Annotated in this window: 49 protein-coding genes and 1 pseudogene (2 of these 50 cut by a window edge); 33 read left to right on the top strand and 17 right to left on the bottom strand. The window is 72.5% G+C overall.

The window, feature by feature from the left end:
- On the bottom strand, positions 1–22 hold the 5' portion of the coding sequence (locus ACFY2L_RS29070) for a DUF2530 domain-containing protein (RefSeq protein WP_390823875.1). 293 nt of this gene lie to the left of the window's left edge; the window shows 22 of its 315 coding nt (coding positions 1–22); the start codon lies at positions 20–22; the stop codon falls past the left edge of the window.
- 117 nt (positions 23–139) lie between these two features.
- Between ACFY2L_RS29070 and ACFY2L_RS29065 the strand changes: the two genes are divergently transcribed.
- The gene (locus tag ACFY2L_RS29065) at positions 140–1,591 is read left to right on the top strand and encodes an NCS2 family permease (RefSeq protein ID WP_390660435.1); all 1,452 of its coding nucleotides are present in this window, start codon (positions 140–142) and stop codon (positions 1,589–1,591) included.
- Positions 1,592–1,606: 15 nt separating this feature from the next.
- Here the strand turns inward: ACFY2L_RS29065 and ACFY2L_RS29060 are convergent, their stop codons facing one another.
- Positions 1,607–1,789 carry a ribbon-helix-helix protein, CopG family gene (locus ACFY2L_RS29060; protein ID WP_390660434.1) on the bottom strand — a complete coding sequence of 61 codons (183 nt, stop codon included), beginning with the start codon at positions 1,787–1,789 and terminating at the stop codon, positions 1,607–1,609.
- Between the two features lie 154 nt (positions 1,790–1,943).
- On the opposite strand from ACFY2L_RS29060, the gene ACFY2L_RS29055 reads away from it, so the two are divergent.
- The 3 genes from ACFY2L_RS29055 to thpR all read left to right on the top strand — a co-directional run bounded on the left by ACFY2L_RS29055 (position 1,944) and on the right by thpR (position 4,454).
- A complete protein-coding gene (locus tag ACFY2L_RS29055) occupies positions 1,944–2,381 on the top strand; it encodes a MarR family transcriptional regulator (RefSeq protein ID WP_340378038.1) in 438 nt (145 codons plus the stop codon).
- A gap of 115 nt (positions 2,382–2,496) precedes the next feature.
- Positions 2,497–3,771: an MFS transporter gene (locus tag ACFY2L_RS29050; RefSeq protein ID WP_390823874.1), complete on the top strand. Its 1,275-nt coding sequence runs from the start codon at positions 2,497–2,499 to the stop codon at positions 3,769–3,771.
- A gap of 110 nt (positions 3,772–3,881) precedes the next feature.
- Complete coding sequence (thpR, locus tag ACFY2L_RS29045; protein WP_390660432.1) at positions 3,882–4,454, top strand: RNA 2',3'-cyclic phosphodiesterase; 573 nt, start codon at positions 3,882–3,884, stop codon at positions 4,452–4,454.
- Between the two features lie 188 nt (positions 4,455–4,642).
- Here the strand turns inward: thpR and ACFY2L_RS29040 are convergent.
- A pseudogene (locus ACFY2L_RS29040) lies at positions 4,643–5,227 on the bottom strand (aldo/keto reductase); the annotation flags it as partial.
- An 85-nt stretch (positions 5,228–5,312) separates the two neighbouring features.
- Here ACFY2L_RS29040 and ACFY2L_RS29035 point away from each other — a divergent pair.
- Positions 5,313–6,962 (top strand): recombinase family protein, encoded by a 1,650-nt coding sequence (locus ACFY2L_RS29035; protein ID WP_390823873.1) that lies wholly within the window; start codon positions 5,313–5,315, stop codon positions 6,960–6,962.
- A gap of 246 nt (positions 6,963–7,208) precedes the next feature.
- On the top strand, positions 7,209–8,198 hold the full coding sequence (locus ACFY2L_RS29030) for an aldo/keto reductase (RefSeq protein WP_390660431.1): 990 nt from the start codon (positions 7,209–7,211) through the stop codon (positions 8,196–8,198).
- A 262-nt stretch (positions 8,199–8,460) separates the two neighbouring features.
- Here the strand turns inward: ACFY2L_RS29030 and ACFY2L_RS29025 are convergent, their stop codons facing one another.
- On the bottom strand, positions 8,461–9,048 hold the full coding sequence (locus tag ACFY2L_RS29025) for a Uma2 family endonuclease (protein WP_390823872.1): 588 nt from the start codon (positions 9,046–9,048) through the stop codon (positions 8,461–8,463).
- Between the two features lie 100 nt (positions 9,049–9,148).
- Entirely contained in the window at positions 9,149–9,823 is a 675-nt protein-coding gene (locus ACFY2L_RS29020; RefSeq protein WP_390660429.1) for a GDSL-type esterase/lipase family protein, read from the bottom strand.
- Positions 9,824–9,933: 110 nt separating this feature from the next.
- Here ACFY2L_RS29020 and ACFY2L_RS29015 point away from each other — a divergent pair, with 110 nt between their 5' ends.
- The 4 genes from ACFY2L_RS29015 to ACFY2L_RS29000 all read left to right on the top strand — a co-directional run bounded on the left by ACFY2L_RS29015 (position 9,934) and on the right by ACFY2L_RS29000 (position 15,571).
- Entirely contained in the window at positions 9,934–10,971 is a 1,038-nt protein-coding gene (locus ACFY2L_RS29015) for a WD40 repeat domain-containing protein (RefSeq protein ID WP_390823871.1), read from the top strand.
- 164 nt (positions 10,972–11,135) lie between these two features.
- A complete protein-coding gene (locus ACFY2L_RS29010; protein WP_390823870.1) occupies positions 11,136–12,020 on the top strand; it encodes a hypothetical protein in 885 nt (294 codons plus the stop codon).
- 158 nt (positions 12,021–12,178) lie between these two features.
- The gene (locus ACFY2L_RS29005) at positions 12,179–13,714 is read left to right on the top strand and encodes a cellulase family glycosylhydrolase (RefSeq protein WP_390823869.1); all 1,536 of its coding nucleotides are present in this window, start codon (positions 12,179–12,181) and stop codon (positions 13,712–13,714) included.
- A gap of 267 nt (positions 13,715–13,981) precedes the next feature.
- The gene (locus ACFY2L_RS29000; RefSeq protein WP_390823868.1) at positions 13,982–15,571 is read left to right on the top strand and encodes an alpha/beta hydrolase; all 1,590 of its coding nucleotides are present in this window, start codon (positions 13,982–13,984) and stop codon (positions 15,569–15,571) included.
- Between the two features lie 114 nt (positions 15,572–15,685).
- Here the strand turns inward: ACFY2L_RS29000 and serC are convergent, their stop codons facing one another.
- Positions 15,686–16,804, bottom strand: coding sequence for a phosphoserine transaminase (serC, locus tag ACFY2L_RS28995; RefSeq protein ID WP_390823867.1), 1,119 nt, complete (start codon positions 16,802–16,804; stop codon positions 15,686–15,688).
- Between the two features lie 140 nt (positions 16,805–16,944).
- On the opposite strand from serC, the gene ACFY2L_RS28990 reads away from it, so the two are divergent.
- From ACFY2L_RS28990 to ACFY2L_RS28935, 12 genes are all read left to right on the top strand, one after another.
- On the top strand, positions 16,945–19,884 hold the full coding sequence (locus ACFY2L_RS28990; RefSeq protein WP_390823866.1) for an FAD-binding and (Fe-S)-binding domain-containing protein: 2,940 nt from the start codon (positions 16,945–16,947) through the stop codon (positions 19,882–19,884).
- 194 nt (positions 19,885–20,078) lie between these two features.
- Positions 20,079–20,204 carry a hypothetical protein gene (locus tag ACFY2L_RS28985; RefSeq protein ID WP_390660422.1) on the top strand — a complete coding sequence of 42 codons (126 nt, stop codon included), beginning with the start codon at positions 20,079–20,081 and terminating at the stop codon, positions 20,202–20,204.
- A gap of 97 nt (positions 20,205–20,301) precedes the next feature.
- On the top strand, positions 20,302–22,404 hold the full coding sequence (locus ACFY2L_RS28980; protein ID WP_390823865.1) for an ABC transporter ATP-binding protein: 2,103 nt from the start codon (positions 20,302–20,304) through the stop codon (positions 22,402–22,404).
- Between the two features lie 108 nt (positions 22,405–22,512).
- Positions 22,513–23,442: a DMT family transporter gene (locus ACFY2L_RS28975; RefSeq protein WP_390660420.1), complete on the top strand. Its 930-nt coding sequence runs from the start codon at positions 22,513–22,515 to the stop codon at positions 23,440–23,442.
- Positions 23,443–23,708: 266 nt separating this feature from the next.
- Positions 23,709–24,503: a TIGR03084 family metal-binding protein gene (locus tag ACFY2L_RS28970; protein ID WP_390660419.1), complete on the top strand. Its 795-nt coding sequence runs from the start codon at positions 23,709–23,711 to the stop codon at positions 24,501–24,503.
- The gene (locus ACFY2L_RS28965) at positions 24,500–26,182 is read left to right on the top strand and encodes an acyclic terpene utilization AtuA family protein (RefSeq protein WP_390823864.1); all 1,683 of its coding nucleotides are present in this window, start codon (positions 24,500–24,502) and stop codon (positions 26,180–26,182) included. Before ACFY2L_RS28970 ends, ACFY2L_RS28965 begins: the two co-directional genes overlap by 4 nt.
- Positions 26,137–27,777, top strand: a complete 1,641-nt coding sequence (locus ACFY2L_RS28960) for an acyl-CoA carboxylase subunit beta (RefSeq protein WP_390660417.1) — start codon at positions 26,137–26,139, stop codon at positions 27,775–27,777. The genes ACFY2L_RS28965 and ACFY2L_RS28960 overlap by 46 nt, the downstream gene beginning before the upstream one ends.
- A gap of 8 nt (positions 27,778–27,785) precedes the next feature.
- Positions 27,786–29,687, top strand: a complete 1,902-nt coding sequence (locus ACFY2L_RS28955) for an acetyl/propionyl/methylcrotonyl-CoA carboxylase subunit alpha (RefSeq protein ID WP_390823863.1) — start codon at positions 27,786–27,788, stop codon at positions 29,685–29,687.
- A 41-nt stretch (positions 29,688–29,728) separates the two neighbouring features.
- Positions 29,729–30,853, top strand: coding sequence for an acyl-CoA dehydrogenase family protein (locus tag ACFY2L_RS28950; RefSeq protein WP_390660415.1), 1,125 nt, complete (start codon positions 29,729–29,731; stop codon positions 30,851–30,853).
- A 21-nt stretch (positions 30,854–30,874) separates the two neighbouring features.
- The gene (locus ACFY2L_RS28945; RefSeq protein ID WP_390823862.1) at positions 30,875–32,443 is read left to right on the top strand and encodes a 4-coumarate--CoA ligase family protein; all 1,569 of its coding nucleotides are present in this window, start codon (positions 30,875–30,877) and stop codon (positions 32,441–32,443) included.
- Positions 32,440–33,174, top strand: a complete 735-nt coding sequence (locus tag ACFY2L_RS28940) for an enoyl-CoA hydratase family protein (protein WP_390823861.1) — start codon at positions 32,440–32,442, stop codon at positions 33,172–33,174. The genes ACFY2L_RS28945 and ACFY2L_RS28940 overlap by 4 nt, the downstream gene beginning before the upstream one ends.
- The gene (locus ACFY2L_RS28935) at positions 33,162–33,788 is read left to right on the top strand and encodes a TetR/AcrR family transcriptional regulator (RefSeq protein WP_390660412.1); all 627 of its coding nucleotides are present in this window, start codon (positions 33,162–33,164) and stop codon (positions 33,786–33,788) included. The genes ACFY2L_RS28940 and ACFY2L_RS28935 overlap by 13 nt, the downstream gene beginning before the upstream one ends.
- A 21-nt stretch (positions 33,789–33,809) precedes the next feature.
- Here the strand turns inward: ACFY2L_RS28935 and pdxH are convergent, their stop codons facing one another.
- Positions 33,810–34,508, bottom strand: a complete 699-nt coding sequence (pdxH, locus tag ACFY2L_RS28930) for a pyridoxamine 5'-phosphate oxidase (RefSeq protein WP_390660411.1) — start codon at positions 34,506–34,508, stop codon at positions 33,810–33,812.
- A 228-nt stretch (positions 34,509–34,736) separates the two neighbouring features.
- Between pdxH and ACFY2L_RS28925 the strand changes: the two genes are divergently transcribed.
- Positions 34,737–35,837 (top strand): citrate synthase 2, encoded by a 1,101-nt coding sequence (locus tag ACFY2L_RS28925; protein ID WP_390660410.1) that lies wholly within the window; start codon positions 34,737–34,739, stop codon positions 35,835–35,837.
- Between the two features lie 269 nt (positions 35,838–36,106).
- Here the strand turns inward: ACFY2L_RS28925 and ACFY2L_RS28920 are convergent, their stop codons facing one another.
- Entirely contained in the window at positions 36,107–36,760 is a 654-nt protein-coding gene (locus ACFY2L_RS28920) for a flavin reductase family protein (RefSeq protein WP_390823860.1), read from the bottom strand.
- A gap of 103 nt (positions 36,761–36,863) precedes the next feature.
- Positions 36,864–37,784, bottom strand: coding sequence for a LysR family transcriptional regulator (locus ACFY2L_RS28915; protein WP_390823859.1), 921 nt, complete (start codon positions 37,782–37,784; stop codon positions 36,864–36,866).
- Between the two features lie 73 nt (positions 37,785–37,857).
- On the opposite strand from ACFY2L_RS28915, the gene ACFY2L_RS28910 reads away from it, so the two are divergent.
- From ACFY2L_RS28910 to ACFY2L_RS28900, 3 genes are all read left to right on the top strand, one after another.
- The gene (locus ACFY2L_RS28910; RefSeq protein ID WP_390660407.1) at positions 37,858–38,262 is read left to right on the top strand and encodes a RidA family protein; all 405 of its coding nucleotides are present in this window, start codon (positions 37,858–37,860) and stop codon (positions 38,260–38,262) included.
- Positions 38,263–38,293: 31 nt separating this feature from the next.
- The gene (locus ACFY2L_RS28905) at positions 38,294–38,746 is read left to right on the top strand and encodes a GNAT family N-acetyltransferase (RefSeq protein WP_390660406.1); all 453 of its coding nucleotides are present in this window, start codon (positions 38,294–38,296) and stop codon (positions 38,744–38,746) included.
- Positions 38,747–38,851: 105 nt separating this feature from the next.
- On the top strand, positions 38,852–40,264 hold the full coding sequence (locus ACFY2L_RS28900; RefSeq protein ID WP_390660405.1) for a PAS domain-containing protein: 1,413 nt from the start codon (positions 38,852–38,854) through the stop codon (positions 40,262–40,264).
- A gap of 22 nt (positions 40,265–40,286) precedes the next feature.
- On the opposite strand, the gene ACFY2L_RS28895 is transcribed toward ACFY2L_RS28900, so the two are convergent.
- On the bottom strand, positions 40,287–41,051 hold the full coding sequence (locus tag ACFY2L_RS28895) for an SIS domain-containing protein (protein WP_390660404.1): 765 nt from the start codon (positions 41,049–41,051) through the stop codon (positions 40,287–40,289).
- Between the two features lie 232 nt (positions 41,052–41,283).
- Between ACFY2L_RS28895 and ACFY2L_RS28890 the strand changes: the two genes are divergently transcribed.
- Positions 41,284–41,976, top strand: a complete 693-nt coding sequence (locus ACFY2L_RS28890) for a metal-dependent transcriptional regulator (RefSeq protein WP_390660403.1) — start codon at positions 41,284–41,286, stop codon at positions 41,974–41,976.
- Positions 41,977–42,495: 519 nt separating this feature from the next.
- A complete protein-coding gene (locus ACFY2L_RS28885; RefSeq protein WP_390823858.1) occupies positions 42,496–43,434 on the top strand; it encodes an alpha/beta fold hydrolase in 939 nt (312 codons plus the stop codon).
- A gap of 58 nt (positions 43,435–43,492) precedes the next feature.
- Here the strand turns inward: ACFY2L_RS28885 and ACFY2L_RS28880 are convergent, their stop codons facing one another.
- The 3 genes from ACFY2L_RS28880 to ACFY2L_RS28870 are packed head-to-tail and all read right to left on the bottom strand — an operon-like array spanning position 43,493 to position 46,567.
- Positions 43,493–45,100, bottom strand: coding sequence for a transporter (locus ACFY2L_RS28880; protein WP_390823857.1), 1,608 nt, complete (start codon positions 45,098–45,100; stop codon positions 43,493–43,495).
- The gene (locus tag ACFY2L_RS28875) at positions 45,097–45,867 is read right to left on the bottom strand and encodes an ABC transporter ATP-binding protein (protein ID WP_390660400.1); all 771 of its coding nucleotides are present in this window, start codon (positions 45,865–45,867) and stop codon (positions 45,097–45,099) included. The genes ACFY2L_RS28880 and ACFY2L_RS28875 overlap by 4 nt, the downstream gene beginning before the upstream one ends.
- A 37-nt stretch (positions 45,868–45,904) precedes the next feature.
- Complete coding sequence (locus tag ACFY2L_RS28870; protein WP_390823856.1) at positions 45,905–46,567, bottom strand: bifunctional DNA primase/polymerase; 663 nt, start codon at positions 46,565–46,567, stop codon at positions 45,905–45,907.
- A 267-nt stretch (positions 46,568–46,834) separates the two neighbouring features.
- Between ACFY2L_RS28870 and ACFY2L_RS28865 the strand changes: the two genes are divergently transcribed.
- Both ACFY2L_RS28865 and ACFY2L_RS28860 read left to right on the top strand, forming a co-directional pair.
- The gene (locus tag ACFY2L_RS28865; protein WP_390660398.1) at positions 46,835–48,220 is read left to right on the top strand and encodes a transcriptional regulator; all 1,386 of its coding nucleotides are present in this window, start codon (positions 46,835–46,837) and stop codon (positions 48,218–48,220) included.
- Between the two features lie 200 nt (positions 48,221–48,420).
- Positions 48,421–50,154: a hypothetical protein gene (locus ACFY2L_RS28860; protein ID WP_390823855.1), complete on the top strand. Its 1,734-nt coding sequence runs from the start codon at positions 48,421–48,423 to the stop codon at positions 50,152–50,154.
- Positions 50,155–50,297: 143 nt separating this feature from the next.
- On the opposite strand, the gene ACFY2L_RS28855 is transcribed toward ACFY2L_RS28860, so the two are convergent.
- Positions 50,298–51,614 carry an ABC transporter substrate-binding protein gene (locus ACFY2L_RS28855; RefSeq protein WP_390823854.1) on the bottom strand — a complete coding sequence of 439 codons (1,317 nt, stop codon included), beginning with the start codon at positions 51,612–51,614 and terminating at the stop codon, positions 50,298–50,300.
- 118 nt (positions 51,615–51,732) lie between these two features.
- On the opposite strand from ACFY2L_RS28855, the gene ACFY2L_RS28850 reads away from it, so the two are divergent.
- Together ACFY2L_RS28850 and purU are read left to right on the top strand one after the other, a co-directional pair.
- Entirely contained in the window at positions 51,733–52,233 is a 501-nt protein-coding gene (locus tag ACFY2L_RS28850; protein WP_390660395.1) for a hypothetical protein, read from the top strand.
- 94 nt (positions 52,234–52,327) lie between these two features.
- The gene (purU, locus tag ACFY2L_RS28845) at positions 52,328–53,212 is read left to right on the top strand and encodes a formyltetrahydrofolate deformylase (RefSeq protein ID WP_390660394.1); all 885 of its coding nucleotides are present in this window, start codon (positions 52,328–52,330) and stop codon (positions 53,210–53,212) included.
- A gap of 152 nt (positions 53,213–53,364) precedes the next feature.
- Here the strand turns inward: purU and ACFY2L_RS28840 are convergent, their stop codons facing one another.
- Complete coding sequence (locus ACFY2L_RS28840) at positions 53,365–54,708, bottom strand: maleylpyruvate isomerase N-terminal domain-containing protein (protein ID WP_390823910.1); 1,344 nt, start codon at positions 54,706–54,708, stop codon at positions 53,365–53,367.
- A gap of 92 nt (positions 54,709–54,800) precedes the next feature.
- A complete protein-coding gene (locus ACFY2L_RS28835) occupies positions 54,801–55,382 on the bottom strand; it encodes an RNA polymerase sigma factor (RefSeq protein WP_390660393.1) in 582 nt (193 codons plus the stop codon).
- Positions 55,383–55,721: 339 nt separating this feature from the next.
- Here ACFY2L_RS28835 and ACFY2L_RS28830 point away from each other — a divergent pair, with 339 nt between their 5' ends.
- Positions 55,722–56,105 (top strand): STAS domain-containing protein, encoded by a 384-nt coding sequence (locus ACFY2L_RS28830; RefSeq protein ID WP_390823853.1) that lies wholly within the window; start codon positions 55,722–55,724, stop codon positions 56,103–56,105.
- 14 nt (positions 56,106–56,119) lie between these two features.
- Here ACFY2L_RS28830 and ACFY2L_RS28825 read toward each other — a convergent pair whose 3' ends face one another.
- A protein-coding gene (locus ACFY2L_RS28825; protein WP_390660391.1) for a hypothetical protein crosses the window boundary here: on the bottom strand, positions 56,120–56,428 show its 3' portion. The gene runs 165 nt beyond the window's last position; the window shows 309 of its 474 coding nt (coding positions 166–474); its start codon lies off the right edge, out of view; it ends in the stop codon at positions 56,120–56,122.

The following is a 56,428-nucleotide window of genomic DNA, read 5'->3' as shown; positions in this document are numbered from 1 at the left end:
GCTTGGGTGTCCACTTCGCCATGGGGACAGCTTACGAGGTGGTCACATCTACGCGCGGAGATGGCCGAGGGCAGCGTTATATGTTCATACTGAAACGGTTTGCGTCTGACCACTTCTCTTCGTAGGAACCACCAAAAACATGCCCACCTCGGCCCCCGCCAAGGTCCCCGCCCCTGAACAGCCGGGAGCCAGGCCCGCCTACGGCGCCCTCGACCGTCACTTCAAGATCTCCGAGCGCGGCAGCACGCTGTCCCGCGAGATCCGCGGCGGTTTCGCCACCTTCTTCGCGATGGCCTACATCATCGTGCTGAACCCGATCATCCTCAGCAGCGCCAAGGACATGTACGGTCACCAGCTCGACAACGGTCAGCTGGTCACCGCCACCTGCGTCACCGCGGCGTTCACCACACTGCTCATGGGCGTCATCGGCAATGTGCCGATCGCACTGGCCGCCGGCCTCGGCGTGAACTCCGTGGTCGCGCTCCAGCTCGCGCCCCGCATGTCCTGGCCGGACGCCATGGGCATGGTCGTCCTGGCCGGCTTCGTCGTCATGCTCCTGGTGGCGACCGGTCTGCGGGAGCGCGTCATGAACGCCGTCCCCTTCGGCCTGCGCAAGGCGATCTCGATCGGTATCGGTCTGTTCATCATGCTGATCGGACTGGTCGACTCCGGCTTCGTCTCCCGCATCCCGGACGCCGCCCACACCACCGTCCCGCTCCAGCTCGGCGCCGACGGTCACCTCACCGGCTGGCCCGTCCTGGTGTTCATCCTGGGCGCCCTGCTCACGCTGGCCCTGATCGTCCGCAAGGTGCCCGGCGCGATCCTGATCTCCATCGTCGCGATGACCGTCCTCGCGCTGATCATCAACGCGGTCGCGACCGTCCCGTCCTGGGGCCTGACCACGCCCGAGTGGCCCGGCAACCCCGTGGCCACCCCCGACTTCGGGCTCATCGGCGAGGTCAGCCTCTTCGGCGGCTTCGGCAAGGTCGGCGTGCTGACCGGCGTCCTGTTCGTCTTCACGGTCCTGCTGTCGTGCTTCTTCGACGCGATGGGCACGATCATGGGCGTCTCCGACGAGGCCAAGCTGACCAACGCCCAGGGCGAGATGCCCGGCATCAACAAGGTGCTCTTCGTCGACGGCCTCGCCGTCGCCGCCGGCGGCGCCAGCTCCTCCTCCGCCACCACCGCGTTCGTGGAGTCCACGGCCGGTGTCGGCGAGGGCGCCCGCACCGGCTTCGCGAACCTCGTCACGGGCGGCCTCTTCGCCGTCGCGCTGTTCCTCACGCCGGTCGCCACGATGGTCCCGTCCCAGGCCGCCACCCCCGCGCTGCTCGCGGTGGGCTTCCTGATCCTGGCGAACTCGGTCAAGGAGATCGACTGGACCGACTACACGATCGCCATGCCGGCCTTCATCACGATGGTGATGATGCCGTTCACCTACTCGATCACCAACGGCATCGGCATGGGCTTCATCGCCTTCGTCCTGCTGCGTCTGGCGGCGGGCCGGGGCCGCGAGATCCCCGTCCCGATGTACGTGGTCTCCGCCGTCTTCGGGTTCTACTACCTGATGCCGGCCCTCGGTCTGACCTGACGGCCGTGACCGGGGTCAGGTGAGCCCGTAGAACTTCTCCGTCTCCTCGACGGCGGTCTGGAACCGCTCGTCGAAGTCATCGCGAATGAGCGTCCGGACGACATAGTCCTGGACGCTCATTCCGCGTTTGGCGGCGTGCTGCCGGAGCCGTTCGAGCAGTTCGTGGTCTATCCGCAGGCTGAGCACAGTGGTCCCCATGGGTACGAGGGTCGTGGCACGGTTCGGGGTGGGGTGTGCCGTTCCGCGCTCCTATCACCCGTATGAGTGATAAGCGGGTTCAGTGGCGGGCGTCACGGGCATCCGGGCGCGTTCCGGTGGTCTTTAGCGAGAGTAATGAGTTATGTTAAAGAACATGCCTGACCTGACCCATGGCGACGACGCAGCCGCCGTGAACTCGCTCCGCTCCGCCGTGATGCGGCTGTCCCGCCGGCTCAAGCACCAGCGGGTCGACGAGTCGCTGAGCCCCACCGAGATGTCGGTGCTCGGCACCCTGTCCCTGTGCGGCAGCGCCACCCCGGGCGAGCTCGCCCGCAAGGAGCACGTCCAGCCGCCCTCGATGACCCGCATCGTGGCGCTGCTGGAGGCCAAGGGCCTGGTCCGGCTGGAGCCGCACCCCGAGGACCGGCGCCAGAAGGTCGTCACCAGGACCGAGCAGGCCGAGGCCATGCTCGAGGAGAGCCGCCGCAAGCGGAACGCCTTCCTGGCCACCCTGGTGGACGGCCTCGACGAGGACGAGTGGGCGAAACTGCGCGCCGCCGCCCCCGTGCTGGAGAAGCTCGCACACCTGTAAGCGTTTCACGAGGAGGCGAACCCCTTTGAGTACGGGACCCGGAGCAGACTCCGCCCCCGCACCGACCACCCACGACTCTCCCCCCGGCCCGTCCGGGGGCGCCCGCCCGTCCTCGATGTTCAGTTCCCTGAAGGTCAGGAACTACCGCCTGTTCTTCGCCGGCCAGGTCGTCTCCAACATCGGCACCTGGATGCAGCGCATCGCCCAGGACTGGCTGGTCCTCAGCCTCACCGGCTCCGCCACCGCCGTCGGCGTCACGACGGCCCTGCAGTTCCTGCCGATGCTCCTCTTCGGCCTCTACGGCGGCGTCCTCGTCGACCGCCTGCCCAAGCGCCGCGCGCTGCTCGTCACCCAGTCCGCGATGGCCGTCACCGGCGTCGTACTGGCCGCGCTCACCCTCTCCGGACACGTCCAGGTCTGGCACGTCTACCTGGCCGCCTTCGCCGTCGGCCTCGCCACGGTCGTCGACAACCCGGCCCGTCAGTCCTTCGTCTCCGAGATGGTCGGCCCGGACCAGCTCCAGAACGCGGTCAGCCTGAACTCCGCGAACTTCCAGTCCGCCCGCCTCGTCGGCCCCGCCGTCGCCGGCGTGATGATCACCGGCGTGGGCACCGGCTGGGCGTTCCTCTTCAACGGCCTGTCCTTCGTCGCGCCCATCGCGGGCCTGCTGCTGATGCGGGCGCGGGAACTGCACGTCGTCGAGCGCGCACCGCGCGGCAAGGGACAGCTGCGGGAGGGACTGCACTACGTGGCCGGCCGCCCCGACCTGATCTGGACGATCGTCCTGGTCGGGTTCGTCGGCACCTTCGGCTTCAACTTCCCCGTCTACCTCTCCGCCTTCGCCGACGACGTCTTCCACGCCGGCGCCGGCTCCTACAGCCTCTTCAACACGCTGATGGCGGTCGGCTCCCTGGCCGGCGCCCTGCTCGCCGCCCGGCGCGGCACGGCCCGGATGCGGGTCCTGATCGCGGCGGCGGTGGCCTTCGGCGCGGTGGAGATCGTCGCCGCGGGAGCCCCCTCGCTGTGGCTCTTCGCCCTCCTCATGGCCCCGATCGGCATGTTCGGCATGACGGTCAACGTCACCGCCAACACCAGCATCCAGATGGGCACCGACCCGGCCATGCGCGGCCGCGTCATGGCCCTCTACATGATGGTGTTCCTCGGCGGCTCCCCGGTCGGCGCGCCGATCGCGGGCTGGATCACCGACGCGTACGGCGTCCGCGCCGGCCTCGCGGTGGGCGGCGCGATCGCCGCGGCGGCCGCCGTCACCATCGGCCTGGTCCTGGCCCGCGTCGGCGACCTGCGCGTGTCGGTGGGCTGGAACCACGGCCATCCACGGGTGCGGTTCGTGCCGCGGGAGCGACGGGAGGAGCTGACCGCGGCGGTCTGACCGCCCCGGTCGGTCGCGGGGGTCCGGACGCGGTGGTCAGTCGCGGGGGAACTCGTCGGCCTTGAGCGACGACACGCACGGTGACGGGTGACGCCCGGCAGACTGGCGGCATGAGACTCTTCGCCGCCGTGCTCCCGCCGGACGATGCCGCCGACGAACTCGCCGCCCAGGTCGCCCGGTTGCGCGGGCTGCCCGGCGCGGACGGTCTGCGCTGGACCGGCCGCCCCGGCTGGCACTTCACGCTCGCCTTCTACGGCGAGGTCGACGACGGGGTCGTACCGGACCTGTCGGGCCGGCTGGAGCGGGCGGCGCACCGGAGCGCCCCCTTCGAGCTGTCCCTGCGGGGCGGGGGACAGTTCGGGCACGGGCGGGCGCTGTGGGCGGGGGCGGGCGGGGATCTGCGGGCCCTGGGGCTCCTCGCCGGCCGGGCCGAGGCGGCGGCGCGGAAGGCGGGCCTGGACCTGGGCGAGCACCGCCGCTACAAGGCGCACCTCACCGTGGCCCGCAGCCGCGACGCGGTGGACGCACGGCCGTACGTCGAGGTCCTGCACGCCTTCGAGGGCCGTACCTGGACGGTGCGGGAACTGGTGCTGGTCCGCAGCAACCTGCCGAGGTCCGGGGTGCCGGGGGAGCAGCCCCGCTACGAGCCGGTCGGGCGCTGGGCACTCGGCGCGGCCGGTTAGGCTCGGGGTGTGGACCCGAAGACCCGGAACCGGATCATGGCCGGTGCGCTCGTGCTGATGTTCGTCGTCGTCGCCCTGGCGGCCGCGCTCGGTAAGTAGACCGGGCGGAGGCGCCGGGGAACCGCGCGTGCGCCGGCTCGCGGCGGGTCGCGCGGGTCCCCGCGCACCTGAGAGCTGCGGTCACCGAGCTACCAGGCGAAGGCCTCCGGGGACGGGCCCGGGCCCGGGAAGATCTCGTCCAGGCCGGTCAGCAGGTCCTCGGAGAGCTCCAGCCCGACGGCGCGGATCGCGGAGTCGAGCTGTTCCGCCGTGCGCGGGCCGACGATCGGGCCGGTCACGCCCGGCCGGGTGAGCAGCCAGGCCAGCGCCGCCTCGCCGGGTTCCACGCCGTGCTTCTCCAGGAGGTCCTCGTACGCCTGGATCCGGGCACGTGCGGCGGGGTCGGCGAGGGTGTCGGCGGCCCGCCCGGACGCCCGGCGGCCGCCCTCGGCCTCCTTCTTGACGACCCCGCCCAGCAGCCCGCCGTGCAGCGGCGACCACGGGATGACCCCGAGCCCGTACTCCTGGGCGGCCGGGATGACCTCCATCTCGGCGCGGCGCTCGGCGAGGTTGTCGTGGTTGGGCCAGGCGTCGCCGTCGGCGGCCATGTTGCCGTACACCTTGGTGGCGAGGACGACCTTGTCGCGCCGCTCGCCGCCCTTCGCGAACCAGTTCCCGATGATCGTCTCGGTACGGCCCTTGTTCTCGCCCCAGCCGTACACGTTCGCGGCATCCAAAGATTGATTTTGGCGTCACGACCCTAACCGCATACCGTCACCCCTTGTGCGCGATGCGTGATGCGGGGGAGGGAGAACGAGCATGGCGAGAGTTCTGGGTGTGGTCCGTCTGTCGAGGGTGTCGGACGAGACCACATCGCCGGAGCGTCAGCGTCGGTCCGTCCAGCGGTGGGCCGATCAGGAGGGGCACGTCGTCGTGGGGTGGGTCGAGGACATCGACGTGTCCGGCGGGGTCGAGCCGTGGAAGCGTCCGGAGTTCGGCAAGTGGCTTCCCTCGACCGTCGGGAAGGAGGTCAGTGCGATCGAGCACCGGATCGCGGTGGAGGAGTCGCGCGCCGACGAGTACGACATCATCTGCGCGCTGAAGATCGATCGTCTCTCGCGACGTGTGCTCCACGTGCACGCCCTCCTGGAATGGTGCGAGAAGAACGGCAAGGAGGTCGCCACTGTCGAGGACGGGATCAACCTCAACACACAGATGGGGAGGCTCCTCCTCAGCCTGATCGCGTCCTTCGCGGAAGGGGAGCTCGAAGCCATCAAGGCGCGGGCCAAGTCCTCGTACAACCACCTGGTGAAGGAGGGGCGCTGGCGCGGCGGCCGCACTCCGTACGGTTACCGGGAGGAGAAACAGGAGACCGGCGACGGATGGAAGCTCGTCCCGGACGAGTACGGGACCGACACGGCCGGGACGCTCCGTGAGATCGTCCGCCGTCTCATCGCGGGCGAGTCGGCGAACAGCATCGCGCAGTGGCTCAACGAGGACGTGTCGAAGACCCCGACGTCACTCGACGCCCAGATGATCCGTAACGGCAAGACCCCGAAGGGCAGTCGCTGGACCGCCGCGAATACGGCCAAGGTCGTACGTTCCCGCTGCATCCTGGGGCAGATGGAGGTGTCCGAGGAGGTGATGGTCGACGGGAAGAAGACGACACGACGCCGGGTCGTCCGGGACGCGGATGGCCAGCCCCTCCAGCGCGCGGAGCCTCTGATCACGCACGAGGAGTGGGAGCTGGCCAACAGGAAGCTGGACGAGAACACCAGCAAGCGCAACGGCAACCGCAAGGGTGGGTCGCCCTTGCTCCGGGTCGCGTTCTGCGCATGTGGGGAGCCGGCGTACCTCGGCCCCGGCCGTAACTGGCCCTACTACCGCTGCGCTTCCCGTACCACGCACAAGCCGTGTCCGACCGGAAGCAAAGGCATCGCGGCGCACACGCTGGAGGACGCCGTGGGAAAGGCGTTCCTCCTCGCTGCCGGGGACGTCGAGATTGTCCGGAAGGTCTTCCGGCCGGGCGTGGACTACACGCGCGACATCGAGGAAGTGAACCGCGCCCTGTCGGACCTGAGGGAGGACCGCGAGGCGGGCCTCTACTCCAGTGAGCTGGGCAAGCAGGAGTACCGGGAGGCATACAGGCGGTTGGACGCGCGACGTGAACAGCTCATCGCGCAGCCCACGCGCCCGGACACCTGGGAGGAGATCCCGACAGGAGAGACCTACCGGGAACGGTGGAGCACGTTGTCGACCCAGCACGAAAAGGGCAGGGAGCTACGCGCCGCAGGGGTCAAGGCCGTCATCCATGCCGAGCCGATTCCCGGGATGACCGCCGCGCAGCTCGTGGCTCCCGATGGCCATGACGGGATGTGGCAACACCCAGTCGGGAGGGTTCAGGTTCTGATCCCCATGGACTTCAAGCAGCGGCTGCGCAACATGGCGGCGGTCCACAGCGAAGGCTGACCGACAACTGCATGCGACGCGGAGGGCCCTGTGGTCGGGCCCTCCTGCGCGTTTGTGGGACGCCCGGCAGGTCGCCGCCGTCGCTCCCGACCGCACGAGTCCAGGTCCAGGCCCGAAGGCTTGGGCGTCCACCTGGCCAAGGCTCTGGGCATGGGCCACGCTGTGCCGGCATCTCGGAGACGACTCCTGACGGCGGAACCTGATGCCCTTGCCTGGAGCGGGCTCGAAGCAGTTGGCTTGTGCTTCATGAAGTACACGCAGCTCGGACGTACCGGACTCAAGGTCAGCCGACTCGTTCTCGGCACGATGAACTTCGGCCCGCAGACAGACGAATCAACCAGCCACGGCATCATGGACGCCGCTCTCGACGCGGGTCTGAATTTTGTAGACACGGCCAACGTCTATGGGTGGGGTGAGAACAAGGGCCGCACCGAGGAGATCATCGGTGCTTGGTTCGCCCAGGGCGGCGGGCGGCGCGACAAGGTCGTCCTCGCCACCAAGGTGTACGGGAACATGGCGGGCGACGGGGATGTCTGGCCCAACCACGACAAGCTCTCCGCGGTGAACATCCGCCGGGCCGTCGACGCCTCGCTGAAGCGGCTGCAGACCGACCACATCGACATCTACCAGTTCCATCACATCGACCGGTCGACGCCGTTCGAGGAGATCTGGCAGGCGATCGACGTGCTGGTGCAGCAGGGCAAGATCCTCTACACGGGGTCGTCCAACTTCCCCGGCTACAAGATCGCCCAGGCCAACGAGACCGCCGCCCGGCACGGCCGCATGGGCCTGGTCAGCGAGCAGTGCCTCTACAACCTCGCCGAGCGCCGCGCCGAGATGGAGGTCATCCCGGCCGCGCAGGACTACGGCCTAGGTGTCATCCCCTGGTCTCCGCTGCATGGAGGACTGCTCGGCGGCGTCCTCAAGAAGGAGGCCACACAGGGGCGCCGGGCGAGCGGCCGCGCTGCCGACACGCTCAAGGACACCAAGGCACGCGAGCAGATCCAGGCGTACGAGAACCTCCTCGACAAGCACGGGCTGGAGCCCGGTGAAGCGGCGCTCGCCTGGCTGCTGACCCGTCCCGGCGTCACCGGCCCGATCATCGGCCCCCGCACGCAGGAGCAGCTGGACTCGGCGCTGCGCGCCCTGGAGCTGGAGCTGAGCGAGGAGCTGCTGACGTCTCTGGACGAGATCTTCCCCGGTCCCGGTCCGTCTCCCGAAGCGTTCGCATGGTGAGGTAGGGACCTGCGAGGGGGCGTCGCCTTTGCTTGCTTTCGAAGCGAGCCGGAGGCGGCGGCTTCGTTGCTTCCGCTTGGGGTCCGCAGGAGCGGCGAGCGTCAGCGATGCGCTGCTGTGCAACCTGGCGTCAAAACTGCGGGCCGAAGTTCATGGTGCCGAGGACGAGTCGGCTGACCCTGAGTCCGGTACGTCCGAGCTGCGTGTACTTCATGAAGCACAAGCCAACGGCTTGGAGTGCGCTCCAGGCAAGGGGAACCGGTCAGTCGCGGGGGAAGTCGTCGGTCTTCAGGGTGAGGTCGACGACGGTACCCGCCAGGTGGACGTCGCCGCCGAAGTCGACCCTCGTGCTGGTGACGTAGCGACCGTCCTTGGGGTCCGTGTAGACGAAGCACCGGCCCTGGTAGGGATCCGCGATGAGGTAGACGGGGACCTCGGCGACCGCGTAGGCGGTCTTCTTCGGGCCGTAGTCGTTGGCGGCCGTGCCCTGGGAGACGACCTCGGCGACGAACTCGACGTCTTCGTGACGCCAGCGGCCTTCGCCGTCCTTCTCGGCGGACTCACGGAGCTTGACGACGTCCGGGCAGAAGCCGTTCTCGTGGCCGGGAAAGTCGATGCGGACGTCCGAGAAGACCTTGACATCCATCCCGAACCGGTCCTCGACAGCTCGTACGATGCGACGGATGATCTCCCAGTGGGTGTCCCGCTGCGGTGTCATGTGGACGTTGCCCCCGACGATCTCGACCCTGAATCCTTCGGGGACGGGCATGTGCTCCAGCCGCTCGAACCACTCGTCCAGGCGCTGGGTGTTCGCGTCGGCCATCGTGATCCTGTCTTCAAGGACGGTCATCTTGGCGCTCCCCCCCGGCGGCCTCACGGACGAGTGCCGCCGCGCGGTACAACGATACGCACGGTCACCGGGACACGGGGGGACGCGCATATGCCAGAGGTCAGGCCTCGTACTCCCCGCCCAGCCCCCACCCCTGGTGCATCGCCTCCGCGAAGGCCGCCGCGAGCTTGTGTTCGCCGCTGTCGTCGGGATGGGTGCCGTCGTAGGTGTCGGTGTGGATGTCCCAGCCGGCCGGGACCGAGGCCATGAGGATCGGGGAGGCCGGTTCGTCGAGGTCGGCGGCGGTCTTCGCGAGCAGCTCGTTGAAGAGGGCGACCTGGGTGGCGAAGGGCGGGTCGTTCGCGGCGCGGACGTTCGGGATCACCGGGAGCCAGACCATGCGGATCCGCGGGTTGGCCGTGCGGGCCTCGGCCACGAAGGCCCGTGCGTTCTCAGCGGTCTGTTCCGCGTTGGTGTAGAAGCCGAGGTCGATCAGGCCCAGGGAGACGAGCAGGACGTCCGCCCGTGACCTGCGGACGGCATCGCCGATCAGCGGGACCATGTGCAGCCAGCCCTCGCCCCAGCCGGCCAGGTGGGCGCGGGGGAAGCCGGGGTCGGCGTACGCGTACGACGTCGGGGCGTCCGTGGTCTTGTCGTAGAGCGTCTCGCGGGGACCGACCAGGGTGAACGGACCGCCGTAGGTGGCGCACAGGTGCTGCCACAGACGGTAGCGCCACGTGTGTTCGCCCGAGCTGCCGATCGTCATCGAGTCGCCTACGGGCATGAACCTGAGCATCCGCTCATGATGGGGGATCGGGGACGATCACAGGAGCCGACGGGGTGTGAGGCTGGCCACGGCCGCCGCCCGCGTCGGGAACGCCCGGGCGGGATGGCAGGCTTGAGTGCATGCGCCGACCCTTCGCCCGCCGTGCCGGAGCCGCCCGCCGTGCCGGAGTCACCAGCCGAGCCGGAGCCCTCCTCGCCGTGACCCTCCTCGTGGGCGCCTTCGCCGTGCCCGCCTCCGCCGCCGAGGGCAAGGGCGACCAGGGGTTCACCATCGAGGACCCGCGCATCACCGAGTCCAGCGGCCTCGCCGCCTCACGCCAGCACCCCGGCATCTACTGGACGCACAACGACAGCGACGACGGCCCCTACCTCTACGCCGTCGACAGCGCGACCGGGAAGACGGTCGCCCGGCTCACCCTCACCGGCGTCGGCACCCCCCGTGACGTCGAGGCCGTCTCCATCGGCCCCGACAACCAGATCTACGTCGGTGACATCGGCGACAACCTCGGCGGCGGCTGGCAGTACGTCTGGGTCTACCGGCTGCCCGAGCCGAAGACGCTCACCGACCGGACCGTCCGCGCCACGCAGTACGTCGTGACGTACGCGGACGGCGCCCGCGACGCCGAGTCGCTCGTGGTGCACCCCAGGACCGGGCGGGTGTACATCATCGACAAGAACGAGGACGGCGGGCACCTGTACGAGGGCCCGGCGACCCTCTCCACCCAGGGGAAGAACGTCTTCAGGCGCACCGCCGCCGTCGACCTGTGGGCCACCGACGCCGCCTTCTCCCCGGACGGCACCCGGCTCGCCGTGCGCGGCTACTTCGGCGGCATCTCCTACGACTGGAACGACGGCGACATCAAACGCGAGGGCCGGCTCGACGTCCCCCTGCAACGGCAGGGGGAGTCGCTCAGCTACTCCGCCGACGGCAGCAAGCTCATGTACGGCAGTGAGGGATCGGAGAGTTCCGTGGTGGCGGAGGACGCGCCCGCCGGCAGCGGATCCAAGTCGCCCTCCGGCGGAGGGAGTTCCGAGGGCTCCTCGTCCGAGGCCTCCGGGTCCTCGGCGGCCTCGGGCAACGTCAGGATCGGTGCCCTCGCCCTGGCCGCCGTCGCCGCCGCCGTCTTCGGCCTCCGCCGGCTGCTGCGCCGTGACTGACCCTCCCTCCGGGGCGGAGCGCTGGCGACCCGGACCGTGAGGCCGTGTCACCCGTCCGCCCCGTCGCGCGCGACAGGCACCCGGTCGCCCGGTCAGGCTGAGGTGTCTCGCGGGACGGGGGCGGCCTCCAAGACGCGGTCCCGCTTTCACCGATGGGAGACCCGATGCGCGGTCATGCCATACGCGCCGCAAGAAAGCTGTGCCCCCTCGTCGCCGCCCTGGGACTGACGGCCCCACTGACGCTCACCACCGCCGAGGCGGCGGAGGCGGCCCACGCGGGCCAGGTGAGCTCGGCGGGCCCGGCGGGCCACGTGAGCGCGGTGGCCCAGGCGGGCCACATGAGCCAGGAGGGCCAGGTGGTCCCGCCGGCCCTGGTGGGCACGGCGGTCCCGGCGGCCCTGGCGGGCCAGGTGACGCCGGTGCACAAGGTGGCCCAGGTGGCCCCGGCCCCGGTGGGCAAGGCGGGCCAGGCGGCCGAGGCAGTGCAGGTGGGGCAGGTGACCCCGGCGGCTGCGGTGATCCCGGCAGCTGCGGCGGCTCCGGCGACCCCGGCGACCCCGGCGACCCCGGCGACCCCGGCGGGCCAGGCGGCCATGGCGGCCCAGGCGGGCCCGGTGGGCAAGGCGGCCCAGGCGGGCCAGTTCGTGCACTGGCGTTCCGCGCGGGTGGCGCTGAGCGGCCAGATCACCGGCGATTCGGAGCAGATCGACGTCACCGGCGCGATCGACGTCACCGTCGTCACCACGACGAGGCCGGGCGGCGGCGGCACCGCACGGATCATCAGCTCGCTGAACCACACCACGGGCGTCGGGCAGACGACCGGCACGAGGTATCTGTTCGTCGGCGCGGACGTCGACACGGTCTCGTTCCCGCCCGGCCCGATCACCCCGCTGACCGTCTTCCCGACCTTCCTGGAGATCGCCCTGTTCGTGCCGCCCCACCCGATCGTCCCGCCGCACCCGATCTCGCCGGTGCGGGTCACCGCGGACGTCTCGGGGACCGGGGAGATCGACGACATCGACGCCGAGCTGTACGAGCCCGCGCCCTGACACCCCGGGCGGCGGCACCGCCACGGTGCCGCCGCCTCCGCTCTCCTCTGCCGCCCTCCTTGACGCGCTCATGGCATCTCAGTTTCCTGGAGGGTGCGCGGTGTATGGGAGCGCTCCCATGTTCCGGGCCCGCGCCGCCCCCGAGAGGAAGCAACGCCATGTTCCGCAACCTCCGCAGAGTGCTGTGCGCCGCCGTCGCGGCCCTGCTGCTCCCCCTGGCGGCGGGCGCGCAGTCCGCCCACGCGGCCGACGCCGGCACCGCCGCCGCCGACGCCGGCGCCGGCTACTGGCACACCAGCGGCCGCCAGATCCTCGACGCCGCCGGGCAGCCGGTCCGGATCGCCGGGATCAACTGGTTCGGCTTCGAGACCGGCAACTACGTCGTTCACGGCCTCTGGTCCCGCGACTACAAGAGCATGATCGACCAGATGAAGTCGCTGGGCTACAACACGATCCGCATCCCGTACAGCGACGACATCTTCAAGAGCTCGACCGTCCCCAACAGCATCGACTTCAGCGGCGGGAAGAACGCCGACCTGCAAGGGCTCAGCCCACTGGGGGTCCTGGACAAGCTCGTCTCGTACGCCGGCCAGGACGGCCTGAAGGTCATCCTCGACCGGCACCGCCCGGACGCGGGCGGGCAGTCGGCGCTCTGGTACACCTCGGCCGTGCCGGAGTCGACCTGGATCACCAACCTCAAGGCGCTGGCGGCCCGTTACCAGGGCCAGGACACGGTCGTGGGCATCGACCTGCACAACGAGCCGCACGACCCGGCCTGCTGGGGCTGCGGTGACACGGCCACGGACTGGCGGCTGGCGGCGCAGCGGGCCGGCAACGCCGTCCTGTCGGTCAACCCCGATCTGCTGATCTTCGTCGAGGGCGTGCAGACCTTCAACGGTGTCTCCGGCTGGTGGGGCGGCAACCTCATGGGGGTCGCGCAGTACCCGGTGCAGCTGAACGTGCCCAACCGGGTGGTGTACTCGGCCCACGACTACGCCACGAGCGTGGCCCAGCAGAGCTGGTTCAGCGACCCGTCCTTCCCCGCCAACATGCCGGGGATCTGGGACAAGTACTGGGGCTACATCTTCAAGCAGAACATCGCGCCCGTGTGGGTGGGCGAGTTCGGTACGACCCTGCAGGCGACGGTCGACCAGCAGTGGCTGGCCGCGCTGGTGAGCTATCTGCGCCCGACGTCGACGTACGGCGCCGACTCCTTCCACTGGACCTTCTGGTCGTGGAACCCCAACTCCGGTGACACGGGCGGGATCCTCAAGGACGACTGGCAGACCGTGGACACGGTGAAGGACGGGTACCTGGCGAGCGTCAAGGCGCCGGGCTTCCCCGGCACCGGCGGCGGAGGCGGAGGGGGCGGAGGGGGCGGAGGCGGGAGCACGGCCGCGTGCTCGGCCTCCTACACCGTCAGCAGCGACTGGGGCAGCGGCTTCAACGCCGAGGTGAAGGTGACCAACACCGGTACGGCCGCGATCAGTTCATGGAAGGTCACCTGGACCTGGAGCGGCTCGCAGCGGATCACCACCATCTGGAACGCCGCGTACACGCAGTCCGGCGGGGCCGTGACGGCCGTGAACGCGGCCCACAACGGCGCCGTGCCGGCGGGCGGTTCGGTGAGCTTCGGCTTCGGCGCCGCGCCGGGCGGGGGATCGGCACCGAGCGTGAGCTGTACGGCGGCATGAGCGAAGGGCGCCCGGCGTTCACGACGCCGGGCGCCCTGCCTCCGTGGCCCTTCGCCGCACGGCTCCGTGGTGAGCGCGCCGGCTCGGCGGAGCGCGCCGGCGCGGCGGTGTGCGGTGGCTTTTCGGTCCCTGTCGGGGCCCTGTGGATCAAATCACTTCCAAATCTTCCGTCGAGAACCTTCATCCGGGCGTGCTTCTCCGGAAGGATCCGGCCAGGATCGTGATCCTTCCGGTCCTGCCCAACCCCCCATGGTGTGAAGGAACTTCATGAGAAGAAGCACAGCCGTGCTCTGTGGTGCCACCGTCGTCCTCGCCGGGTCGCTCACCGCCGTCCCGGCGGAGGCCGCCTCGTCGCAGTCCGCCCAGGCGGCGAAGGTCACCTGGAAGAAGTGCGCCACCGAGGACTACCCGACCCTGCAGTGCGCGTCGGTGAAGGTGCCGCTCGACTACGCCAGGCCGCAGGGCCGGAAGATAACCCTGGCCCTGTCCCGCGTTCCGCACACCGCGCGGAAGTACCAGGGCCCCCTGCTGGTCAACCCCGGTGGCCCCGGGGGCAGCGGGCTGAGCCTCGCCGGTTTCGTCGCGTCCTCGCTGCCCAAGACGGTCGCCGCCCAGTACGACGTCATCGGCTTCGACCCGCGCGGCGTGGGCAAGAGCAAGCCCGCCCTCGACTGCAAGCCGGGCTACTTCAACCCGGTCCGCCCGGACTCCGTGCCCGGCACCTCCGCGATCGAGAAGGCCAACCTCTCGCGCGCCAAGTCCTTCGCCAAGGCCTGCGGTACGAAGTACGCGGACGTCCTGCCGTACATCAACACGGTGAGCGCCGTGAAGGACATGGACCAGATCCGCAAGGCGCTCGGCGCCAAGAAGATCAACTACTTCGGCTACTCGTACGGGACCTACCTGGGTCAGGTCTACGCCAAGCTCTTCCCGACCCGGGTGCGCCGTCTGGTGCTGGACTCGATCGTCGACCCGAACGGGGTCTGGTACGACGCCAACATCTCCCAGGACTACGCCTTCGACGCCCGCCACAAGGCGCTGATGGCCTGGATCGCCAAGTACGACAGCACGTACAAGCTCGGCACCGACCCGGCCGCCATCGAGGCGAAGTGGTACGCGATGCGGGCGGAGCTCGCCAAGAAGCCGGCCGGCGGCAAGGTGGGCGCCTCCGAGCTGGAGGACACCTTCATCCCCGGCGGGTACTACAACGGCTACTGGCCCTCCCTCGCCTCGGCGTTCGCCGCCTACGTGAACGACAAGAACGCCGCCCCGCTGGTCAAGGCGTACGAGGGCATCGCGGCCATCGACGCCTCCGGCGACAACGGCTACAGCGTCTACACCGCCGTGCAGTGCCGTGACGTCTCCTGGCCGCGCGACTGGAAGCAGTGGCGCAAGGACAACTGGGCCGTGTACTCCAAGGCCCCGTTCATGGCCTGGAACAACGCCTGGTACAACGCGCCGTGCGCCTACTGGCCCACGAAGACGCTCAAGCCGGTGAGCGTCGCCAACAGCAAGCTCCCGCCGGTCCTGCTGTTCCAGGCGACGGACGACGCGGCCACCCCGTACCAGGGCGGCGTCACCGTCCACCGTCTGCTCAAGCACTCCAGCCTGGTGGTCGAGCAGGGCGGCGGCAACCACGGCATCACGCTGAGCGGCAACACCTGCCTGGACAAGTACCTGGCGAAGTACCTGACCGACGGTACGGTGCCGCGCGGCAGCGGAGTGGCCGACGCCGTCTGCCAGAAGACCGCCGACCCCAAGCCGGCGAGCGCGGCGAACTCCGCCCTGGCCTCGGACGGGGCGGCCGGCGCGGCGCCCGCCGACACCCTGCACGGCCTGGTGGGCATCCGCGGCTGAGTGACGGACCGCCGCCGAGTCGGCGGACGAGGGGCGCCCGGTGCTCGCCGGGCGTGCCGAGGGGCGCCCGCGGTGATCCGCCGGGCGCCCCTCGTCACCGTACAGACGCTGTGATCAGAGCTTTTCGATCACGTAGTCGATGCACTTGGTGAGCGCCTCGACGTCCGCCGGGTCGATCGCCGGGAACATCGCGACCCGCAGCTGGTTGCGGCCGAGCTTGCGGTAGGGCTCGGTGTCGACGATGCCGTTGGCGCGCAGGGCCTTGGCGATCGCGGCGGCGTCGATCTCGTCCGAGAAGTCGATCGTGCCGATGACCTGGGAGCGCTTGGCCGGGTCGGCGACGAACGGGGTGGCGTGCTTCGACTCCTCGGCCCAGCCGTACAGGCGGGTCGAGGAGTCCTTCGTACGGGCCGTGGACCAGGCGAGGCCGCCCTGGCCGTTGATCCACTCCAGCTGCTCGTTCAGCAGGAAGAGGGTGGCGAGGGCCGGGGTGTTGTACGTCTGGTTCTTGCGCGAGTTGTCGATCGCGGTGGGGAGCGAGAAGAACTCCGGGATGTGGCGGCCCGACGCGTGGATCCGCTCGGCGCGCTCGATCGCGGCCGGCGAGAACACGCCGATCCACAGACCGCCGTCGGAGGCGAAGGACTTCTGCGGGGCGAAGTAGTAGACGTCCGTCTCGGTGATGTCGACCGGGAGGCCGCCGGCGCCGGAGGTGGCGTCCACCAGGACCAGCGCGCCCTCGTCGGCGCCCTCGACGCGCTTGAGCGGGGCGGCGACACCGGTGGAGGTCTCGTTGTGCGTGAAGGCGTAGACGTCGACGCCGGCCTCGGCCCGCGGCTCGGGGTGCGTGCCCGGGTCGGAGGAGACGACGGTGGGCTCGGCCAGCCAGGGGGCGAGCTTGGCGGCCTTCGCGAACTTCGACGAGAACTCACCGAACGTGAGGTGCTGCGACCTGTTCTCGATCAGGCCGTGGGTCGCGACGTCCCAGAACGCGGTGGAACCGCCGTTGCCGAGGACGACCTCGTAGCCCTCGGGCAGGGAGAACAGCTCGGAGATGCCCTCGCGCACCCTGCCGACCAGGTTCTTGACGGGAGCCTGGCGGTGAGAGGTGCCGAGGAGGGAGGTTCCGGTCGCGGCGAGGGCGTCCAGCGCCTCCGTCCGCACCTTGGAGGGACCCGCGCCGAAACGTCCGTCCGCGGGCTTGATGTCAGAGGGAATCTGGATCTCAGCCACGCAGGGAGGTTAGCCGGTGGAGGAAACCTCGGCGAAACCTCGTCCGTCGGCTGAGACGGCGTTTCGCTGGGCGGACCGTTTCTTCAGGGCGGCCCCGCCGGAGGCGTGAAGGCGCGCACGCATGCTGGTTTGCTGAAGACATGACGGATCTTGAGGCCGAGCTGCGCAAGGCCGTCCGGGGTGACGTCGGCTTCGACGTCACCTCCCGGGCGCTGGTCACCATGGACGCGTCGAACTACCGCCGCGTCCCCCTGGGTGTCGTCGCCCCCCGGGACGCCGACGACGTGAGCGCCGCCCTGGAGGTCTGCCGGGCGCACGGGGTGCCGGTCGTCGCGCGGGGCGGGGGCACGTCGATCGCCGGACAGGCGACGGGCACGGGCGTGGTGCTGGACTTCACCCGGCACATGAACCGGCTGGTCGCCCTGGACCCGGAGACGCGCACGGCCGTCGTGCAGCCCGGGCTCGTCCTGGACCGGCTCCAGGAGGCCGCCGCCCCGCACGGCCTGCGCTTCGGCCCCGACCCGTCCACGCACAGCCGCTGCACGCTCGGCGGGATGATCGGCAACAACTCGTGCGGCTCGCACTCGGTGGCGTGGGGGCCGACCGCGGACAGTGTGCGCGAGCTGCGGGTCGTCACCGCGCGCGGAGGGCGGCTGCGGCTCGGGCAGGGGTGGGCCGGGGCGCCGGCGGGGCTGCGGGAGCTCGTCGAAGGGGATCTGGCGCTGCTGCGGACCGGCTTCCCCGAACTGCCCCGCCGTATCTCGGGCTATGCGCTGGACGCGCTGCTGCCCGAGCGGGGCGTCGACGTCGCCCGCTCCTTCTGCGGCTCGGAGGGCACGCTGGGCGTGCTGACGGAGGCGGTCGTCCGGCTCGTCGAGGCCCCCCGCGCGCGTGCGCTCGCCGTGCTCGGCTACGGCGACGAGAGCGGCGCGGCCGAGGCGGCGGCCGGACTGCTGCCGGCGGGGCCGGCCCGCGCCGGCGGAACCGGCGGCGGAAGCGGGCCGCTGACGGTGGAGGGCATGGCGGCCGACCTGGTGCCGGCCGGGGCGGCGGCCGCGCTGCCCCGTGGCGGGGCCTGGCTGTTCGTGGAGACGGGCGGGGAGACGGAGAGCGAGGCGCAGGCCCGTGCGCGGGCGGTCGTGCGGTCGGCCCCGGACGCCGTGGACTCCCTGATCGTCACGGACCCGGCCGGGCAGCGCGCCCTGTGGCGCGTCCGCGAGGACGCGAGCGGAACGGCGACCCGCATGCCGGACGGCTCCGAGGCCTGGCCCGGCTGGGAGGACTGCGCGGTGCCGCCGGCCCGGCTCGGCGCCTACCTGCGGGACTTCCGGGCGCTGCTCGCCGCGCACGGCCTGCGCGGGACGCCGTACGGCCACTTCGGAGACGGCTGCATCCACGTCCGGATCGACTTCGACCTGCTGACGGAGCCCGGCATCGGCCGCTTCCGCCGCTTCTCGGAGGAGCTCGCCGGCCTGGTGGTCGCCCACGGCGGCTCGTTGTCCGGGGAGCACGGCGACGGACAGGCGCGGGCCGAGCTGCTGCCGAGGATGTACGGGGAGCCGATGGTCGCCCTGTTCGGGCGGGCGAAGGGGGTGTGGGACCCCGACGACCTGCTCAACCCCGGCATGCTGGTGCGCCCCGCGCCCCTGGACACCGGTCTGCGCTTCTCGGTCCTTCCCCGCGAGCCCGTCCCGGTGGCCTTCGGCTACCCCTCCGACGGTGGCGACTTCTCGGCGGCCGTGCGCCGCTGCGTGGGCGTCGCCAAGTGCCGTACGACGACGGCGGGCGGGCCCGAAGTGATGTGCCCGTCGTTCCGCGCGACGGGCGAGGAGGCGCACTCCACACGCGGGCGTGCCCGCCTGCTGCACGAGATGCTCGCCGGTGAGGTGGTCACCGGCGGCTGGCGCTCGCCGGAGGTACGGGACGCGCTGGACCTGTGCCTGTCCTGCAAGGGCTGCCGGTCGGACTGCCCGGTCGGGGTCGACATGGCCACGTACAAGGCGGAGTTCCTGCACCACCACTACGCGGGCCGGCGCCGCCCCGCCGCCCACTACGCGATGGGCCGGCTCCCCCGGTGGCTGCGCTGGGCGTCCCGCACGCGCGCGACGGGGCTCGTGAACGCCCTCGCGCGCGTGCGGCCCCTGGCGTGGGCGGTGAAGCGGGCCGGCGGGATCGCGGGGGAGCGGGCGATCCCCCGGCTGGCCGGGGAGACGTTCAGCCGCTGGTGGCGGCGGCGGCCCGCGCGCGCCGGTGGAGGGGGTGAGCCGGTCGTCCTGTGGCCCGACACCTTCACCGAGCACTTCTCGCCCTCGGTCGGCCGGGCGGCCGTACGGGTGCTGGAGGCGGCCGGGCTGCGGGTCGTGCTGCCGCCGACCCTGCGGATGCGCGGGCGGCCGGTGGGCGACGGGCGGACGAGGAGCGCGGCGGCGCTGCTGACCGCGCGCCGCGACCGGGTCTGCTGCGGGCTGACGTACGTCTCCACCGGCCAGCTCGACCACGCGCGCGCGGTGCTGCGCCGGACCCTCGACCTGATGGAACCGGTGCTGGAGACGGCCGCACCGGTCGTCGTCCTGGAGCCGAGCTGTGCCGCCGCCCTGCGCACCGACCTGCCCGGGCTGCTGCCCGACGACCCGCGCGCGCGGCGGCTCGCGGGGCGGGTGCTGACCTTCGCGGAGACGCTGGAGCGGCACGCCCCGGACTGGGTCCCGCCGCGCCTGGACCGTCCCGTGGCCGGCCAGACGCACTGTCACCAGCACGCCGTGCTCGGCGACGCGCCCGACCGGCGGCTGCGCGAGGCCGCCGGTCTCACCGGGGAGCTCAGCGGCGGCTGCTGCGGCCTCGCGGGCGACTTCGGCTTCGAGGAAGGGCACTTCGAGGTGTCGGTGGCGTGCGCGGAGGAGCAGCTGCTGCCCGCCGTGCGGAGCGCTCCGCCGGACGCGGCCGTGCTCGCGGACGGCTTCTCCTGCCGCACGCAGCTGGAGCAGCTGGCGGGGGTGCGGGGTCGCCACCTGGCGGAGGTGCTGGCGGACGGGCTGGGGAACAACGGGGCGGTGGACGGGCCGGCGGGGGAGCGGGGATGACGCCCGGGTGAGGGCCGCCCGGGTTCCGCGGCTCGCTCAAGCAATTGCCAGCTACTCCAAGGGTATTCACAGCGCTCCTTTGCTCTTTTTGCCGTTCGCGGAGATGAGAAGCGTGTAAGTTTCTCGATGTCGGGAGCCGGACGCGGAAAGCCCGAAACGACGAAAGCACAGCGCAATCCCCGCAAGGAGTTGGAATGAGCTTCAAGAAGCTTGCCCCGCTGCCCCCCAAGCCCAAGTCGAAGCAGCTCCCGCCGCCGCCGAAGCCGAAGGCGAAGAAGAAGCACCAGCCCCAGCCGCCGGTTCCCCGCCAGGACGGCTGATCCCTCGCTGTCATGCTGAAAAGGGGCCGATGGTGCACCGTCGGCCCCTTCGCCCTCGAAAAGAGGGAGAGTCGGAGCGGAAGGGAGTGGTTGGGAAATGGGCGGCGAACTCGAGGACGGCGATTCCGGGTACGAATCCGAATACGACACCCCCACCATTCCCGCCCGAATTGCGTTCCGCCGTTTCTGGCCGCTGACCAAGGGCCTCAGGAAATGGCTGATGGTCGTCTGGGTGTGCACGATCCTCGCCGCGCTCGCCGAGACCGAGGCGATCCTGCTCTTCGGCGACCTCACCGACAACGCCCTCCGGGAGGGCTCGCTCGCCGCGTTCTGGACACCCGCGGTGAAGTGGCTGGGGGTCGCCGTGGCCGGTGCGGTCGTCGCCTACGCCGGCAACTCCCTGGCGGCCTGGGCGACCGAACGCTTCGTGATGCGGCTGCGCGAGCACGTCTTCGACCATGTGCAGCAGTTGCCTCCGCACTTCTTCCAGCGCCACCGTCAGGGCGACCTGCTGTCCCGGCTGACGAGTGACGTGGAGGCCATCGAGACGATGGTGGTCTCGGGCCTGGTCGGCGCCGCCTCGGCGGCCTTCAGCGCGTTGTTCTACGCGGCCGCCGCCTTCTGGCTGCGCTGGGACCTGGCCGCCGCCACCTTCGTCCTCGCCCCCCTCTTCTGGCTGGCCGCCCGCCGTTTCTCCGGCTCCATCAAGGACGTCTCCCGGGAGGGCCGGGTCGCCGACGGCGCGATCACCTCGGTGGTCGAGGAGTCCCTCGGCAACATCGTGCTGACGCAGGCGTACGACCGGCGGGACGCCGAGCGCCGCAGGCTCGGCGAGGAGGCGAGCTCCTGGTTCCGCGCGTCCGTCCGCGCGACCCGCCTGAACGAGGCCTACGAGCAACTCGTGCAGGTCATCGAGACGGTGTGCGTCCTCGCGGTGATCGGCATCGGTGCCTGGGAGATCTCCACCGGGCGGATGACCCTCGGTCAGCTGCTCGCCTTCGCGGCCTTCCTCGGCTACCTGTACCCGCCGGTGCGGGGGCTCGCCCAGCTGGGCCTGACGATCACGGCGGCGACGGCGGGGGCGGAGCGGCTGATCGAGATCCTGGACGTACGGCCGTCGGTGACGGACCCCCGGCGCGGCGCCGAGGTCCCCGGCCGCCCGGACGGCACGGTCGAGGTGCGGCACGTCTCCTTCCGCTACCCCGGCGCGGACCGTACGGCCCTGGAGGGACTGACCTTCACCGTCCGCCCGGGCGAGCTGGTGATCATCACCGGGCCGAGCGGCGCCGGCAAGTCCACGGTGTCGAAGCTGCTGCTGCGGTTCTACGATCCCGACGCGGGCGAGGTGCTGCTGGACGGCGTGCCCGTGCGGGACTTCCCGCTGGCACGGCTGCGCGAGTACGTGACCCTGCTGCCCCAGGAGACGCTCGTCCTGCACGACACCGTCCGCGCGAACATCGCCTGCGGGCGGCCCGGCGCGAGCGACCAGGCGATCGAGGAGGCGGCGCGGGCGGCCGACGCCCACGACTTCGTCGTCAAGCTGCCCGAGGGCTACGACACGAGGATCGACCCGGGCTCGGCGCGGCTGTCCGGCGGCCAGCTCCAGCGCCTCGCGATCGCCCGGGCGATCCTGCGGGACGCGCCGGTCCTGGTCCTCGACGAGCCGACGACGGGGCTGGACGCGATCGCGGCCCGGCGGATCGTGAAGCCCCTGCGGCGCCTGATGACCGGCCGTACGACCATCATGATCACGCACGACCTCAACCTCGCTCCCGACGCCGACCGCATCCTGGTCGTCGACGCGGGACGGATCGTGGAGACGGGCCGGCACGAGGAACTGCTGGCGAGGGGCGGCGCCTACGCCCGTCTGCACCGCTCCCAGAACAACGCGGTCATGGACACGGGCGAGCTGCGGCTGCCGCTGTTCGTGGAACCGCCCGTGCAGGTGGCGTACGCGAACGGGTACGGCGACGCGACGGGACACGGCGACGCGAACGCGTATGGCGGCGCGAACGGGTACGGCGAGACGTACGGGTACGGCGACGGGTACGGGTACACGCCCGACGCCCGGCCCTGGGCGGCGGCCCACCCGGAATACGGGGCGCCGGGAGCCCACGGGCCGTACGAAGCGGTCCCCACGACCCTCGCCGACGGCCGTCCCCTGTTCCGTGACGAGGCGTACTGGGCGTCCGGCATCTGACGTCTCACAGCCCGAGACAGCGGCATAACGGGTTCACACACCTGACGAGGTCCATTACTGTGGACTCGAAAGTTCACCGTGATGGACGAATGAACCCCTGGACCGCCCGTGACCACCCCAGAAGCCGCCACCGCGGCCCCCGTCGTCGCCTCCGCCCCGCAGGGCGCCTCCGGCCGCTTCGGCTCCCTCGGCCCCGTCGGCCTGGTGCTCGCCGGGGGCGTCTCGGTGCAGTTCGGAGGCGCGCTGGCGGTGACGCTGATGCCGAGGGCTGGGGCGCTGGGCGTCGTGGCGCTGCGGTTGCTCGTGGCGGCGGTCGTCCTGCTCGTCGTCTGCCGCCCCCGGCTGCGCGGCCACTCCCGGACGGACTGGGGGACGGTGATCGTCTTCGGCGTCTCCATGGCAGCGATGAACGGCCTCTTCTACCAGGCCGTCGCCCGCATCCCGTTGGGTCTGGCGGTGACCCTGGAGGTGCTCGGCCCGCTGACCCTGTCGGTCCTCGCCTCGCGCCGTGCGCTGAACCTGGTCTGGGCCGCCCTGGCGCTCACGGGCGTCTTCCTGCTCGGCGGCGGAGGCTTCGGGGATCTCGACCCGGCGGGGGTCGCCTTCGCGCTGGGCGCGGGCGCCATGTGGGCGGCGTACATCGTGTTCAGCGCCCGCACGGGCCGCCGCTTCCCCCAGGCCGACGGGCTCGCCCTGGCCATGGCGGTCGGCGCGCTGCTCTTCCTTCCCCTGGGCCTCGCGGAGTCGGGCGCGAAGCTGGCGGACCCGGTGACGCTCGGTCTGGGAGCGGCGGTGGCGATGCTCTCCTCCGTCCTCCCGTACACCCTCGAACTCCTCGCCCTGCGCCGCCTGCCCGCCTCCACCTTCGCGATCCTCATGAGCCTCGAACCGGCCCTCGCCGCCACCGCCGGCTTCCTGATCCTCGGACAGGCCCTGTCGCCGCTGGAGGCGGCCGCGATCGGCCTGGTGATCGCGGCGAGCATGGGCGCCGTGCGGACCCAGGTGGGCCGGGGAAACCCGACACCCCCGGACGCCTGACCGACACCACCCGCCCCCGGCCCGCCGCACCCCACCCGACCGACACGGGCCGCCCCACCCCACCGACACGAGCCGCCCCACCCGACCGACACGGGCCGCCCCGCCCCACCGACACGGGCCGCCCCGCCCCACCGACACGGGCCGCCGTGCCCGCCGGCCCCCGCCCGCGCCGTGAACCCGCCCCCCGCTTCCCCGGCCGCAGGGCGGGGCAGAAATTCATGCAAGCATGCTTGATTGTTTCTGGGGGGCCTGCCATGCTCCACCCCATGGCCGACCCGACGCCCGTGCTCGACGATCTGCGTGCCGAAAGCGACGAACTCGACCGCCTCGTGGCCGAGTTGACGCCCGAGCAGTGGAGGCTGCCGACCCCCGCGCCCGGCTGGACCGTCGCCCACCAGATCGCGCACCTCGCCTGGACCGACCGCTCCTCCGTGCTCGCCGTGACCGATCAGGACGCCTTCGCCCGTGAGGTCGAGAAGGCGCTGGCCGCCCCCGGGGACTTCGTGGACAACGGTGCCGAGGAGGGGGCCGGTAAGCCGCCCGCGCAGCTGCTCGCGGACTGGCGGGCCGGGCGCGAGGCACTTCAGGACGCCCTGCGCGCGGCACCCCCCGGGGCGCGTTTCCCCTGGTACGGCCCGCCCATGGCCGCCGCCTCCATGGCCACCGCGCGTCTCATGGAGACCTGGGCCCACAGCCGGGACGTGGCCGACGCCCTGGGCGTGGTGCCCGCGCCCACCGGCCGGCTGCGGCACATCGCCCGCCTCGGCGTCCGCACCCGTGACTTCGCCTTCCACGTGCACGGACTGCCCGCGCCGTTCGAGGAGTTCCGGGTGGAACTCACCGGCCCCTCCGGCGAGTCGTGGACGTACGGTCCCGAGGACGCCACGGACCGCGTCACCGGCCCCGCCCTCGACTTCTGCCTCCTCGTCACCCAGCGCGCCCACCGCGCCGACCTCGCCCTGGAGGCCGTCGGCCCGGACGCCGACCGCTGGCTGGACATCGCCCAGGCCTTCGCGGGCCCGCCCGGCACCGGCCGCGCTCCCAGGGAGGCCGCCGAGTGACCGCGCTGCGCATCGGCAACGCCTCCGGCTTCTACGGCGACCGCTTCGACGCGATGCGCGAGATGCTCACCGGCGGCGGACTCGACGTCCTCACGGGTGACTACCTCGCCGAACTCACCATGCTGATCCTCGGCCGCGACCGGCTGAAGGACCCGTCCGCCGGGTACGCCCGCACGTTCCTGAAGCAGCTGGAGGAGTGCCTGGGACTCGCCCGGGAACGGGGCGTGCGGATCGTCACCAACGCCGGCGGGCTCAACCCCGCCGGCCTCGCCGACGCCGTCCGGAAGCTGGCGGACCGGCTCGGCGTCCCCGTACGCGTCGCGCACGTCGAGGGCGACGACCTCACCGGCCGCCACCCCGGCAGCCTCACCGCCCACGCCTACCTCGGCGGCTTCGGCATCGCCGCCTGCCTGCGGGAGGGCGCCGACGTCGTCGTCACCGGGCGGGTGACGGACGCGGCCCTGGTCACCGGGCCCGCCGCCGCGCATTTCGGCTGGGGGCCCGGCGAGTACGACCGGCTCGCGGGAGCCGTCGTCGCCGGGCACGTCCTGGAGTGCGGGGCACAGGCCACCGGCGGCAACTACGCCTTCTTCCGGGAGGGCCCCCGGGACGTCCGCCGGCCCGGCTTCCCGCTCGCCGAGCTGTACGAGGACGGCAGCTGCGTCATCACGAAACACCCCGGCACGGGCGGCTTCGTCGATGTCGGCACGGTCACCGCCCAGCTGCTGTACGAGACGGGCGCCGCCCGGTACGCCGGGCCCGACGTCACCGCCCGGCTGGACACCGTACGGCTCGCCCAGGACGGACCCGACCGGGTGCGGATCACGGGAGTGCGCGGGGAGGCCCCGCCGCCCACCCTCAAGGTGGGGCGCAGCCGGCTCGGCGGCTTCCGCAACGAGGTCGTCTTCGTGCTCACCGGCCTCGACATCGAGGCCAAGGCGGAACTGGTGCGCGGCCAGATGACGGAGGCGCTCGCCAAGTCCCCGCCTGCCGAGGTCCGTTGGGAACTCGTACGGACCGACCGGCCCGACGCCGACCGCGAGGAGGAGGCCGCCGCCCTGCTCCGGCTCGTGGTGCGCGATGCCGAAGAGGGCGTGGTGGGAAAAGCGTTGAGCGCGGCGGCCGTGGAACTGGCGCTGGCGAGCTACCCCGGCTTCCACGTCCTCGCCCCGCCCGGCAAGGGATCCCCCTACGGCGTCTTCGAGGCCGCGTACCTCCCCCAGGGCGAGGTCGAGCACCTGGCCGTCCTCGACGACGGGCGCCGCGTCCCCGTGGCGCCGGCCGCGGACACCCGCGTACTCGACGAGGTGCCGCAGCCGCCCCTGCCCCCGGCCCTGCCGCCGGGACCCGTGCGCAGAGCCCCCCTCGGGCTGGTCGCCGGGGCCCGCAGCGGGGACAAGGGCGGGGACGCCAACGTCGGGGTCTGGGTCCGTACCGACGAGGCGTGGCGGTGGCTCGCGCACACCCTGACCGTGGAGCGGTTCCGCCGGCTCGTCCCGGAGAGCCGCGAGCTGACCGTGACCCGGCATGTGCTGCCCGGCCTGCGCGCCCTGAACTTCGTCGTCGAGGGCATCCTCGGCGCCGGGGTCGCCGCCCAGCACCGCTTCGATCCGCAGGCCAAGGCGCTCGGCGAATGGCTGCGCTCCCGTCACCTGGACATCCCGGAGGCCCTGCTTTGACGGTCATCACCTCCGCCCTGGACACCCGGGGACCGGACTACCGCGCCGCGCGCGAGGCCATGCTGGCCAAGCTCGCCGACCTGGACGCCGAGCATGCGAAGGCCCTCGCCGGCGGCGGCCCGAAGTACGTCGAACGGCACCGGGGGCGCGGCAAGCTGCTCGCCCGCGAGCGCATCGAGCTGCTCCTCGACCCGGACACCCCCTTCCTGGAGCTGTCGCCGCTGGCCGCCTGGGGGAGCGACTACACGGTCGGCGCCTCGCTCGTCACCGGGATCGGGGTCGTGGCGGGCGTGGAGTGCCTGATCACCGCCAACGACCCGACCGTGCGCGGCGGCGCCAGCAACCCCTGGTCGCTGAAGAAGGCCCTGCGGGCGAACGACATCGCCCTCGCCAACCGGCTGCCCTGCATCAGCCTGGTCGAGTCGGGGGGCGCCGACCTGCCCTCGCAGAAGGAGATCTTCATCCCCGGAGGGGCCATCTTCCGGGACCTGACACGGCTGTCGGCGGCCGGCATCCCGACCGTCGCCGTCGTCTTCGGCAACTCCACGGCGGGCGGCGCCTACGTCCCCGGCATGTCCGACCACGTGATCATGGTCAAGGAGCGGGCGAAGGTCTTCCTGGGCGGGCCGCCCCTGGTGAAGATGGCCACCGGCGAGGAGAGCGACGACGAGTCGCTCGGCGGCGCGGAGATGCACGCGCGCGTGTCCGGTCTCGCCGACTACTTCGCCGTCGACGAGGCGGACGCCCTGCGCCAGGCCCGCCGCGTGGTCGCCCGCCTCAACCATCGCAAGGCCCACCCGGACCCGGGGCCGGCCGCGCCCCCCGCGTACGACGAGGAGGAGCTCCTCGGGATCGTCCCGGGCGATCTGAAGACGCCGTTCGACCCGCGCGAGGTGATCGCCCGGATCGTCGACGGCTCCGACTTCGACGAGTTCAAGCCCCTCTACGGCACCAGCCTGGCGACCGGATGGGCCACCCTGCACGGCTACCCGGTCGGCATCCTGGCCAACGCCCAGGGCGTCCTGTTCAGCGCGGAGTCCCAGAAGGCCGCCCAGTTCATCCAGCTCGCCAACCAGCGCGACATCCCGCTGCTCTTCCTGCACAACACCACCGGCTACATGGTCGGCAAGGAGTACGAGCAGGGCGGCATCATCAAACACGGCGCGATGATGATCAACGCGGTGAGCAACAGCCGTGTACCGCATCTGTCGGTGCTGATGGGCGCCTCGTACGGGGCCGGGCACTACGGCATGTGCGGGCGCGCCTACGACCCCCGCTTCCTGTTCGCCTGGCCGAGCGCCAAGTCGGCCGTGATGGGGCCCCAGCAACTGGCTGGCGTGCTCTCGATCGTCGCCCGGCAGTCCGCGGTCGCCAAGGGACAGCCCTACGACGAGGACGCCGACGCCGCCCTGCGCGCCCTGGTGGAGCAGCAGATCGAGTCCGAGTCGCTGCCGATGTTCCTGTCCGGACGGCTGTACGACGACGGCGTCATCGACCCGCGCGACACCCGCACGGTCCTGGGACTGTGCCTGTCCGCCATCCACACCGCGCCGTACGAGGGTGCGCGCGGCGGCTTCGGCGTCTTCCGGATGTGAGGGATCACGTGATCGGTACTCTGCTCGTCGCCAACCGGGGCGAGATCGCCTGCCGGATCTTCCGCACCTGCCAAGAGCTGGGCATCCGGACGGTCGCCGTGCACTCGGACGCCGACGCCGACGCCCTCCACACACGCGTGGCCGACATGGCGGTCCGGCTGCCGGGCGCGGCGCCCGCGGACACCTATCTGCGCGCCGACCTGGTGGTGAAGGCCGCCGTCACCGCGGGCGCGGACGCCGTGCACCCCGGCTACGGCTTCCTCTCCGAGAACGCCGGCTTCGCCCGCGCCGTCCAGGACGCCGGGCTGGTCTGGATCGGGCCACCGCCCGAGGCCGTCGAGGCCATGGCCTCCAAGACCCGCGCCAAGGAGCTCATGGGGCTCGCGCCGCTGCCCGCGGACGCGGTGACGGAAGCGGATCTGCCGGTTCTGGTGAAGGCCGCCGCCGGCGGCGGCGGGCGCGGGATGCGCGTCGTGCGCCGCCTGGAGGACCTGAAGGCCGCGCTGGACGGCGCGCGCGCCGAGGCGGCGAGCGCCTTCGGCGACGGCGAGGTCTTCGTCGAGCCCTACCTGGAGCACGGCCGCCACGTCGAGGTCCAGATCCTCGCCGACACCCACGGCACCGTGTGGCCGCTCGGCACCCGCGACTGCTCACTCCAGCGCCGCCACCAGAAGGTCGTCGAGGAGGCACCGGCGCCCGCGCTGTCCGCCCGGCTCCGGGACGAACTGCGCACGCTGGCCGTGCGCGCGGCACGCTCCGTCGCCTACGTCGGCGCGGGCACCGTCGAGTTCCTCGTCGCCGACGGCCGCGCGCACTTCCTGGAGATGAACACCCGCCTCCAGGTCGAACACCCCGTCACCGAGGCCGTCTTCGGCCTGGACCTGGTCGCCGAACAGATCCGTGTGGCGGAGGGCGCCGCCCTCGCCCCCGAGCCGCCGCCCGCGCGGGGCCACGCCGTCGAGGCCCGCCTCTACGCCGAGGACCCCGCGACCGACTGGACCCCGCAGACCGGCACCCTGCACCGCCTGGCCGTCCCGGAGGGCGTCCGGCTGGACACCGGCTACGCCGACGGCGACGAGATCGGCGTCCACTACGACCCCATGCTCGCGAAGGTCGTCGCCCACGCCCCCACCCGCGCCGAGGCGATCCGCACCCTCGCCGGGGCACTGGAACGCGCCACCCTGCACGGCCCGGTCACCAACCGCGACCTGCTGGTCCGCTCCCTGCGCCACGAGGAGTTCACCTCCGCCCGCATGGACACCGGCTTCTACGACCGCCACCTGACCGACCTCACCGCCGCCGCCCCCGACCCGTACGCCCCGCTCGCCGCGGCCCTCGCGGACGCGACGCGCGCCGGCTCCCGCCTGGGCCTCGGCGGCTGGCGCAACCTCCCGTCACAGCCGCACACGAAGCGGTACGCGGTCGCGGGCGAGGAGACCGAGGTCGGGTACACCTACGGGCGGACCGGCCTGACGGCCGAGGGCGTCCAGGTCGTGCACGCCGATCCCGCCCTCGTCGTCCTGGAGATCGACGGCGTACGGCGCCGCTTCGAGGTCGCCCGCTACGGCGACCAGGTCCACGTCAACACCACGACCCTCACCGCCCTTCCCCGCTTCCCCGACCCCGAGGCCCAGCACGCCCCGGGCTCCCTGCTGGCCCCGATGCCCGGCACCGTCGTCAAGCTCGCGGAGGGTCTCATCACCGGATCGAGTGTCCGCGCCGGTGAACCGCTGCTCTGGCTCGAAGCGATGAAGATGCAACACGTCATTTCGGCCCCGGCGGCGGGGACCCTCACGGAGCTGCACGTGGGGCAAGGACAGCAAGTGGAGGTCGGCACCCTCCTGGCCGTGGTGGAGAGCAGCCGGCCTCAGGGACGCGAGGCCGCATCGACAGGCGGCTCCGCCGCGTGAGCGCGACCCGCCAGGACGAACCCGCACCCGAAGGAGCCACAGTGACCTCTCTCATCGAGTCCGACGAGCACAAGCAACTCCGCAAGGCGGTCGCGTCCTTCGCCAGGACGCACACCGACACCGAGGGCCTCTGGCAGGCCGCGGCCACACTCGGCTACATCGGCGTCAACCTCCCGGAAGCCTACGGAGGGGGCGGTGGCGGCATCACCGAACTCTCCCTGGTCCTCGAAGAGATGGGCGCGGCCGGCAACCCCCTCCTGATGATGATCGTCTCCCCCGCCATCTGCGGCACGGTGATCACCCGCTTCGGCACCGAGGCCCAGAAACGGGAGTGGCTCCCCGCACTGGCGGACGGCTCCCGCATGATGGCGTTCGGGATCACCGAGCCGGACGCCGGCTCCAACAGCCACCGCATCACCACCACCGCCCGTCGTGACGGCACGGACTGGCTGCTCACCGGCCGCAAGGTCTTCGTCTCCGGTGTCGACATCGCCGACGCCACCCTCATCGTCGGCCGCACCGAGGACGCCCGCACCGGCCGCCTCAAGCCCTGCCTGTTCATCGTCCCGCGCGACGCCGAAGGCTTCTCCCGCCGGCCCATCGACATGGAACTGCACGGCGCGGAAAGGCAGTTCGAGCTGGTCCTGGACGACGTGCGGCTGCCCGCGGAGGCGCTCGTCGGCGACGAGGACGCGGGCCTGCTGCAACTGTTCGCCGGCCTGAACCCCGAGCGGATCATGACGGCCGCCTTCGCGATCGGCATGGGCCGCCAGGCCCTCACGAAGGCCGTCGCGTACGCGCGTGAGCGCACCGTCTGGAACGCCCCCATCGGCGCCCACCAGGCCATCGCCCACCCCCTCGCCCAGTCGCACATCGAGCTCGAACTGGCCCGCCTGATGATGCAGAAGGCGGCCCACCTGTACGACGCGGGGGACGACGTGGGCGCCGGCGAGGCCGCCAACATGGCCAAATACGCCGCGGGGGAAGCCTGCGTGCGGGCCGTAGACCAAGCGGTGCAGACCCTCGGGGGCAACGGCCTCACGAGCGAGTTCGGGATCGCCCGGTTGATCACGGCCTCGCGCGTGGCTCGTATCGCCCCCGTGAGCCGGGAGATGATTCTCAACTACGTCTCCCACCAGACCCTGGGCCTGCCCAAGTCGTACTAGGCCGACGCCTTGGAGGAACCGATGTTCCGCAGCGAGTACGCAGACGTCCCACCCGTGGACCTTCCCATCCACGACGCCGTCCTCGGCCACGCGGCGGAGTTCGGCGAGCAGCCCGCGCTGATCGACGGCACGGACGGCACCACGCTCACGTACGAACAGGTGGACCGGTTCCACCGGCGCGTCGCCGCCGCCCTCGCCGAGGCCGGCGTCCGCAAGGGCGACGTCCTCGCCCTCCACAGCCCCAACACCGTCGCCTTCCCGCTCGCCTTCTACGCGGCCACCCGCGCGGGCGCCTCCGTCACCACCGTCCACCCGCTCGCCACCGCCGAGGAGTTCGCCAAGCAGCTCGCCGACGCGCAGGCCCGCTGGATCGTCACCGTCTCACCGTTCCTGCGGACCGCCCTGCGGGCCGCGGAACTCGCGGGCGGCGTCCAGGAGATCTTCGTCTGCGACAGCGCCCCCGGGCACCGCTCCCTGATCGACATGCTCGCCTCGGCCGCCCCCGAGCCACAGGTGGACATCGACCCGGCGCAGGACGTGGCCGCCCTGCCGTACTCCTCCGGCACCACCGGCGTCCCCAAGGGCGTGATGCTCACCCACCGGCAGATCGCCACCAACCTCGCCCAGCTCGACCCGGCGATCACGGCCGGCCCCGGCGACCGCATCCTCGCCGTCCTGCCCTTCTTCCACATCTACGGCCTCACCGCCCTCATGAACGCGCCCCTGCGCCAGGGCGCCACCGTCGTCGTCCTGCCCCGCTTCGACCTGGAGACCTTCCTCGCGGCCATCCAGACCCACCGCATCACCGGCCTCTACGTGGCCCCGCCGATCGTCCTCGCGCTCGCCAAACACCCGGCGGTCGCCCAGTACGACCTGTCGTCCCTGAAGTACGTCATCAGCGCGGCCGCCCCCCTGGACGCCGACCTCGCCGCCGCCTGCGCCGACCGCCTGAACCTGCCCCCCGTCGGCCAGGCCTACGGCATGACGGAACTCTCCCCGGGCACCCACGTCGTCCCCCTCGACGCCATGCGCGACGCCCCCGCCGGCACCGTCGGCAAACTCGTCGCCGGCACCGAGATGCGCATCGTCTCCCTCACCGACCCCGGCAAGGACCTCGGCGTGGGAGAGGAGGGCGAGATCCTCATCCGCGGACCGCAGGTCATGAAGGGCTACCTCGGCCGCCCCGACGCCACCGCCGCCATGATCGACGGCGACGGCTGGCTGCACACCGGCGACGTCGGCCGCGTCGACGAGGACGGCTGGCTCTTCGTCGTCGACCGCGTCAAGGAACTCATCAAGTACAAGGGCTTCCAGGTCGCCCCCGCCGAACTCGAGGCCCTTCTGCTCACCCACCCGGCCGTCGCCGACGCCGCCGTCATCGGCGTCTACGACGACGACGGCAACGAAGTCCCGCACGCCTTCGTCGTCCGCCAGCCCGGCGCCCCCGGCCTCTCCGAAGGGGAGATCGCCATGTACGTCGCCGAACGCGTCGCCCCCTACAAACGCGTCCGCCGCGTCACCTTCGTCGACGCCGTCCCCCGGGCGGCCTCCGGGAAGATCCTCCGCCGCCGGCTGAGGGAGGCGCCGTGACCCTCATCGGACGGACCCGCACCCGGGGCGTCGAAACCCTCAGCCTCGACGCGGTCGACACCCGCAACGCCCTCTCGGCGGCCCTCGTCGGGCAACTGGCCGACGCGCTCACCGACTGCGCCGAGGACACCGAGGTCCGCGCGGTCCTGCTCACCCACACCGGCGGCACCTTCTGCGCGGGCGCCGACCTGCGCGACCCGCCCGGCCCCGACGCCTTCACCGGCCTGCTGCGGCAGATCGTGGAGCTGCCCAAACCGGTCCTCGCCCGCGTCACCGGCCACGTCCGCGCCGGCGGCCTCGGCCTCCTGGCCGCCTGCGACATCACGGCCGCCTCCACCGACTCCACCTTCGCCTTCACCGAGGTGCGGATCGGGGTGGCACCCGCCGTGATCTCCCTCCCGCTCCTCCCGCGCACCGATCCGCGCGCCCTGTCCCGCTACTACCTCACCGGCGAACGCTTCCTCGCCCCCGAAGCGGCCCGCATCGGCCTGCTGACCGCCACCGGCGAGGACGTCGACGCCGTCCTCGCCCCAGTCCTCGACGGTCTGCGCCGATCCGCCCCCCAGGGCCTGGCCGAGACGAAACGGCTGCTCACGGCTAGGGTGCTGGAGACATTCGACCGGGACGCGGCCGACCTCACCGCGCTCTCGGCCCGGCTGTTCTCCTCCGCCCAGGCGCGCGAGGGCATGACCGCCTTCCTAGAACGACGGGATCCCGCATGGGTGCTGTGACCTCGGTCGACCGTGTCCCCGGCGACCGCGCCCCCAAGCAGGACCGCAGCCGGGCCACCCGGCAGCGGCTCCTGGAAGCCGCCGTGGCCTGCCTCGCCGAACACGGCTGGGCGGGCTCCACGGTCTCCGTCGTCGCCGAACGCGCGGGTGTCTCCCGGGGCGCGGCCCAGCACCACTTCCCCACCCGCGAAGACCTCTTCACCGCGGCCGTCGAGTACGTCGCCGAGGAACGCTCCACCGCACTGCGCGCCCTCTTCCCCGAAGGGGCCGCCGAACGCCACGCGGTCGTCTCCGCCCTCGTCGACCTCTACACCGGGCCCCTCTTCCGGGCCGCCCTCCACCTGTGGGTCGCCGCCTCCAACGAAGAACCGCTCCGCCCCCGGGTCACCGAACTGGAAGCCCGCGTGGGCCGCGAGACCCACCGCATAGCCGTGGAGCTCCTCGGCGCCGACGAGTCCGTCCCCGGCGTCCGCGAGACCGTCCAGGGCCTCCTCGACATGGCCCGCGGCCTCGGCCTCGCCAACCTGCTCACCGATGACGCCGGCCGCCGCGAGCGGGTCGTGGCCCAGTGGGCGGGACTGCTGGACACCGTGCTGGACGCGGGGCGCGACTGAGGACCACCGCGCCGCGGTCCGTCACGGATTGAGCCGCTCCACCCGCCAGCTCCCGTCCGCCTCCGCGACGTACCGCAGCCGGTCGTGCAGCCGGTTCTCCCGGCCCTGCCAGAACTCCACCGACTCCGGCGCCACCCGGAAACCGCCCCAGTGCGGCGGCACCGGCACCTGCTCGCCCTCCGGATACCGCGCCACCAGTTCGGCATAGGAGGCGTCCAGCTCGGCGCGCCCCGCGACGACCGCCGACTGGGCACTGGCCCAGGCACCGAGCTGCGAGCCGTGCGGCCGGGTGCGGAAGTACGCGGCCGTCTCGTCCCGCCCCGTACGCCGGGCCACGCCCCGCACGACGACCTGGCGCGCCATCGGATGCCACGGGAACAGCAGCGACACGTACGGGTTCTCGGCGAGGTCCCGGGCCTTGCGGGAGTCGTAGTTGGTGTAGAAGACGAAACCCCGCTCGTCGAACTGCTTCAGCAGCACCGTGCGGGAACTGGGCCGGCCCTCCGCGTCCGCGGTGGAGACCACCATGGCGTTCGGCTCGAAGAGATGGGCCTCGATGGCCGCCTCCTTGAACCAGCGGGCGAACTGCTCCACGGGCGTGGCGGCCAGATCGGCCTCGTCGAGCCCCTCCACGCGGTACTGCTTGCGCATGGCCGCGGGATCGGGCACAGGGCCGGAGTAGACGTCGTCTGCGTCGGTCACATGGTCATCCTGCCGCATGGAAGCACTCCGCGTGAGAGGTGGCACTCAGTGCCGCAACCCCTCCCCAACGGTGACACCCGGGGATATGGTGCAGATGCCACCCCAGGCCCTTCCCGGTTGGGTGACGGTCGACCGCACGGGGCATCAGTGGGGTGACCGCCCACGACCGCGAGTCCGCACACCGAACCGCACAGGACCGCGGATCCACCGGCGCCATGCGTCGCACACATCACGAGGAGCCGCCCGATGTCCGACTTCGTACCCGGACTCGAAGGAGTCGTCGCGTTCGAGACGGAGATCGCCGAACCGGACAAGGAAGGCGGCGCCCTGCGATACCGGGGCGTCGACATCGAGGACCTGGTCGGCCACGTCTCGTTCGGCAACGTCTGGGGCCTGCTCGTCGACGGCGCCTTCAACCCCGGCCTGCCGCCCGCCGAGCCCTTCCCCATCCCCGTCCACTCCGGCGACATCCGCGTCGACGTCCAGTCCGCACTCGCCATGCTCGCCCCCGTCTGGGGCCTCAAACCGCTCCTCGACATCGATGCCGAGCAGGCCCGCGACGACCTCGCCCGCGCCGCCGTGATGGCCCTCTCCTACGTCGCCCAGTCCGCTCGCGGCCAGGGCCGGCCCATGGTCCCGCAGCGTGAGATCGACAAGGCCCAGTCCGTCGTGGAACGCTTCATGATCCGCTGGCGCGGCGAACCCGACCCCAAGCACGTGGCGGCGGTCGACGCCTACTGGACCTCGGCGGCCGAGCACGGCATGAACGCCTCCACCTTCACCGCCCGCGTCATCGCCTCCACCGGCGCCGACGTCGCCGCCGCGCTCTCCGGTGCCGTGGGAGCCATGTCCGGCCCCCTCCACGGCGGCGCCCCCTCCCGCGTCCTCGGCATGATCGAGGAGATCGAGCGCACCGGCGACGCCGAGGCCTACGTCAAGCAGGCCCTCGACAAGGGCGAACGCCTCATGGGCTTCGGCCACCGCGTCTACCGCGCCGAGGACCCCCGCGCCCGCGTCCTGCGCCGCACCGCCCGTGAACTGGGCGCCCCCCGCTTCGAGATCGCCGAAGCCCTCGAGAAGGCCGCCCTCGCCGAACTCCACGCCCGCCGCCCCGACCGCGTCCTCGCGACGAACGTCGAGTTCTGGGCCGCCATCGTCCTGGACTTCGCCGAGGTCCCGGCCCACATGTTCACCTCGATGTTCACCTGCGCCCGCACGGCCGGCTGGTCGGCCCACATCCTCGAACAGAAGCGCACCGGCCGCCTCGTCCGCCCCTCCGCCCGCTACATCGGCCCCGGCTCACGGGGCCCGCAGGAGATCGAGGGCTACGAGGACATCGCCCACTAGGGGACACGAGGGGGCGCGGGAACGCAGGCGACCCGCGAGTCTGGTCCTCCTCCGGGAGGGGGCCGGCCGGACGTACCGGCGACTCGCGGGTCGGGTGACTGCGTGGGATTGGCCGGCTGCGTGCATCGCGCGCACGCCGGTCCGGCACCGCACTGAGTGTGGTGGCGAGCCGCTAGCCCGCAGCCACCTCTTCCGTCCGGTATCCATACATCTGCCGAACCACCTCCTTTCCGAAGTACCAGCCACCTTAAGAAGTCGTCCCCGGTCGCTCAAGTGTTTTTCCGGGATGCCGGCGCCGGGCGGAGTCGGTGCGGCATGTCCCAGCCCTCGGCGAGCCGTGACGGGTGGACATTGCGGCCGCCGCCGAAGAACTCGCAGAACTTCATGATCAGCGGGTCCCAGCCCAGCGGGTCCATGTGGTGCGTCCCGGGGATCAGCAGGTCCTCCTCGACATGGGTGCGCAGGACCTCGACCTGAAACGCGGTGGCGTAGGGCGTGGGACTGCCGAAGGGGTGGGCCGCGACGAGCCGGCATTCCAGCTGGACGGGGCATTCCGCGACCCGGGGCGGGCGGACCAGCTCGGACGCCTGCCGGGTCAGCCCGGCGGCGGCGAACTTGTCGGGCTCGTACCGGTAGCCCTGTCCCGCCTTGTGGCCGGGGACGGTGGCCTTCCCCGTGGTGAGCGCGATCCGGTCCACGGCGTCGACCATCGCCGACGAGGGCAGGTTGAGCACGCACTCGCGCTCGCGGAGCAGGTTCGCCGTGGTCTGGCCGCTGTTGCCGAGGCCGAGCATGCAGTCCTGGCCGAGCCACCACGCGGACGACATGGGCGCCAGGTTCGCGCTGCCGTCCTCGTTGAGCGAACTGATCAGCACGACCGGAGTGCCGAAGTACAGGACCTTGAGCCCGGGGACGACGTGCATGCGCAGGCCTTTCGCAGGAGTGGACGGAGGACCCGCGGTCAGGTGTGCGGGCCACCGGCCACGTTGCCCGAGGCGGACGGGCGCCGCTGGCGGCGATCGGACGTCACGTTCCGGTCGCCGGCGCGGCCGTGAGCGTCGTGAGCAGCCCGCTCACCAGGGGGTTCCCGTCGTCCGTGCGCCAGGCGACGGCGACGGCCGTACGCGCCGTGGACGGCTCCAGGGGGCGGTGCGCGATGCCCTCCAGGGCGATGCGGCGGATGCTTGTGGGGGCGAGGGAGATGCCCAGACCGGATTCCACGAGGGCGCAGACCGTGAGCCACTCGACGGCTTCCTGGGCGACGCGCGGGGTGAAGCCGGCCGTGGCGCACAGGGCGGTGATGCGGTCGTGGAGGCCGGGGCCGGCCTCGCGGGGGAGGAGGACGAAGGGGGCGTCGGCGAGGGCGGCGAGGGGGACCGTCGTCCTCGCGGCCAGGGGGTGGGCGGCCGGGAGGACGGCCACGAAGGGTTCCGTCAGGAGCGTGCGGAAGGACAGGCCGGGGTCGTGGGACGGGGGTTCGCGCAGGAGGCCCACGTCGATTCCGCCGTCGCGCAGGGCGGTCAGCTGGGGGGCCGTCGTCATCTCGCGGAGGTCGAGGTGGACGCCGGGGAGGCGGTCGCGGTGGGTGCGCAGGAGGTCCGGCAGGACGGTCAGGGCGAGGGAGGCGGCGAATCCGACGCGCAGCCGGCCGGTGCGGCCGTCCCCGGCGGCCCGGGCGGCGGCGAGACCGTCGGACAGGCCGGTGAGGGTGCGCCGGGCGGCGGGGAGGAGTTCCCGTCCGGCGGGGGTGAGGGTGACGCCGGCGGGGGAGCGGTCGAACAGGGCGTGTCCGACCCGGTCCTCCAGCCGGCGGATCTGCTGGCTCAGCGGCGGCTGGGCGATGCCGAGGCGGGAGGCGGCCCGGCCGAAGTGCAGTTCCTCGGCGAGGACCGCGAAGGCGTGCAGCTGGGCGAGGGGAGGCAGGTGCGCGGGCTCCGGGGGCTTCATATCTCCAGGGATATCAAAGGGGCGGCGTACGGCTATTGGACGTATGGCCGCGGCTCCTTCTACCGTTCCGGCCATGACCGAGCGGCGTGTGATTCTCAGCGGCTCCACGTTCGAGGAGCAGATCGGCTATGCCCGGGCCGTGGTCGACGGGGACCGGGTGTACGTGTCCGGGACCACCGGGTACGACTACGCGTCCATGACCCTCCCGGACGGCGTCGTCGAACAGGCCGAGCAGTGCGTGCGGAACATCGGGGCGGCGCTCGCGGAGGCGGGGTGCGACGTCGCGGACGTGGTGCGGGTGCGGTACCTGCTGCCGCGGCGGGAGGACTTCGAGCCCTGCTGGCCGGTGCTGCGGCGGGCGTTCGGCGGGGCGCGGCCCGCGGCGACCATGGTGGTGTGCGGGCTCGCCGATCCCCGGATGAGGATCGAGATCGAGGTGGACGCGCGGCGTGGCTCGGGACGGGCGCAAACAGGTTGACGCGCGCATGGCGGAACGGTTCGCTGCTGCCGTGACCGATCTTCGTGTGGAGCAGGCCGTGGGCGACGCCGCGCTGGAGCAGTGGCGGCACGTCCACAATGTGATCGTGCCGCCGGCCGCGCTGTCCCTCGACGAGGTGCGGGCGCGGGCGGGGCGCAACCGGCTGGAGAACGCGTACGCCGGTGACGTCCTGGTCGGCTGTGCGACCGTGCGGCCGCCGCAGGGCGAGGACGCGGTGGTGACGGTCATCGCGCGGGTGCTGCCGGGGTTCCGGCGGCGGGGGTACGGGACGGCGCTCTACGAGCACGTCCTCGCGCAGGCGCGGGCCCTGGGTGCCCGGGCGGTCGAGACGTGTGTGCTGGCCGTCAACGAGGACGGGTTGCGGTTCGCCCGCGCGCGGGGGTTCACCGAGGTCGAGCGGTACGTGCTGGACGGGGAGACGGCGGAATGGGTCGACCTGCGGCTGATGCCCGTTCCGGCCTGACGGCGGCCGTACAACGATTCCCCTGCAATCTTGCGGGAACCGTATGTGGGCTGCGTCACGTTCGAGTTGAATGAGGGCACGTGAGCGAACCTGCAGGGGGTCCAGGTGAGTGCTTCCCGGCGTAGTGGGACCACCGACGAGCTGGGGCCGGACGAGCCCGAGCGGCCGGACGGCCCCGACGGCGCGGACCTTCTCGCCGCGCTGCTCGACGGCATGGACGCGGCCCTGTGCGCCTTCGACGCCGACGGGGTCGTCACCCACTGGAACCGGGAGGCCGAGCGCATCCTCGGCTGGAGCGCGGCGGAGGCCGTCGGCCGGCAGGGCTTCGCGGGCTGGGCGGTGCGCGAGGCGGACGCGGAGGAGGTCGAGAGCCGGCTGATGGCCGCGATGCACGCGCCGGGCCGTCAGGTGCACGAGTTCGCGCTGCTGACCAAGAACGGGGGCCGGGTGCTGGTGCGGACCCAGTCCGCCGCCGTCCCGGGGCCCGACGGCAAGCCGGCCGGCCTGTACTGCGCCTTCAGCGAGGTGCACGCGCAGATCGACCTGGAGCGTTCCATCGCCCTGAGCGAGGCCCTCTTCGACGACGCGTCCTGGGGTGTCGTCCTGGTCGACGCCGATCTGCGTCCCGCCGTGGTGAACGCGCATGCGGCCCGCGCCCTGGGGACGGGGCGCACGGCGGTGCTGGGACGTCCGCTGGGCGAGCTGCTGACCCGGGGCGTGGAGGAGCTGGAGAACGCGCTGACGCACGTCCTCGCCGAGGGGGCCCCGCCGGCCCCCGCGGAGATGTGGGTGGGGGTGCGCACCCCGGAGGGCGAGCGGCGGCGCTGCTGGCGCAGTGGCTTTCTGCGGCTGGCCTCGCCGCTCGCGGAGGAGCCGGTGCCGCTGGGTGTCGGCTGGCTGTTCCAGGACGTCACGGAGGCCAAGCAGGGCGAGCAGGAGGCGGCCCTGCTGCGGTTCCGCACCAACCAGCTGCACCGGGCCGCCCGCGCGGCGGCCGAGTGCGAGGATCCCGCCGAGGCGGCCACCGTCCACCTCGACTTCGCGCTCGCCGGGTTCGCCGACCATGCCCTGATCGACCGGGTCGCGGGTGGCGCGGCGGCCGACGGGGAACCGACGGGCGGGCCGCTGCGGCTGGTCCGGGTGGCGGCCACCCCGTCCGGCGGTCCCGGCCCCAGCGCGCTGACCGGGCACGCCGGTCTGCCCGTCCGTTACGGCGAGGGCCATCCGGCGCTGCAGTGCGTCGCGCGGGCGGGTTCGGTGCGGGCCGGCGCGGGGAGCGTGGCGGCGGAGGAGGCGCGGGAGTGGGCGCGGGCGCGGCAGTGGCCGGAGGACACCGTGCACGCGTTGTGCGCGGTGCTGCGCAGCCGGGGCCGCACGCTGGGTGTGGTGACGTTTCTGCGTGGTGCCGGCCGCAGTTCCTTCGAGCGTTCCGACGCCACGTACGCCGAGGACGTCGCCGGGCGCATGGCGGCGGCGCTGGATCTGGCCGACCTGCTGGAGCGGGACGAGGACGCCTGACGCGGGACCCGCGGGGCCCCGGTCAGCGCCGGTAGAAGATCCGGTCGCCGTACTCCTCCATCACGCGCCCGTTCCAGTCGTGGCCGCCGTCGACGTTGCCGGAGCGCAGCAGCGGGGGCTCGATGCCGCGGTCGGCGAGGGAGCCGGCCGCCGTGGCCATGACGGCCTGGAGAAGGGCCGAGGTGACGACCGTGGAGGCGGGGGCGAAGGGCGCCGGGACGCTGTCGAGGGTGAGTTCGGCGTCGCCGACGGCGATCTTCGAGTCCAGTACGACGTCGCAGTGGTCCTTGAGGAAGGTGCCCGAGGCGTGCCGGGGCTTCGTCTGCGCGGCGTAGGCCACCGAGGTCACGCCGATGACCTTCACGCCGAGGTCGCGCGCGTGGAGGGCCATCTCCACGGGCAGGGCGTTGCGGCCGGACAGCGAGATGATCACCAGGGCGTCGCCCGCGCGGATCGGGGAGGTGTCGAGGACGGCGCTCGCGAGGCCGTCGACGCGTTCCAGGGCGGAGCCCAGGGTGGCGGGCACGACGTCGACGCCGACGGCACCGGGGACGGCGAGGAGGTTCATCAGGGCGAGGCCGCCCGCGCGGTAGACGATGTCCTGGGCGGCGAGCGAGGAGTGGCCGGCGCCGAAGGCGAAGAGGCGGCCGCCGGCGGCCACGGTGTCGGCGAGGAGGGCGCCGGCGGCCTCCACGGCCTCGGTCTCCTCGTCGCGGACCCGCCGCAGCAGGCCGATCGCGGCGTCGAAGAACCGGGCGGCGAGCTGGTGGTCGCTGCGGTCGCTCATCCGAGGGGGCTCCTTCGCCGTGGCCGGAGGTGTCCGTGTCGCGGATCACCGTGCGGTCTGGACCAGTGCGGTGTCAATACGGCCGACCGCGGGGCCGCGAGGCGTGGTGCGACCCCCTCGTTTCCATGGCGCGGCACGGTTGTCAGTGGTATCCGGCAGAATTGAAGCCAGGGCCAGCGCACGCGCCGGAGAGCCGTCGAGCCTCCGGCAGATCCAATCGAGGGGCACACGAATGTCCGGACTGATCGACACCACGGAGATGTATCTCCGCACCATCCTCGAGCTGGAGGAGGAAGGTGTGGTCCCCATGCGCGCCCGTATCGCCGAGCGGCTCGACCAGAGCGGGCCGACGGTGAGCCAGACGGTGGCGCGGATGGAGCGCGACGGTCTGGTCGCGGTGGCCAGCGACCGCCACCTGGAGCTGACGGACGAGGGCCGCAGACTGGCCACCCGCGTGATGCGCAAGCACCGCCTGGCCGAGTGTCTGCTCGTCGATGTGATCGGCCTGGAGTGGGAGCAGGTGCACGCCGAGGCGTGCCGCTGGGAGCACGTGATGAGCGAGGCCGTGGAGCGCCGCGTCCTGGAGCTGCTGCGTCACCCCACCGAGTCGCCGTACGGCAACCCGATCCCCGGTCTGGAGGAGCTGGGCGAGAAGGACGGCGCCGATCCGTTCCTGGACGAGGGCATGGTCTCGCTGGCCGAGCTCGCGCCGGGGCTGGAGGGCAAGACGGTCGTGGTGCGCCGTATCGGCGAGCCGATCCAGACGGACGCCCAGCTGATGTACACGCTGCGCCGGGCGGGCGTGCAGCCCGGTTCGGTGGTGAGCGTGACGGAGTCGGCGGGCGGTGTGCTGGTCGGCAGCGGTGGTGAGGCCGCGGAGCTGGAGTCGGACGTGGCGTCCCACGTGTTCGTCGCCAAGCGCTGAGCTCCGCCGGGCGCCGGGCTCCGGCCGGCGGTGTCGGCCGCCGGGCTCGCCGCAAAGGCTGAGCAATGTTCAACTCCTGGGAGCCATGGGGAAGTTGTGGCGCCCTGTCGATCTCGTCGAATCGCAGATTCCCTGTGTCGAACGGCAGCGCGTCGGCGCTTCCCGTGCCACGCTGTCGCGTGAGGCATATGACCTGAGGGGGCGGGGATGGTGTGCCGCAGAACAGTGGAGAGCCCCGGTGCCGTGTGGCACCGGGGCCTGTCCTCCCCTGTCACGACCCGGAGCCCCGAGCTCTCAGGGTCGTTCCCGTCGGACCGGTTTCCCCGAGCGGTCCGCCTCCCGTTGAAGATCTCCCCCCGCCGACGGCGATCATTCCTGGAGGGGGGTCACTCGAACGAGGGGTGTTGGTCGCGGAGAGTGCGTTTCTCGAAAGGGCATTCGATAGCCTGCGGGTGAGAGACGACAGCACTGAGGCATCGGCAGCACAGCGGTACGACGGCTAGGGGGGTGCCAGGATCCATGGCGCGACGCATCGACGTGACCGGGGCGGGCGGCGTACGCCTGGCGGCCTGGGAGTTCGGCGACCCTCCCAAGGGCGACCCGCCCAGGAGCGGGACGGACGCCGTGATCCCGGCCCAGTCCACCGGCGGGCGGGACGGGCTCGCCCCGCCCGGGTCCGGGCCCGAGCGGACCTCCGGCGTCCTGTTACTGCACGGGCTGATGGGCCGGGCCTCGCACTGGGCCTCCACCGCCCGCTGGCTCTCCGAGCGGCATCGCGCGGTCGCCCTCGACCAGCGCGGCCACGGCCAGAGCGAGAAGCCCCCCGAGGCCGCCTTCACCCGCGAGGCGTACGTCGAGGACGCGGAGGCAGCCCTCGAACAGCTCGGCCTGGCCCCGGCGGTCCTCATCGGCCACGCCATGGGAGCCCTCACCGCCTGGCAGCTCGCCGCGAAACGCCCCGACCTGGTGCGCGGGGTGGTCATCTGCGACATGCGGGCCTCCGCGCTCGGCTCGGCCTCGCAGCGCGAGTGGGCCGACTGGTTCAAGTCCTGGCCCCTCCCCTTCGCCACCCTCGCCGACGTCCGCAAGTGGTTCGGCGAGGACGACCCCTGGGTGGAGCGCCCGAACCCCTCCCGCGGCGCGTTCTACGCCGAGGTGATGCAGGAGTCCCCCGACGGCTGGCGGCCCGTCTTCGAACCCGAGCAGATGCTGAAGTCCCGCGAGACCTGGGTCTACGACGCCCACTGGGAGGAGCTGACCCAGGTCCGCTGCCCGGCCCTCGTCGTCCGTGGCCTCGACGGCGAGCTGGGGCGGGCCGAGGCCCAGGAGATGGTGCGGGTGCTGCCGCTCGGCGAGTACGCGGAGGTGGCCGACGCGGGACATCTCGTGCACTACGACCAGCCCGAGGGATGGCGTGCGGCGATCGAGCCGTTCCTCGACGGGGTGCTCGCGCGGTAGGGGCGGGCGCCTCCTCGTGCGCCGGCCCGCCCGCCGGCGCCGTACGCCGGAGGTCGCCTCAGCCCTTGCTCACCGCCGTCAGGATCTCCGGCAGGCGCTCCGCCACCCTCGGCGCCGCCAGGCGCAGCCCCAGCAGGGTGAGCGCCGTGCCGTACGCCGCGCCCCCCGGCAGCAGCAGCCAACTCCAGGCGTCGCCGTCCGCGCTGACGTTCAGCCAGATCGTCAGCGCGATCACGGGCGCGCACAGCAGAGCCGCCGAGACCATCCCGCCGACGACCGAGATCCAGGCGAGCCCGGTCTGTCCGGGGGCGACGTTCTTGTAGCCCTCCTGCGGTATCGAGTAGGGGAAGCGGGCCGACGTCCAGGCGCCGGTCGTCAGCATCGCGCCGAGCAGCGCCAGCGACAGCCCCAGCACCTCCGGCAGCTTCGGCCAGTCCCCGAGCAGCGCGGTGGTCACCACGGTCACCAGCGTCGCGTACGGCAGGGCGATCACCAGCAGCGCGAGCGCACGCGCGCGCAGTTCGACGTAGGCGTCCCGGGACGAGGAGATCGTCATCGCGACCATCCAGAACGCCGAGGTGTCCTGCCCGAACTGGTTGTACATCTGGATGCCGAGCATCCCGGCGGCGAAGCAGGCGAAGTAGGGCGAGCCGGTGCCCTGCAGCGCGTTGAACACGGGCACGATCAGCCCGATCGCCAGCGACGTCACCCAGGCCGCCTTGGTCTTGGGGTCGCGCCAGACGTAGCGCAGGCCGCGTTCCATGACGGTGCCGGTGCGTCCGCCCGGCAGCAGCCGCGTCCACCCCGCCGCGCCGCGCCGGTCCGGCGTGTCCCGCTCGGCGGTCCGCAGCGTCGATCCGTCCGGCGAGGTCATCAGCCGGGTCAGACTCCGCGCCCACACGCCGACGAGCCCCGCCAGCGCCCCGGCGCTGAGCGCGAGCTGCGCGGCCGCGACGGCGTACGCCCCCTCGCTCACCGAGTCCACCGCGCCCACCGCCGAGGCCGGCGGCAGCCACCGCAGCACGTCCGCCACCGGATCCAGCTGCCCGAGCCCGGTCGTGCCCAGCCGCTGTGCGCCGAAGTTGACGACCTGCGCGCCCACCGCGATGACCAGCCCGCTCAGCACCGCCAGATCGCGCCCGCGCCGACTGGTCAGCAGCCGGACGTTGGCGGTGGCGACGGCCCGCGCGAGCGCCACGCACACGAGCAGCCCCAGGACCACGGCGACGACCGCGACGACGTACGCCGCCGCCCCGTGGGCCACCGCGACCACCGACCCCACCAGCATCAGCATCGTGAACAGCGGCCCGATCCCCACCAGCGAGGCCGCCAGCAGCGCCCGCACCAGCGGCCGGGGCCGCAGCGGCAGCATCACCAGCCGGGTCGGATCCAGCGTCTCGTCCCCGCCGGGGAAGAACAGCGGCATCACCGCCCACCCCAGCCCCAGCACCGCCACCAGCAGCACCACGACCGACTCGGCGTGCGCGTGCCCCCGCAGCGCGATCAGCCCGGTCAGCTGGAGCGCCGCGAACAGCAGCGTGAACCCGGCCGAGGCGGCGTACGCGGCCCGCCGCCCGCCGGACTGCCGGAGCCCGTTCCGCAGCAGCGAGAGCTTCAGCCGTACGACGACGGAGACGAGCCCCGGCGCGGAGGTCACCCCGCTCACCGGGCCGTCCCGCCGCCCAGCCAGTCGAGATCCGATCCCGTGTCCCGCCCCTGCGCGCCGACGAGTTCCAGGAACGCCCGCTGCAGCGAGGGAGCCGACCCGCGCACCTCCTCCAGCGGCCCGTGGGCCCGGATGCGCCCCGCCGCCATCACGGCCACCCAGTCGCACAGCGACTCGACGAGTTCCATCACATGGGAGGAGAAGACGACGGTGGCGCCGGAGGCGGTGTACCGCTCCAGCACCCCGCGGATGGTCTGCGCGGAGACGGGATCGACGCCTTCGAACGGCTCGTCGAGGAAGAGGATCTCGGGATTGTGGAGGAGCGCGGAGGCGAGCCCGATCTTCTTCCGCATACCGGTCGAGTAGTCGACGACGAGCTTGTGCTGAGCCCCGGCGAGATCGAGGACGTCGAGCAACTGCGTGGCCCGCCGGTCGACCTCGGCACCCGGCAGCCCGCGCAACCGCCCGCTGTACCCGAGCAGTTCCCGCCCCGAGAGCCGCTCGAACAGCCGCAGCCCCTCCGGCAGCACCCCGATCCGCGCCTTCACCTCGACGGGGTCGCGCCACACGTCGTGCCCCACCACCTCGACGGACCCCTGATCGGGCCGCAGCAACCCGGTCACCATGGAGAGGGTCGTGGTCTTCCCGGCTCCATTGGGCCCCACGAGCCCGATGAACTTCCCGGCGGGCAGATCGAGATCGATCCCGGCAACGGCCACCTGCTGCCCGAACCGCTTCCAGAGATCACGTACACGCACGGACGTCATGCCCGAACCCTACGGCGGGGAAGGGGCCCCGGTGGGGCTACCGGTCCCGGCCGCACGCATAGGCGAGCGGCGAGATCAGCTCCTCCGCGTCCGGCAGCCACCGGTTCGCGGCGGTGGGCCGGCAGGCCCACTGCACGGCACCCCGGGAGCCGAACCGCGTGGGCGGCGCGGCGACATACGCCCCCTCGCCCAGCGTCACGAGATCGAGCGCGGCCGGCGACCAGCCCAGCTTGCGTACCAGCTCGGGCACCTTGGCCGACGCACCCGGCAGCACGAAGAACCGCATCCGCCGGTCGGGCGTCAAGGTCACCGGCCCGAGCGTCAGTTCCATCCGTTCCATCCGCGCGAGCGCGAGGAACCCGGCCGTCTCCGGGACGGAGATCGCGTCGAAGGTGCGCCCGGTGGGCAGCAGGATCGACGCGGCCGGCTGCTTCTGCCACATCCGGCGCGCGACGGTCGCACTGCCCGTCGCCTGGGCCGCCCAGTCCGGCCGCGCCGGATGCGCCCCGGGCGCCGTGCACACCGCGTCGCCGCAGGAGCAGTGCTGCACCCCGCCGACGGCTTCGAGCCAGGTGCCGGGGACGACGTCCCAGTGACGTTCCTCGGCGTAGCGAACAGCGGTCTCGAGCAGCGATTCCCCGCGCTGCTTCGGGATATGAGTGGCTTCGGCGCCCGCGATGGTCTCTTCCACGATGAGCACAACTCTAGCGGTCACCGGGGGTTACGCCCGCCCCTGTGCGCGGGGGAGGAGCATCGATTCGGCGTTCGGGGCGCACGGGTGCACGGACGGGGGCGCGCGGCAGGAACGGGCGCGGGAGCGGGTAGCCACCGACGGGGGGCGGGCTTCCGCCGGTAACCCGGCAATACTCGGCAATCCGCACATGCCTCGCATTTTCGCTCTGTTCCCGGGGCATCGATCTTCTCGGCCGGAACTCTTCGGTGCGGAACACCACAGGGGGTAGTGCCCATGGCCGCAAGGCCTCTAGTCGCGCGGCAGCCGAACGAACGGCTGCAGGCGCTCATCCAGGAGGCGGGGTGCTCGAACGCCGGGCTCGCCCGCCGCGTCAACATGTGCGGTGCCGAGCACGGTCTCGACCTGCGCTACGACAAGACATCCGTGGCCCGCTGGCTGCGCGGGCAGCAGCCGCGCGGACGCGCCCCGGCGATCATCGCCGAGGCCCTGGGCCGCAAGCTCGGCCGTACGGTCACGATCGACGAGATCGGCATGGCCAACGGCAAGAACCTCGCCTCCGGTGTGGGTCTCCAGTTCTCGCCGACGGTGCTGGGGGCCATCGAGCAGGTCTGCGAGCTGTGGCGCAGCGACGTGGGCCGGCGCGACTTCCTCTCCGGTTCGTCCGTCGCCGCCTCGGCGCTGGTCGAGCCCAGCCGCGACTGGCTGATCTCCTCGCCCGACGCCCAGGTGGCGCGTTCGGCGGGGCCGCGGGTGGGCCCGTCCGACGTGGCGGCGGTGAAGGCGATGACCCAGGCGCTGGTCGACCTGGACCACCAGTACGGCAGCGGGCATGTCCGCCCGGTCGTCGTGCACTACCTCAACAGCGTCGTCTCGGGGCTGCTGGCCGGCTCCTACCGGGAGGCGGTGGGCCGTGAACTCTTCGCCGCCGTGGCCCGGTTGACCGAGCTCGCCGGCTACATGGCCGTCGACACCGGCCAACCGGGCCTGGCCCAGCGCTACTACATCCAGGCGCTGCGTCTGGCGCAGGCGGCGGGCGACCGCGGCTACGGCGGGTACGTCCTCGCCGCGTCCATGAGCCATCTCGCCGCCCAGCTCGGAAACCCGCGCGAGATCGCCCAGTTGGCGCGGGCGGCGCAGGAGGGCGCGCGGGGGCGTGTGACCCCGCGTGCGGAGGCGATGTTCCTCGCGGCGGAGGCGCGCGGCCACGCCCTGATGGGCGACGTACGGGCGGCGCAACTGGCGTCCGGGCGGGCCCTGTCCGCGCTGGAGGCCGCCGATCCGTCCTCGGGCGACGATCCGGCGTGGATCGCGCACTTCGACGAGGCCTATCTGGCCGACGAGTTGGCGCACTGCCACCGCGACCTGGGCCACGCCGAGGCGGCGGCGCGGTGCGCCGAGCAGTCCCTGGCCGGGCATCCGGAGAGCAGGGCGCGGCGCAGGGCCATCGGGTACGTCCTGCTCGCCACCGCGCAGGTGCAGCAGCGCGAGATCGAACAGGCCTGTCACACGGGGCTCAAGGCGGTCGAACTCCTGGAGACACTGCGCTCCAACCGGGGCGCGGAGTACCTGGACGATCTCCAGCAGCGGCTGGAGCCGTACCAGGAGGAGCCGGTGGTAAGGGAGTTCGGGGCGCGGCTGGAGCTGCAGGCCGCCGCGTGAACGGACGGGGCGCCGCTGCGTGAACGTACGGGGAACGGGACGGATCCCGTACGCGCGCCACGGCACCGCGCACGGCGCTCCGGATGTGTTGCGGACGTCACTGGGAGGGAGGTCACGTCCTGAGCTGCGTGGCACGGGGTTCCGGGGACCCGGTAGCGTGAGCCGACGATTCCGCAAGTCCCCCATTCGTAGGAGTCCCGGTGACGCAGAGTGGACAGGGCGAGGAGCCCTCGGCGCGGCCCGCGCGCGAAGGCATCGTGCTGCCCTCGGACGGTGGCGAGCCGCTGCTCCCGGGCATGACGACGAGCGGCTCCCGGCCGGCCCCGCAGCAGCCGAACCCCCAGCCCGGGCCGTACGGGGCTGAGACGTACGGGCAGCAGGCACCGGCCGGCGGGCAGACCTGGGGCGGGCCGTGGGGCCCCGACCAGCAGCCGCAGGCCCAGCAGCAGGACCAGGGCGGCTGGCCGCTGCCGGCCGACCAGCGGCCGCAGCAGCAGTGGAGCACCCCGCAGCCGGACGCGTGGGGGGCGGGCCCGCTCCCGCCCGAGGGTGCCCCGTCGGCGGCGCCCCCGCAGCCGTACGGCCAGGCCCACGTGTCGCAGCCGTCGTACGGCCAGGACCCCGCGCAAGCCCACGCGCCCCAGCCGTCGTACGGCCAGGACCCCGCGCAGGCGCACGCGCCCCAGCCGTCGTACGGCCAGGACCCCGCGCAAGCCCACGTGCCCCAGCCGTCGTACGGCCAGGGCGCGCCCGGTGTGCCGCTGCCGCCGGCCGTCGACGAGGGGGCCACCCAGTACATACCGCCGGTCCAGGCGGCGCCGGTCGACGACGGCCGCACCCAGTTCCTGCCGCCGGTCTCCGCCTCCGGCCCCGCGCCGGGCGGTGCCGACGAGGGGGCCACGCAGTACATCCCGCCGGTCGGACCGGGCGCGCTGCCGCCCGAGGCGCCGGCCGAGTCGACGCACTTCCTGGGCACCGGCGGACACCACCACCCGGGCCCGGTGCCGGGCGCCTCGCACGCCGACGCCGAGGCCACCCAGTACATCCCGCCCGTGCCCGCGCAGGGCTACCCGGAGTCCGGGGACAGACAGCCGCCGTCGGGGTTCGAGAACCTCTTCCGCGGCGGCCCGGCCGGTGACGGCCCGGCCGGCGCCACGCAGCAGCTGCCGCGTATCTCCGAGCCGGAGCCCCCGGGCTACGGAGGCGCCCCGCAGGGCTACGGCGCGGGACCCGCCGCGCGCGCCCAGCAGCCGTCGTACGCGCCCCCGGCGCGTGACGACGACCACGGTGGCCGCGGCGGCCGTACCGGCTCCCGGATCCCGCTGTTCGCGGCGATCGGTGTCGCGCTCGCCGTCGTCGGCGTCGGCGCGGGCGCGCTGCTCGCCGGCGGAGGCGAGGACGACGACCAGGGCGACGGCAACACGACCGTCGCCGCGTCCGCGCCCGCGACGGAAGGCTCGGCCTCCTCCGACGCGGCCGAGCAGCAGGCGGTCGCCCTGGACAAGCTGCTCGCGGACAGCGGCAGCAGCCGGGCCAGCGTGATCGCCGCGGTGGCGAACGTGAAGGCCTGCGACAACCTCGCGCAGGCCGCCTCGGACCTGCGGGCGGCGGCCGGGCAGCGCACCGAGCTGGTGACGAAGCTGTCCGGGCTCGCCGTCGACAAGCTGCCTGACCACGCCGCGCTGACCAGCGCCCTCACCAAGGCGTGGCAGGCCTCCGCGGCCGCCGACAACCACTACGCGGCCTGGGCCGACGAGGTCGCCGGCAACAGGAAGAAGGCCTGCAAGAAGGGCACGGCCCGCACCACCGCCTCCACGCAGCAGGGCAACCGCGAGAGCGGCACCGCCAGCGCCCAGAAGACCCGGGCGGCCCAGCTGTGGAACGCGATCGCCAAGACCTACGGCCTGACGCAGCGCCAGCCCACCCAGCTGTGACCCCCGCGGCCCCGGGGGTGACCGGGGCGGCGGGCAGGGCCTAGGGGGTGTTTCGAAAGTCCCGCACAGCACCCGCGGCGCCCGGCACGCACCCTCGCCGCACCGGACACCGCGGGCACCGCACAGGACTTTCGAAACACCCCCTAGTCCAGGTCCGCGTCCGCCATGGTGTCCGTCACGTCGACGAAGCCCTTCCGGGCGGCCACCAGCCGGCCCTGCCGCACCTGCTGCACGGTCACGTCGGCGTTGACGAGCCGGGGGAGGCCGATGGCGGCGAGCGGGTTGGTGAACTTCCACAGCAGGGTGGGGGTGAGTCCGCCGGTGGTGAACTTCCGGCCGCTGCTCAGGGCCTCGCGCACCGTGTTGGCGGTCACCTCGCCGTCGCCCAGCGACTCCAGGGCCTGCCGCAGGACGTCGTAGGCGATCCAGGTGGTCTGCACGCCGGTGTCGGCGGGGTCGATGCTGGTGTCGGTGAACGCCGACTCGTTGATCACCTTCTTCATGCCGTCCCACCGTTCGTCGCTCGCCACCGGGTACCAGCCGGTGACGTACGCCCCCTCGTACGGCCCGGACCGGCCGCCGCTGGCGTCGATGAGGGTCTGGTCGACGCTGCCCAGCACGGTGCCGGTGCGCACGGCGGGGTAGTCGGCGCGGCTGCGGCGGAAGGAGTCCATGAAGGTGCTGTTGCGGTCGCCCAGCGCGGGCACCACGCAGCCCCTCCCGTCGCCCGCCGTTCCCTTCGCGGCCGCCTTCAGCGCGTCCTCGGCCTGCCCGGAGTACTCGGTCGCGTCCTCCGCCGCCCGCTGGTCCGCGGACCTGCCGTGGCCGCCCGCCTTCAGACCCGCGTCGAGCATCGGGGGCAGCACGTCGCCCGCGATGGTGTCGGGGCGGACCAGCGCGACGGGCCCGGCGCAGGTGTCGGCCAGCACCTTGCCCAGGCCGGCGAGGAGGGCGGGCTGGCCGCCGTTGACGGGGTAGGACAGCGGGCTGGTGAACTCGGCGTTGGTGACGCCGTAGCCGCCGACGTAGGGGATGCCGGCGCCCTCCAGATGCGGGAAGAAGGCGTCGGAGTGCTGGCTGTAGGAGCCGACCACGGCGACCGCGTGCTCCTTGACCGCGCGCCGGGCACAGGCCGCCGCGGACACCGCGTCGTTGTGGTCGTTGCAGGTCAGGACGGTGAGCTTACGGCCGTTGATGCCGCCCTCGGCGTTGATCCAGCGGGCGTAGGCGCGGGCGAAGGCGGGCATGCCGGGCTTGTTCGTCGCGCCGGTGCCCGCGGGCGCCCAGGTCATCACGACGATCGAGTCGTCCCCGGAGCCCCCCGTGACACCGGGGACGACCCCGCATCCGGCGGTGAGTGACGCACAGGCCGCGAGGGCGGAGGCTCTGAGGGAGCCCGACTTGCGGAGAAACCCGGGGAGGAAGGTGCTTCGCGTGGAGGTGCGTCGACTGCCGCTCATGGACAAGCACGATTCCGTCACATCCCTAACCCGGGAGTGACCCTCGGTCAACGGGCGGTGACGTGAGGGTGAATTGCAGGGGTCCGTGAGGCCCCTGTGACGGGAAAACGTACGATCGATGACCGTGCAAGGTTCGGAGAACTCTTCCCGTCGCGGCCGTCGCTCGTTCACCATGGGCGGCATGCCACTCAACGACATGCCGTGGTGGCGCTGGCGCAGCAATGTGCGCTCCGCGCTGCACATGCTCTCCGACCCGGTCTTCCAGCAGAACGTCTGGCTGGCCGGCCTCGACGGATACGGCGACGTCACCGACGCCGTCTACCGTCTGGTCGAGGACACCTGGCTGGACAACTGGTCCGCCGAGAAGTACGTCGGCACGATCTTCCGCGACTCGCAGGAGGCGGCCCTCGTCGACACCGCCGTGCTGCGCGTCCTGCGGATCATGCACCAGGTCGGCCCGGACGCGCCCGTCTCCGCCTACATGGACCACGCCGGCTGGCCCGAGGCCGTGCACGCGGCGCGGGACGCGCACGTGCGGATGGCGGTGGCCGACGGCGAGGACCCGGACGCGCCGCCGCGCACGCTGGAAGTCCTGCGGATCATGACGCGCTCGGCCTGACGGTCCCGCGCTCGGTCGGCCCGGTGCTCCCGCGCGGGTCCGCCCTGCGGACGGAGTTCCGCCCGCCCGGCGGGGACGTGAGACCCTGTGGGGCATGAGTGAGCAGTCCGCCCGAGCCGCGGCGACCCCCGCCGACCAGTACGTCCTCACCCTCTCCTGCCCGGACAAGCAGGGCATCGTGCACGCCGTGTCGAGCTACCTGTTCATGACGGGCTGCAACATCGAGGACAGCCAGCAGTTCGGCGACCACGACACGGGACTGTTCTTCATGCGCGTCCACTTCTCGGCCGAGTCGCCGCAGACCGTGGACAAGCTGCGCGCGAGCTTCGCGGCGATCGGCGACTCCTTCCACATGGACTGGCAGATCAACCGGGCCGACGAGAAGATGCGCATCGTCCTCATGGTCAGCAAGTTCGGGCACTGCCTGAACGACCTGCTCTTCCGCGCCAGCATCGGCGCGCTGCCGGTGGAGATCGCGGCGGTGGTGTCCAACCACACCGACTTCGCCGAGCTGGTGGGCTCGTACGACATTCCCTTCCACCACATCCCGGTGACGAAGGAGACGAAGGCCGAGGCCGAGGGGAAGCTCCTCGAGATCGTGCGGGAGAACGACGTCGAGCTGGTCGTCCTGGCGCGGTACATGCAGGTGCTCTCCGACGACCTGTGCAAGCAGCTCAGCGGGCGGATCATCAACATCCACCACTCGTTCCTGCCGAGCTTCAAGGGCGCGAAGCCCTACCACCAGGCGCATGCGCGGGGTGTGAAGCTGATCGGCGCGACGGCGCACTATGTGACCGCCGACCTCGACGAGGGGCCGATCATCGAGCAGGAGGTCGAGCGGGTGGGGCACGACGCCACCCCGGACCAGCTGGTCGCGGTCGGGCGGGACGTGGAGTGCCAGGCGCTGGCGCGGGCCGTGAAGTGGCACGCGGAGCGGCGCATCCTCCTCAACGGGCGCCGGACGGTCGTTTTCGCCTAGCGCGGCGGAGAGTTGTGTTTCGGGTGCGGGTGGTCTGTGGCTGGTCGCGCAGTTCCCCGCGCCCCTGACAGCCCACGTGCGTTTCAGGGGCGCGGGGAACTGCGCGCACGGCCCACGACCGCCCGCACCCGCCCAGGCACCGCACCCAGCCCCTACATCCGGCTCAACGACGCCGCCGCGAACAGCACGTCCCTGATCGCCTCCCGGTCGCCCAGCTGCCCGGCCGCCGCCTCCTCCGGCGGCACATGGCCCGCGGCCAGCCGGCAGAACTCCACGTCGTCCAGCGCCACATGGGCCACCTCGTGCTCGGCGGAGCCCACCGCTCCGGGGGAGTCCAGGGGGATCAGCCACTGGCCGCCGCCGTCCCCCTCGATCTCCAGGCGCAGACTGCGGCCGGGGCTGCCGGCGCTCACCAGACGGCGGGCGCCCGGCGCGGGGGCGGCCAGCCCCGCGCGCCGGCGCGCGGCGAGGACCTGCGGCAGCATCCGCGCGGCCAGGTCGATCATGCCGCGCAGATGCCGGGGCGCGGGCGGCGCGTACGGGTAGTCGACCGCGTCCGCGATGTCCTCCGCGTGCACCCAGCACTCGAACGCCCGGTCCAGCATCGCGTCCCGCAGGGGCAGCTCGAAGTCGCCGTACGAGACCGGCAGGGTGCCGGGGCCGGTGCCGGTGAAGGAGACCGTGCGCACGAGCGCGTGGGTCTGTTCGCGCCAGGGGCCGCGCACCGAGCGGGTGGGCGGGAAGTGCGAGGCCTCCCAGAACGCCTCGGTGCGCTCGGCGGGGGTGCGGAGGCGGTCGGCGGCCTTGTCGTCGTCGCCCGTGCCCAGCGGGTCCTCCAGACCGAGCGCCGCCGCGATCAGGCCGTCCACCGCGAGGAGATGGGCGATGACCCCGGCGACGGTGGTCCGGCGGGTGGCCGCCCCCTCGCCGCGGAACCAGCGCAGGCGCACGGGCGCGTGCCACTCGGCGTCCCCGAAGTCCTGGAGCAGGGCGTCCAGCCGCGCGGTCTCGGCGTCGTACGAGGCCGCCCACGCCGGTACCGGGATGCGCGGCGGGCGGCGCTCCAGGCAGGCCTCCAGGACGCGGGTGCGCAGACCGGGGTCGAGGTCGAGGCTCTCCGGGCGCTGGAGCAGCCCGACCGCCTCGCGCAGCCGCCGGGCCTCGTCCGCGCAGGGGCCGCAGCTGCCGAGGTGGTCCTCGACGGCCGCCGTCTCCTCGGCCGAGCAGGCGGCCAGCGCCCACGCGCCCAGCAGGGACTTCAGCACAGGGTGCTCCAGGCGGAGCGGTTCCGCCGCGTCGAGCGCCTCCAGCGCGGGCAGCGGCAGCCCGGTGTCCTCGACGGAGGCGCGCGGGAGGGGAATGCGGGGCCGGCCGTCGGGAGAGGGCGACGGGGGCACACCGCCGCCGTCCGCCCCGCCGCCGTCCCCGCCGTGGTCCTCGCGGTCGGCGGTGCCGCCGGAGCCGTCCACCCTGCCCTGGTCCTCCTCGTGCGCCATCTCCGCTGACCCGTTCCGCTGTTTCCCGCCTTGCTCGTTCTCGTCGTTCTCCTCGTCCTTGTCGTCGAACGCCTCGGACCGGCCTGTGCCGCTCACGCCGCACCCCCGTACTCGGGCGGGGCCCCGGGGGACGGGGCGTCGTGGGCCGTGGACAGCAGTTGCAGGCCGAGGCGGAGCCGGCGGCGGGCCTCGTCCTCGGTGACGCCGAGGTCGGCGGCGGTCTGGCGGTAGTCGCGGCGCTGGAAGTAGGCCAGCTCCAGGGCGGCGCGCAGCGGGGCGGGCATGGCCTGGACGATGTAGTCGGCGCGGGCGGCGACCGAGGCGTGGCGCACCTTCAGCTCCAGTTCCTCGGTGGAGCCGGGGCCGCCCTCGGCCAGCGCGGCGGTCTCGGTGGCGCGCAGCCGCTGCACGGCGAGGCGGTGGGTCAGCGCGGCGATCCAGGTGCGCAGGGGGCTCTGCCGGGGGTCGTAGGCGTCGGGGTGCTGCCAGACGTGGGCGAAGACCTCGCGGGTCACGCGGTCGGCCGCGTGTTCGTCTCCGAGCACGCGGTGGGCGAGGCCGTGCACGAGCGAAGCGAACCGGTCGTAGAGCTCGCCCAGGGCGGCCGCCTCACCGCGCGCGAGTCGCTGCTGCATCCTGCGGTCCCAGCGGGGCGGTGCGTCCTTCTTCGCCATGCGGCCCCCTCACCGTGCCCGTGCCTCTGCCCAGCATGCGTCCACCGTCCCCTCGAATGTAGTCGGCACGTACGACAACGCACGCCCCTTTGTTCCAATGTGCGCCCCTGAGCGGCCGGGCGGTGGTATTGGGCCGTGCCTACCCGGACTCCTCCCGGCCAAGCCGGATCGAGTGCGACACATCTCTGACTGATGTGGATCGAACAGGACCGGATATGACGAAAACAAGCCTCTTCCCCTTGTTTTCTGTTTTTCCGTCGGCGTTTCGGGGCACGGCCGCTGGGCAGCCGCGCTGCAAGGAAGCGAAGGGACGGCTTCCGTTTACGGCGAGCGAAAGGCGTGGTGGTGGCCTTCAAAGTGACCGGCGGCGAGCGGGGCGGTTGGGCCGTGCTCCATGTGTCGGGCGAGCTGGACCTGATGACGTCGCCGGTGCTGCGTCAGCGGGTGCACGACGAGGTGGCCGAGGGCCGCCACCGTCTCGTCCTGGACCTCTCCGAGGTGTATTTCTGCGACTCCAGCGGCGTCGGTGTGCTCATCGCCGCCCGCCGGCTCATCCGGTCCTGCCGGGGCCGGCTGCGCCTGATCCTGCCCGCGCGCGGGGCCGCGGACGACTCCCACGTCAACCGCGTCCTGGGCGCGCTCGGCGTCCGGCGCCTCTTCGACGTGTACGGCGACCTCGCGGAGGCCGTCGCCGAGGACGGCCCGGAGCCGCTCTCGGCGTGAGGCACGGGGCGGACTCAGGGCAGTTCGAGCGTGTCCTTCGCGGCGGACACGAAAGCCCTGATCTGCTCACGGGTGTCGTCCCGGAGCGCGTCGAAGGCCTCCCGGTCCGCCGCCTTGTGCACCAGGTCGATCTCCAGAAGGGCCTGCCACGCCCGCTGCACGAGTGCCTCGTCCGGCGACAGCATCTGCACCCGGAACAGCGCCTCCTGGGCCACGGACCGCAGCTGGTAGCCCGCCATCCGGTTCTCCGTGACCTCCTCGGGGGAGCCGCCCTCGCGCTCGCGGAACCAGCGGTGCACCAGAGCGCGCCGGTAGTTCACCAG

Origin of the sequence: Streptomyces sp. NPDC001381 (assembly GCF_042895685.1) — a bacterium.
In the GTDB taxonomy this organism is placed as follows: Bacteria; Actinomycetota; Actinomycetes; order Streptomycetales; family Streptomycetaceae; genus Streptomyces.
Note: the sequence above shows the minus strand (reverse complement) of the source record. Positions and strands in the feature narration are given on the sequence as shown.

Excerpts from the sequence above, each read along its gene's own strand:
- ACFY2L_RS29065 (WP_390660435.1), top strand. The coding sequence starts at position 140 with ATGCCCACCTCGGCCCCCGCCAAGGTCCCCGCCCCTGAACAGCCGGGA.
- ACFY2L_RS29060 (WP_390660434.1), bottom strand. The coding sequence starts at position 1,789 with ATGGGGACCACTGTGCTCAGCCTGCGGATAGACCACGAACTGCTCGAA.
- ACFY2L_RS29055 (WP_340378038.1), top strand. The coding sequence starts at position 1,944 with ATGCCTGACCTGACCCATGGCGACGACGCAGCCGCCGTGAACTCGCTC.
- ACFY2L_RS29050 (WP_390823874.1), top strand. The coding sequence starts at position 2,497 with ATGTTCAGTTCCCTGAAGGTCAGGAACTACCGCCTGTTCTTCGCCGGC.
- thpR (WP_390660432.1), top strand. The coding sequence starts at position 3,882 with ATGAGACTCTTCGCCGCCGTGCTCCCGCCGGACGATGCCGCCGACGAA.
- ACFY2L_RS29035 (WP_390823873.1), top strand. The coding sequence starts at position 5,313 with ATGGCGAGAGTTCTGGGTGTGGTCCGTCTGTCGAGGGTGTCGGACGAG.
- ACFY2L_RS29030 (WP_390660431.1), top strand. The coding sequence starts at position 7,209 with ATGAAGTACACGCAGCTCGGACGTACCGGACTCAAGGTCAGCCGACTC.
- ACFY2L_RS29025 (WP_390823872.1), bottom strand. The coding sequence starts at position 9,048 with ATGACCGTCCTTGAAGACAGGATCACGATGGCCGACGCGAACACCCAG.
- ACFY2L_RS29020 (WP_390660429.1), bottom strand. The coding sequence starts at position 9,823 with ATGCTCAGGTTCATGCCCGTAGGCGACTCGATGACGATCGGCAGCTCG.
- ACFY2L_RS29015 (WP_390823871.1), top strand. The coding sequence starts at position 9,934 with ATGCGCCGACCCTTCGCCCGCCGTGCCGGAGCCGCCCGCCGTGCCGGA.
- ACFY2L_RS29010 (WP_390823870.1), top strand. The coding sequence starts at position 11,136 with ATGCGCGGTCATGCCATACGCGCCGCAAGAAAGCTGTGCCCCCTCGTC.
- ACFY2L_RS29005 (WP_390823869.1), top strand. The coding sequence starts at position 12,179 with ATGTTCCGCAACCTCCGCAGAGTGCTGTGCGCCGCCGTCGCGGCCCTG.
- ACFY2L_RS29000 (WP_390823868.1), top strand. The coding sequence starts at position 13,982 with ATGAGAAGAAGCACAGCCGTGCTCTGTGGTGCCACCGTCGTCCTCGCC.
- ACFY2L_RS28990 (WP_390823866.1), top strand. The coding sequence starts at position 16,945 with ATGACGGATCTTGAGGCCGAGCTGCGCAAGGCCGTCCGGGGTGACGTC.
- ACFY2L_RS28985 (WP_390660422.1), top strand. The coding sequence starts at position 20,079 with ATGAGCTTCAAGAAGCTTGCCCCGCTGCCCCCCAAGCCCAAGTCGAAG.
- ACFY2L_RS28980 (WP_390823865.1), top strand. The coding sequence starts at position 20,302 with ATGGGCGGCGAACTCGAGGACGGCGATTCCGGGTACGAATCCGAATAC.
- ACFY2L_RS28970 (WP_390660419.1), top strand. The coding sequence starts at position 23,709 with ATGGCCGACCCGACGCCCGTGCTCGACGATCTGCGTGCCGAAAGCGAC.
- ACFY2L_RS28960 (WP_390660417.1), top strand. The coding sequence starts at position 26,137 with ATGGCTGCGCTCCCGTCACCTGGACATCCCGGAGGCCCTGCTTTGACG.
- ACFY2L_RS28945 (WP_390823862.1), top strand. The coding sequence starts at position 30,875 with ATGTTCCGCAGCGAGTACGCAGACGTCCCACCCGTGGACCTTCCCATC.
- ACFY2L_RS28935 (WP_390660412.1), top strand. The coding sequence starts at position 33,162 with ATGGGTGCTGTGACCTCGGTCGACCGTGTCCCCGGCGACCGCGCCCCC.
- pdxH (WP_390660411.1), bottom strand. The coding sequence starts at position 34,508 with ATGCGGCAGGATGACCATGTGACCGACGCAGACGACGTCTACTCCGGC.
- ACFY2L_RS28925 (WP_390660410.1), top strand. The coding sequence starts at position 34,737 with ATGTCCGACTTCGTACCCGGACTCGAAGGAGTCGTCGCGTTCGAGACG.
- ACFY2L_RS28920 (WP_390823860.1), bottom strand. The coding sequence starts at position 36,760 with ATGCACGTCGTCCCCGGGCTCAAGGTCCTGTACTTCGGCACTCCGGTC.
- ACFY2L_RS28915 (WP_390823859.1), bottom strand. The coding sequence starts at position 37,784 with ATGAAGCCCCCGGAGCCCGCGCACCTGCCTCCCCTCGCCCAGCTGCAC.
- ACFY2L_RS28910 (WP_390660407.1), top strand. The coding sequence starts at position 37,858 with ATGACCGAGCGGCGTGTGATTCTCAGCGGCTCCACGTTCGAGGAGCAG.
- ACFY2L_RS28895 (WP_390660404.1), bottom strand. The coding sequence starts at position 41,051 with ATGAGCGACCGCAGCGACCACCAGCTCGCCGCCCGGTTCTTCGACGCC.
- ACFY2L_RS28890 (WP_390660403.1), top strand. The coding sequence starts at position 41,284 with ATGTCCGGACTGATCGACACCACGGAGATGTATCTCCGCACCATCCTC.
- ACFY2L_RS28885 (WP_390823858.1), top strand. The coding sequence starts at position 42,496 with ATGGCGCGACGCATCGACGTGACCGGGGCGGGCGGCGTACGCCTGGCG.
- ACFY2L_RS28875 (WP_390660400.1), bottom strand. The coding sequence starts at position 45,867 with ATGACGTCCGTGCGTGTACGTGATCTCTGGAAGCGGTTCGGGCAGCAG.
- ACFY2L_RS28865 (WP_390660398.1), top strand. The coding sequence starts at position 46,835 with ATGGCCGCAAGGCCTCTAGTCGCGCGGCAGCCGAACGAACGGCTGCAG.
- ACFY2L_RS28855 (WP_390823854.1), bottom strand. The coding sequence starts at position 51,614 with ATGAGCGGCAGTCGACGCACCTCCACGCGAAGCACCTTCCTCCCCGGG.
- ACFY2L_RS28850 (WP_390660395.1), top strand. The coding sequence starts at position 51,733 with ATGACCGTGCAAGGTTCGGAGAACTCTTCCCGTCGCGGCCGTCGCTCG.
- purU (WP_390660394.1), top strand. The coding sequence starts at position 52,328 with ATGAGTGAGCAGTCCGCCCGAGCCGCGGCGACCCCCGCCGACCAGTAC.
- ACFY2L_RS28840 (WP_390823910.1), bottom strand. The coding sequence starts at position 54,708 with ATGGCGCACGAGGAGGACCAGGGCAGGGTGGACGGCTCCGGCGGCACC.
- ACFY2L_RS28835 (WP_390660393.1), bottom strand. The coding sequence starts at position 55,382 with ATGGCGAAGAAGGACGCACCGCCCCGCTGGGACCGCAGGATGCAGCAG.